Source organism: Acuticoccus sp. MNP-M23 (assembly GCF_031195445.1).
Classification (GTDB): Bacteria; Pseudomonadota; Alphaproteobacteria; order Rhizobiales; family Amorphaceae; genus Acuticoccus.
This window is the reverse complement of sequence record NZ_CP133480.1, coordinates 2,220,172-2,275,852: the sequence shown is the minus strand read 5'-3', so window position 1 is coordinate 2,275,852 and position 55,681 is coordinate 2,220,172. Positions and strand designations below refer to the sequence as shown.

Below are 55,681 nucleotides of genomic sequence, written 5' to 3'. Positions count from 1 at the left end.
GCGCGATGCTCTACCGCTACCACACGCTGGAATTCACGCGTCAGGCGTTCCCCAACGTCAAGGAATACTACCACACGCTGCGTGAGCGCCCGGCCTACGCAACCCACGCGATGGTGGACTACAAAAGCCTCTTCATCGCCTGACACACGGCGCGTGTTTATAGACCGACGGGATTGCGCAACAATTGCCGATCCTGCCTTGTTGAAGGCAAATAAAAATTGCGCCTCCAGCGCCGCGGTCCCCCCGCGGCCGTCGCCAAGGCGCCAGAAAATGCAGGGAAGAACATGACCAATCGCCCGGCCATCGGTTTCATTGGCCTCGGCCTCATGGGCTCGGCCATGGTGGAGCGCCTCCAGTCGCTCGGCTATCCGCTTACCGTGATTGCCAACCGCAACCGCAAGGGCGTCGATGCCGCCGTCGGACGCGGCGCCACCGAAGCGACCACCGCCAGGGCCGTTGCCCAAGCCAGCGACATCGTGATGATGTGCATGGACACGTCCGCGTCGGTGGAAAGCCGGATGCTGGGCGACGATGGCGTGATCGCCGGCCTGAAGCCCAGCACCCTGGTGATCGACTTCGGCACATCGCTGCCGGGTTCGACCCTCTCGCTCGGTGCAGCCGTTGAGGCCGCCGGCGCGCACTACATGGATGCGCCGCTCGGCCGCACGCCGGCCTTTGCCGTGGAAGGCAAGCTCAACATCATGGCCGCCGGCGCCGAGGCGGATTATCAGCGCGCCGAGCCGGTGCTGAAGGATCTTGGCGAAAACGTCTTCCACGTGGGTGCGCTGGGTGCCGGCCACACGCTGAAGCTGATCAACAATTTCTTCGCCATGACCACGGCGTGCGCCATGTCCGAGGCCTTCGCCATGGCCGACAAGGCCGGCGTCCCCCGCCAGATGCTTTACGACGTGATGTCCGCCGGCCCGCTGAAGTCCGGCATGATGGACTTCGTGAAGGCCAACGCCATCGACGGCGTGCCCGACAAGCTCGCCTTCTCCATCGCCAACGGGTCCAAGGACATTGGCTACTACGCCACAATGGCGGATGATCTCGGCACCACGTCCCTCATGTCGGTCGCCGCAAAACAGGCGCTCGGCATTGCCAAGGCCAACGGGCACGGCGACAAGATGGTGCCCCAGATGGTCGATTTCTTCGCAGAACTCTTCAAGGATCGCTGATGCGTCTTTCCGGAAAACGCGCCTTCCTCACCGCCGCCGCCCAAGGGATCGGCCGTGCCACCGCGGAAGCCTTCGCCAGTGAGGGCGCCACCGTCATCGCCACCGACGTGAACGAAGCAGGCCTTGCCGGCTTGCCGGACGGGGTGGAGAGCTTCGCCCTCAACGTGCTCGACAAGGATGCGCTGGAGCGCGCCGTGGTCGATGCCCGGGCGGACATCCTCTTCAACTGCGCGGGCATCGTCCACGCCGGCACCATCCTCGAAGCCACCGACGAAGACTTCGACCTCGCCTTCAGCCTGAACGTGAAGTCGATGTTCCGGGCCATGCGCGCTGCCATTCCGGGGATGATCGAGCGCGGCGGCGGCTCCATCGTCAACATCGCGTCGGCGGCGTCCTCCATCATCGGCGCGCCCAACCGCTGCGTCTATGGCGGCTCCAAGGCCGGCATCATCGGCCTCACCAAGGCGGTCGCCATCGACTTTGTGGCCAAGGGCGTGCGCTGCAACGCCATCTGCCCCGGCACCGTCGACAGCCCCTCGCTGCACGAGCGTCTGCGCGCCACCGGCGATTATGAGGGCGCGCTGAAATCCTTTATCGCCCGCCAGCCCATGGGCCGGATCGCCAGCGCCGAGGAGATCGCCAGCCTTGCCGTCTACCTCGCCTCCGACGAGTCGGCCTTCGTGACCGGGCAGACCCACATCATCGACGGCGGCTGGACAGCCGGCTGACCCCCAAGACCCACCCAAGGAGCGACCCCACGTGAAACTCTTGCGCTACGGCCCGGCGGGCCACGAAAAACCGGGCTGTGTGCACAGCGACGGCTCCATCCGCGACCTTTCCGAGGTCGTTGCGGACATCTCGTCCGCCACCCTCTCCACCGAGCTTCTGGAACGCCTTGCGTCAACCGATCTCGATGCGCTGCCCAAGGTCGACAACCCCGGCCGGATCGGCCCCTGCGTCGGCGATCCGCGCAAGGTCCTGTGCATCGGCCTCAACTACTCCGACCATGCGGCCGAGACCGGCGCCACGCCGCCTACCCAGCCGATCTTCTTCCACAAGGCGCTGACGGCCATCTGCGGTCCAAACGACGATGTGGAGCTGCCGCGCGGCTCCAAGGCGCTGGACTGGGAAGTCGAGCTTGCCATCGTGATCGGCAAACGGGCCAAGTACGTCTCCGAAGCCGACGCGATGGATTATGTGGCCGGCTATTCCGTCTTCAACGACGTGTCGGAGCGCGATTACCAGATCAAGCTCGAAGGCACGTGGACCAAGGGCAAGTCGCACGACACGTTCGGCCCGCTCGGCCCCTGGCTCGTCACCAAGGACGAAGTGGCAGACGTCCATAATCTCAGCATGTGGTGCGACGTTAACGGCGAGAAGCGCCAGCGCGGCTCCACCTCCACGCTGATCTTCAACGTGCCGCAGATCATCGCCTACGTCTCCCGCTTCATGACGCTGGAGCCCGGCGACATCATCCCCACTGGTACGCCCCCCGGCGTCGCGATGGGCATGAAGCCCGAGCCCGTCTACCTCAAGGTCGGCGATACCATGACGCTTGGCATCGACGGTCTGGGCGAGCAGAAGCAGACCGTGGTGGCTGCCTGATGAGCGACGTTCTGATCATGCGCAAGATGCTCCAGAGCGTCATCGACGCGCTGGATGCGAATTTCAACACGCACAAGCTGTACGAGGCGGACGACCCCAATGCGCTGCTGACCCGCATTGGCTCCCGGATCAAGGGTGTCGCCACCAACGGCCACGTCGGCTGCCCGCCCGAGATCATGAACAAGCTGCCCAACCTCTCGATCATCTCCAGCTTCGGCGTTGGCTACGATGCCATCGACGTGGCGGACTGCCGGGCACGCGGCATTGTCGTGACCAACACGCCGGACGTTCTGACCGACGCGATGGCCGAGATCACCCTCGGGCTGATGATTGCGCTCTGCCGCAAGATCCCGCAAGCCGATGCCTACACCCGCGCCGGCAAGTGGGAGACGGACGGACCGTACGCACTGACCGGCGAACTGACGGGCAAGACCGTCGGCATCATCGGCCTTGGCCGGATCGGCAAGGAAGTGGCTCGGCGGGCGCAGGCGTTCAAGATGCGCGTGGTCTTCCACGGCCGCAACGATCAGGCGCACGAGCCGTTCCAATACTACCCCGATCTCCTGACCATGGCGCGCGAGGTCGACTGGCTCGTCTCCATCGTGCCGGGTGGTGCGGCCACCAAGCACCTCATCAACCGCGAGGTGATCGACGCGCTGGGACCTGACGGAATGCTCGTGAACGTCGGCCGCGGCCCTTCGGTGGACGAGCCGGAGCTGATCAAGGCGCTTCAGGAAGGCCGCCTCGGCGGCGCTGCGCTCGACGTGTTCGACGAAGAACCCAAGGTGCCGGAAGCGTTCTACACGATGGACAACGTGGTTCTGTCGCCGCACCAGGGCTCGGCCACCACCAAGACCCGCTGGGCCATGGGCGATCTGGTGGTGCGCAACCTCAAGGCCCACCTCGACGGTCTGCCGGCGATCACGCCGGTCACCTGACAACGCGTGTTCGGGGCACGGCCTGCGTGCCCCGAACAGCTACAGCGTCGCCAGCGCCTTCAGCGCGGTCTGGTCTTCGATGCAGTAGTATCCGCTGATGCGGGAGATAAGACCCTCGCGCTTCCAGTCGTTCAGCACGCGGCTGACGTTTTCGCGCGCGGCGCCGACCATCGCGGCAAGGTCGGCCTGGCTGATCTTGTGGTGAACGAGGCGCCGGCCGCCGCCCACATCCTTGCCGAACATGTCCGACAGGTGAAGCATCGTCTGCGCAACGCGGCCTGTGAGCGGCAGGAGCGAGCGCGCCGCCAGCGTGGCGTTGGACGCGCGCAGCCGGCGGCCGACAATGCACATCATGTGGCGGTAGACTGCGGGATTGTCGTCGGCAAAGCGGAACACGGCCGCCTTGTCGAAAAATGCGACGCGGGAGGACTTTGCCGCCACCACGCTTGCCGAGCGCGGCTCACCGTCAAACAGCGACATCTCGCCGAAAATGGCTCCCGGCGACAGGAGCGCCAGCACCTGCTCGCCCTCCTCGCCGCGCAGGATCACCCGCAGCGACCCCTCCAGCAAAGCATAAAAGCCGTCCCCGGGATCGCCCGTTTCAAACACGGCAGACCCCGCCTTCACCGGCCGCGTCCGCGCCACCTTGATCAGCTCGACCGCAAGGTCTTCAGGCAGGCCGTCGAGCGCAATGCTCTGGGACAACAGTGTCGGCGCGACGCTCATGTCAGATTAAATATCCGCTTCTGGTGCGGACATCTCCCTGGTCATCGGTGGAGGACTTTGCTCACCCTACCCATTTCGCAATGATCCACCACCCATATACTGCCGCATTTTTACAGATCCGGGCAAGGAAGCGCGACCTGCCGCCGGCACGGCGATAACAGCGCCAGCACAGCCCGGCGCGCTCCCGGCCGGGGCGCGAACGCTAGCGCGCCCGGTCGTGGAGCTGGCTCGCCCGGTGCGCTTCCAGTGCGCGCGGCAACCGTGCCCGGACATCCGAAATCACCTCGGGCAGGATCATGCGCACTTCGGCCTCGTCCATGCCGGGCAGGATCCGCGGGTCGTACAGCATGTTGAGAATGAACCAGTCGAACACGCCAAAGACGTTGAGCGTCGATTCATCGTTGAAGATGCTGTCGGGCAATGCCGTGCTGTCGTTGGCCGGGCCGAGGCTCTGCGCGATTTCCTCCACCATGCAGTGGGACAGGCCGAGAAACCCCTCGTCCGCCACCAGAAAGATGTGCGCCCGCTCGATCCCGCTGCGCCTTGCGGCAAGCACCGCCGAACAGGCGTTGCCCTCCAGAAAGGCCGTGTTGACGCCCTCCCACACGGAGGCGCGGATGGTGGCGCGGTAGTCCGCCCGGTCGGTGAGGTAGATGAGCATCTGCGCCTCTTCCATCACCGGAGTTTCGCGCAAGGTGAGGTTCTCGACCGCATCCGACAGCTGGGTCAGGAAGCGCCGCAGCGTCTTGCGCCGGTCCACCGACGATGTGGAGATCAGATGATAATGAACCGGCCCGGTGAATTTCTTGACGACGCGGGAGGCCTCCCGGTCGGCCTCGTCGCCAACTTCGGCGCCGAACACGGTCTCCATGAAGCCATCAATCAGTGCCTCATCGGAAAAATGCCGCGCCTGCGCCGGCAGCGCCAGGGCCAGCAGAACCGCAATAATCATGGCCGTCAGGCGCGCCCATCCACCAAGGCCACGGCCATGCATCTTGCGAAGACCGGCAGGTCCGGGTGCATCTTCCATCAAGGTTTCCTGGCGCGCGTGTTCATCGCACTTTCATGATAGGTGAGGAAGACGTGTCACGCTAAGTCTGACAATTCACAATTGATCGTCCCGCCGCAACGAAACGCGACTTGCACACAGCCTTTTCGGCTGGTCTTGTCCATCCTTCACGACGCCACACTGGCGCACAGACGAGAAGAGCAGCAATGAGCGGACCTTACAAAGGCGTGTGGCCTGTCGCCCCGACCCCCTTCCACGACAATGGCGCGGTGGACGAAGAGGGCATGAAGCGCGTGCTCGACCTGATGGTCGACCAGGGTGTCGACGGGATCTGCATTCTTGCCAACTTCTCCGAACAATTCCTGATTTCCGACGACGAGCGCGAGGCGCTGACCCGCCTCAGCATCGAACACGTGGCCGGCCGTGTGCCGGTGATGGTCACCTGCTCGCACTTTGCCACCAACATTGTGGTGAGCCGCCTCAAGCTCGTCAAAGATCTTGGCGGCGCCATGGTGATGCTGATGCCGCCCTACCACGGCGCCCTGATGAAGGGCAGCGAAACGCAGACCTACGAGCAGCTGTCGCAGGCGTCCGACGTGGGCCTGCCGATCATGATCCAGGATGCTCCGCTGGGCGGTGTCGACCTGTCGGTCCCGTTCCTGGTGAAGCTTGCCCGCGAGATTGCGAACGTCTCCTACTTCAAGATCGAGATGCCGCAGACGGCCCAGAAGCTGCGCAACCTGATTGCGGCGGGCGGTGCCGACATCGTCGGCCCGTTCGACGGCGAGGAAGCCATCACGCTGATGGCCGATCTCGACGCGGGCGCCACCGGCTCCATGTCGAGCGCGCTGCTGCCGGACCTCATCAAGCCGGTGCTGACGGCGCACGCCGCCGGGGACCGGGCAGAGGCGGCGCGGCTTTACGCAAAGATCCTGCCGCTGGTGAACTACGAGAACCGGCAGTGCGGCCTCCGGGCCTGCAAGACGGTGTTCATGGAAACGGGCGTCATCAAGTCGGACCATGTGCGCCATCCGCTGGCCCCGCTGCCGCCGGAAACCCGCGCCGGCCTGATGGAACTTGCCCGCGAAACCGATCCGCTCGTGATGCGCTGGGCGAAATGACAATGGGTGGTGAAAACCACCTTTACAGCCGCCTCCTCGGCAGTGCGGACCCGTCCCGCATTTTTGCCGAGGTGCCGGGCGAGAGCGTTCGCCGCATGCGCTATGGCGATCTTGCGGCGCTCGCCGGGCGGCTGGCCAACGTTCTCACCGCCCGCGGCGTGAAGCCGGGCGACCGGGTTGCCGTGCAGGCGGACAAGTCGCTGGAGATGATCGCGCTCTACCTTGCCACCGTGCGGGCCGGCGCCATCTTCCTGCCGCTCAACACCGGCTACACGCCAGCCGAGATCGAATATTTCCTGACCGACGCAGAGCCGGCCCTCTTTGTGGTCGACCCGGCGCGTGAAGCCGCTCTGGCGCCGCTGGCCACCCGTGTCGGCGCAGGGATTGCCACCATGGGCGCGATGGTGGCCGGCACCGCCACCGGCACGCTGATGGACGAGGCCGCCGCCGCGCCGGAAGACTTTGCCACCGTGCCGCGCACTGCAGACGATCTGGCCGCCATTCTCTACACCTCGGGCACCACCGGCCGCTCCAAGGGCGCCATGCTCAGCCACGACAATCTGTGGTCCAACAGCGAAACTCTCTGCGATCTCTGGCGCTTCACCGCGGAAGACCGGCTGATCCATGCGCTGCCGATCTTCCACACCCACGGCCTGTTCGTGGCCACCAACATCACGCTGGCGGCCGGCGGGGCGTTGATCTTCCTGCCTCGCTTCGATGCCGATGCGATCCTTTCGGCAATGCCGGACGCCACTGCACTGATGGGCGTACCGACCTTCTACACCCGCCTTCTCGACCATCCGGGCCTGACCCGCGAGGCGGCTGCCGGCATGCGGCTTTTCGTTTCGGGCTCTGCGCCGCTTCTGGCGGAAACCCATACGCGCTGGCAGGCGCAGACAGGCCACGCCATCCTGGAACGCTACGGGATGACCGAGACCAACATGAACACCTCCAACCCCTATGAGGGCGAACGCCGACCCGGCACCGTGGGCTTCCCCCTCCCCGGCGTCGCGCTGAAGGTGTGCAGCGAGACCGGCGCTGAGCTTCCCGATGGCGAAATCGGCACGCTGGAAGTGCGCGGCCCGAACGTGTTTCAGGGCTACTGGCGGATGCCCGACAAAACCGCCGAGGAATTGCGGGCGGACGGCTTCTTCATCACCGGAGACCTCGGCGTCGTCGATGCCGACGGCTATGTCAGCATTGTCGGCCGCGGCAAGGACCTCATCATTTCCGGCGGCTTCAACGTCTACCCCAAGGAGGTCGAGGGGCTGATCGACGAGATCGACGGCGTGGTGGAAAGCGCTGTCATCGGGTTGCCGCATCCCGATTTCGGCGAGGGGGTTGCGGCCGTTGTCGTGCCCGCCCGCGAAGGGCTCACTCAGGCCGATATCGTGGCGCCATTGTCTGACAAGCTTGCCCGGTACAAGCAGCCCGTGCGGGTGTTTTTCGTGGACGAGCTGCCCCGCAACACCATGGGCAAGGTCCAGAAGGCTGCACTGCGGAAGACCTACGCCGCCACGTTCGAGAAGGCCTGACGCCGTCAGGCCGAACCGGCGAGGTCGATCCGGTACTGCTCCGTACGCAGCAAGGTGCGGCAATGGCCGCCGCCCGCCTCGATTGCAATCGCAAAGACGGTGACGGCCTCCTCGCCGGTGAGGCCGGTGTCGCACGGCCCAAGCCAGTTGACGAGGAGGATGTCCCCGCCCGGCTCCAGCGCCGCCAGGGCACAGACCGCCGATGCGGCAACCTCTTCGGCCGTGAGAAAATAAAGCACCTCGGAAAACACGATGAGGTCGAACCGCCCCTCCGGCCACTCGCGCGGGATCTCGGCGCGCACCAGCCGGACGGCGTGGCCGCGGCAACGCGCAGCGGCAAGTTCCAGCGCAACGGGGGAGACGTCGAGCCCCGTGACGGCGTCACAGCGCGTGGCAAGGCTTGCCGTCAGCACGCCGATCGAGCAACCGACCTCCAGCGCGTGCGCGTAGGTCTGCCGTGGCAGCGCGGCGAGCGTGGCTTCATATTTCCGGCGCTCGTAATCGCTCGTCGTGAAGGTCCACGGGTCGGGGTCGGCGCGGTAGAGGTTGTCGAAGGTTTCGGCGCGGTCGGTCAACGGTCAGGCCCCTCCGCGACGAAGATTTCGTCATGCGCGGCGAAGTGGGCGACCAGCGCAGGCGGCATCACGAAGCCGCCGGGATCGTCCGCGATCAGCGCCGTCACCTGCGAGCGATGGCAGGCAATCGCCTCTGCCTTGGCTCCTGCGAACGGTCCCGCTTCAATCCGAGCCACCGATCCCGCGAGCGCATCGCCCGCCTCGCCAAACCGTCCCCACACCGCGTAGTCCCGCCGCAAGGTGCCTTCGCCGAGCTGCGCTTCGACCATGTCGGCCAGCGCCGCAGCGGCCTGATGGTCACAGTGCGGATCGTGCCGCCAGGTGCACCAGATGGTGCCAGCGCCAACCTCGCGCGCAAATGCCTTGATGGCGGTGGCGGCTCGCCGGAAAGGCTGCCCCGCCGACGGCACACCGGTGTCTGGCAGGCCGAAGTGGCGCACGATGATGCCCGCGCCCAGTGCCGCGACCGCCGCAGCAAATTCCGCGCGGCGGAGGGCGGCGAGCCGCGCCGGCGGGTATTCGCGCGAAGCAGGGTGCGAGCCGTCGCCATCGGTCAGAAGCGCAATTGCAACATGCCGTCCCGCTGCCAGCGCGTGGGCAATTGCAGCGCCGCAGCCGAACGTCTCATCATCGGGGTGCGGCGCGATCACCAGGACGGCACCGCCCGGTGCCATGAGCGCGTCGACGGTCACGACGGGCGCGGCAGCGGCGTGGTCCAGCAGCACGCCCGCGGGCGCCTGCGGGACGCTCACAGCGCCTCCGGCAGCGCTGCGCCTGCGACCAGCGCGCGGGCGGCGCGGGCGCGCTTGGCATCGGGCGCTGCCTGCCGCAGGAAGAGCGAGAGGTCGCGCCGGATGCGGTCAACGGGGCTTGCCGCATCGTAGGCGAACGTGCCGAGCGCACGCTCCACCCGGTCGATCACGGTGAGGCAGGCGGTTTCCGTCGCCTCGCGGGCGAGGAGCGCGTAGGCAGCGGCGCCCTCGGGGTCGGCCGGGTCGCTCTCCACGCGCATGGCCGCCGATTCCAGCCACAGCCGCGCGGTCTCGCACGCTGCGCCGGCCTCCGCGATGCGGCGCTGCTGGTGCGGGTCGTCCGCGCGCCCGGCCCGGGTCAGGCTCTCAAGCATCAGCGTGTAGAGCGCCTCGGCGCCGCCAAGGTGCGCCGCCGCGTAGCGCCACACCCCGCCCTCGAACGAAGGCTCGCGCATGAGATCGCCGGGCGCGCCGATCAGCGCGTGCGGCCCGGGTGAGACGCCCTCGAAATCGTATGTGCCGGATGCTGTCGCCCGCATCCCGGACATGCGCCACACGGCTGCATCGCTGCGTGCCGGATCGCCAACGGGGGCGAGAACGAGCTGCGGCCCTTGCGCAGTGCGCACCGTCACCAGCGCGCGCGTCACCAGGCCGAGACCGGACGCAAAGCGCTTGGCCCCGTGGAGCGCGATCTCGTCGCCCGTCGCCAACGTCACCGGCACGGCGCCGTCCGCGCCCCACACGCCAAACAGCTCTCCGGCGCGCACGTCGGCGAACGCCGCGGCTCTTGCGGCGGGGGTTGCGTACAGCGCAATCAGCTTGACGGCGTTGATGTGCCCCTCCACCAGCCGCGCGACCGAGAGGTTCGCCCGGCCGAGCTGCCGCAGGAGCTCCAGGCAAGGCCCGGCGCCTTCTGCGCCGAGGCCGAGATCGCTGCCACCGTCGCCGGCCGGCAGGGGCGCCGTGAGAACGCCGGCGGCGCGCAGTGCCGCAAGATCGTCGCCAAGGTCCACCTCACCCCGGTCCGCAGCGGCCGCGCGCGATGCGATCCCCGCGAGAAGCGCGTCGCTGAGCTTTAACGGCTGTGCGGGCCCCGTGCGGGTCCGGCTGAAATCAACGGCCAGCGTCATCGAGCTTTTCCATAATGAGGGAAGCGCACGCGTCGATTGGTTGCGCCTCGTCCGGCAACGCCGCCAGAACGCCGCGGGCGCGATAGATTTCGGCACGGGCCTCGCTGACGGTGAGCGGCCGCACCGGGGGACCGGCTGCGATGATTGCCGCCATCCGCCGCCAGCGGGGGAGACCCGGCGCTGCCCGCAAAAGATGCGGGTCGATCCCCAGCCGGGCGGCAACCCGCTGCACCACGTCCGAACAATCCTGCGATGGCGCCGAAAGCAGCCGCCAGACCAGAGCGTGGAGGACAAAGGTCGGCACATCGCCCAGGCGTTCGTCGATGTCCGGGTCGGCGTCCTTGCAGCGGGCGGCCAGGGTTTCGGCCATGCCGTGTGAGGCGCGGGCATCGAGCCGGCACGACGTGACCACCGAGGCGGAGGGCTCTGCGGAAAACGCGGCACCGGCGCGCAGAACCGCGTCGGCCAGCGCTCTGTCCTCGTTGCGGGCGCCAGTGGGAAGACGGCCGACGGCGCGGTAGGCGGTGGCCGAGATCGCCATGCTCGCACCGTTTGCGGTGAGAAGCATCGGGCACGCTTCGCCCGGAACCAGCCGCGCCCAGATCTGGCGGTAGAGGTCGCCCAGCGTCTGCTCCACAGCGCCGACGTGGTGAACCTTGGGCGGCAGCGTGGCAAGCTCTGCCGCATCCGCCTCGATCCCGCCCGCAACCATTGCCGCGCCGCCGCGCACCGCTGCAACCATCCGCGCCACCCAGTCCGCGCCAACGCGCGTGTCGGCATCGGTGGAAAGGAGCACGGCATCGCGCCGCGAAACGCCCTCCGCCAGGTCGAGAGCAAGGCGGCGGGCAAATGCGACGTTGGCCGCGCCCCTCGCCAGCGTCACCTCGCACACCAGCGCCGCAATGCCAGCCCGCCCGGCCCATGCGCGCACGATGTCGGCCGAATTGTCTGTGGTGTTGTTGATGATGAAGACGACGCCGCAGCTGTCGCCCGCCGACCGGACAATCGTTCGCTCCAGAGCGTCGAGGCAGGCCGGGAGCCGCTCCGCCTCGTTGCGCACCGGCACACAGACCACGGCGCCCAGTGCAAACTCGGCAAAATAGACGTGGGTGCGCTCGATCTGCACCCGCCCCTCATAGGGCGCGCGGGCCAGCGCCTGCACCACACGCGGATGACGGGCGAACCACGGCACGGCCCCGGCCACGGGCTTTGCAAAATGATTGCGGCTTAGCGGAGGCCGCAGACCGCCGTTTCTTGCAACAGGGGACGCGATTGTCATGGACATTGCGCGGAAACCCTTTAGGCGCCAAGCGCGCCCCTCCACCAGCGCCCGGGATGGGACGACGATCCTATTTAACGTTGAGCCATCAACTTGGTTTCATTAACACGGAGTCTTTCCAGACTCGCGGGCGCACAATTTAAACTGTGTCTATTCCCCTGTCGTCGCGGGGAAAATCGCACCTCAGTCAGGGCCGAACAGGCCGGGTAGGCCATCATCGCGCCGGGGCACCGGCAGGCCCATGTGGGTGAAGGCCCGCGGGGTGAGGAGACGGCCGCGGGGGGTTCGCTGGAGATAGCCCTGCTGCAGCAGATAAGGCTCGACAATATCCTCGATTGCATCGCGCGGCTCGGAGAGCGCCGCCGCAATGGTCTCGATGCCGACCGGCCCGCCGGAATAATTGTCCGCAATCAGCGACAGGTAGCGCCGGTCGAGACTGTCGAGCCCGGCGGCATCCACGTCGAGCCGCAGGAGTGCTGCGTCGGCAATCTCCCGGTCGATCGCCTCGGCGCCGCCCACAATGGCAAAGTCCCGCACCCGGCGCAGCAGGCGGCCGGCGATGCGCGGTGTGCCACGGGCGCGCCTTGCAATTTCCTCCGCACCGTCCTGCGTTGTGGCAATCCCCATCAGCCGCGCACCGCGCACGACAATGCTGGATAGGTCTTCCACCGAGTAGAATTCCAGCCGCAGCGGGATGCCGAAACGGTCGCGCAGCGGAGTTGTGAGGAGACCGAGACGGGTGGTGGCCCCCACAAGGGTGAAGCGCGCAAGGTCGATCTTCACCGAGCGGGCAGCCGGTCCCTCACCGATGATGAGGTCCAGCTGAAAATCTTCCATCGCCGGATAAAGGATCTCCTCCACGTGGGGCGACAGGCGGTGGATCTCGTCGATGAAGAGCACGTCGCGCTCTTCGAGGTTCGTCAGCAGCGCTGCAAGGTCGCCGGCCTTGGCGATCACCGGGCCGGAGGTGGAGCGAAAGCCGACGCCAAGCTCCTTGGCGACGATCTGCGCCAGCGTGGTCTTGCCGAGGCCGGGCGGGCCGACGAGAAGCACGTGGTCCAGCGCCTCGTTGCGCTGCCGGGCGGCGCGCACGAAAATGTCGAGATTGGCGCGGGCGGTGGGCTGGCCCACAAATTCGGCAAGGGTTTGCGGGCGCAGCGCAACGTCGTGGTCTTCCGGCTGCTTTTCGGGGGAGAGCGCCGTCATGCGCTGAGCCTTCTGAGACCGGCGCGGATCAGCTCTGCAGCGCCCGCCTCCGGCTTGTCGGTGCGGGCGGCGACCACCGCAGCGCGGGCAGCGCCCCCGTCATAACCAAGGTTGACCAGCGCGGAGACGGCATCGGCGAGCACATCGTCCGCCGCGCTCACCGGGCCGGACGACGGCGGTGCGATCACCATGGCCGCCGTGGGCGCCTTGGTTTTCAGTTCGGTGGCAATGCGTTCGGCGACGCGTTTGCCGACGCCTGGCGCACGCTCGATGGCAGCGCGGTCGCCGGTGGCGATGGCGGTCGCCAGCTGGTCCGGCGGCAACACGGACAGAACACCGAGCGCAACCTTGGCGCCCACGCCCTGCACGCTTTGCAAAAGGCGGAACCAGTCCCGTCCCGCAGCATCGGAAAAGCCGTAAAGGCGGATCATGTCCTCGCGCACCAGCGTGTCGATCACCAGCGTGGCGGGGCTGCCGACGGTGAGGTTGGCCAGGTCACGGGCCGGCATGTAGACCTCGTAGCCAACGCCGTGCACGTCGAGAATCGCGATCTCGCCAAGGTCGGCAACCGTGCCGGAGAGGCGGCCGATCATGCCGCGACCTTCAGCGCCCGGCGGTGGCTGGAGTGGCAGATGGCGATGGCAAGCGCATCGTAGGCGTGTTCGCCCTTTACCAGCCCGGCAGTTTTCGGCAGCAGCATCGTCACCATGTGGCGGATCTGCTTCTTGTCCGCATGACCTGCGCCCACCACGGTCTTCTTGATGAGGTTGGGCGCGTATTCGGACACCGGCACGCCGGTGATCGCAGGCGCCAGAAGCGCAATGCCCCGCGCCTGGCCGAGCTTCAGCGTCGCCACCGCATCGCGGTTGACGAAGGTGTTTTCCACCGCCGCTTCGTCCGGCGCGAGTTGGGCGACGACGGCGGCAAGGCCGTTGTAGAGCGCGGTCAGCCGCTCGGCGAGCGAGACGCTGGCCTCCGTGGTGATGGTGCCGGCGGAGAGGAACGACAGCCGCGCGCCATCGGCACGCACAGCGCCCCATCCGGTCGCACGCAAGCCGGGATCGATGCCTAGAATGATGACGGGCATGGTGTTCCTCCGCGCTGGAGACTATGGCCGACCGATGAACGGTCCGTCACCGCCCGCGTGATTGTTTCAGCCGATTTCGCCTGCAATTATGGCGTGTGCCTTGCGGGGGCGAACGAACAGTCCCATTTTCTAGCCATGAGCAATACGATGACGACACCGTCCGAAACCACCATGACCCTCAGCGAGACCGACCGCCTCATCATCGAGACGCGGGTCGCGAGCGAGGCGCCGGACCATGTGGTCACTTATCTTCTGTGGTTCTTCCTCGGGATTTTTGGCGCGCACCGATTCTATCTCGGCCGGCCGGGCTCCGCGATCCTACAGCTGATCCTGTGCCTGATCGTGATCGGCCTCGTGTGGTGGGTGATCGACCTGTTCCTGATCCCCGGCATGATCCGCGAAAAGCGCGAGGAGGTCCGCAAGCGCCTCGAATACAAGGCGGCTCGCGGCAAACTCTGAAGATGACGGCAGCGGACGACACCTCGCGTCAGAGCGCGGCGCTGGCATGGATCGATCACAAGCTCCGCGCCCACGACCTCCCCTATCAGATTGTTGGCGGGCTGGCCGCCATCGCCCATGGCGCATCCCGCCCGCTGCACGACATCGACCTTTACGCGCCGCTCCGCACGGAAGCAGCCGCCGGCTTCCTGGCAGACATCGCGCAGCATGTGGTGTGGGGGCCGGAGGCCGTGGTGGATGGCCCTTGGGACATCTTTTACATGAAGCTCGTTCATGGCGGCCAGAAGATCGAGATCGGCGATTCGGCACACCCGAAGATCAGGGACGCGGCCAGCGGAGAATGGGTCTGCCAGCACATTGATTTCGCCGCATCGGTGCAAAAGGACGTGTTCGGATGCACCGTTCCGGTAATGCCGGCCGCACAGCTGATCGCCTACAAGACGATGCTGGACCGGGAGGTCGACCGGCAGGATATATCGGAAATATCCTGCCGAGCCTAATCAAGCGGCGGCGAGCTTTTCCATGATCTCGTCGCTGATCTCATAGTTGGCGAACACGTTTTGCACGTCGTCGTCGTCTTCCAGAACGTCGATCAGCTTCATCAGCGTACCGGCCTTGTCCTCGTCCACCGGGGTGTTGGTCTGCGGCCGCCACACGATGCTGACGGACGCAGGGTCGCCCAGCTGCGCGGTGAGCGCGGTGGAGACTTCGGCCAGATCCTCGAAGGCGCAGGTGATGGTGTGGGACTCCTCGTCCGACACCACATCGTCGGCGCCTGCCTCGATGCCGGCTTCCATCACCGCATCGGCATCGGCAGCATCCGCCGGGTACACGATCTCGCCCACACGGTCGAACATGAAGGCGACGGAGCCGGTTTCGCCCAGCGCCCCGCCGTGCTTGGAAAATGCCGCGCGCACGATTGATGCAGTGCGGTTGCGGTTATCCGTCAGCGCCTCGACCAGAACGGCGACGCCGCCGGGGCCATAGCCCTCGTAGCGGACCTCGTCGTAATTGGCGTCCTCGTCGGTGGACGCCTTCTTGATGGCGCGCTCGATATTGTCCTTGGGGACCGACTGCGCCTTGGCGGCCTGGATGGCGAGGCGCAGGCGCGGGTTCATGTCCGGGTCTGGCGTGCCCATCTTGGCCGCGACGGTAATCTCGCGCGACAGCTTGGAAAACAGCTTCGACCGCTTGGCGTCCTGTGCGCCCTTGCGATGCATGATGTTCTTGAATTTGGAATGCCCGGCCATGGTCCCCTCCTCGTAGAGGGCCGATGTACCCGATATGGGCCGGTCTTGGGAAGCGCCTCTACGACTCTGGCACAGACTCTTGCGGCGTGGCGGCGGCGCGCAGCCACTCTTCGATGCGCGCGGCAGCCTCTTCCAGCGTCAACGGGGCGATGGCCCCCTCCGGAATCGGCACATATTCCAGCGGTGAAAGCATCAGGAGGAGATGCGCCTCGGCCAGCACGATGTCCGTCACCATAGGCCACGCCAGGGTCAGGGTGCCGGTCCCGTCGGTCAGGGCGACGCCGTTCGGGCCGATCCGCACCGCCGTGGCACCGGCGCGCCAGGGCGCTGTGCCCTGCGCGGCAGCAAGGCCCCTGAGGGTGTGGCTGGCGTAAAATTGCGTGGCGGCGGCGTAAAGCACCGTCGGGCCGAGCGCGAGAAGGAGCGCTGCCCAGAACGGAATGTTCAGCATTGCCGAGGCAACGGCGATCAATCCGCCAACCGCCGAGCCGCCAAGCAGCGCGCCGATGCGCGTTACCCAGTTGCCACGGCGCCACCGGGACAGGAGCCGCTTGGAAATTGCGACGGCGGGCAAATCGGCGTGGGAAAACTCATACTCGATCGGGTCGGACATGGCACCGTCTCCGGGCAGGGCTGGCGGCTCAGTCAGGCGCGTGGGTCTCGGGCGGTGCGGGCTTTGCGGCGACATACTTTCCGGGTGCAGCATCGTGGTAGAACTGGCTGGCGACCAGCCATGCCTTCAGCGGCCGCAACGGGGCAATGCAGGCGAGCACAATCATCGGCAGCGTGGTGATCAGGTGCACCCACACCGGCGGCTCGTATGAAATTTCGATGACCGTCGCGACGGCCAGCGCCGGAACAACCGCAAAGCACATGACGAAGAAGGCCGGCCCGTCTGCAGGGTCGGCGAAATCGAAGTTGAGGCCGCAAACGTCGCATTTTTTGCGCAAGGTGAGGAAACCCTTGAACAGCTTGCCCTTGCCGCAGCGCGGGCAGCACATCTTCAGACCGGCCACCAGGGGCTTGGGATAGTCGGCCGGGTCGATCGGCGTCATGGCACGTTCGTCGGTGGGCATGGTGTCTCCAGACTCGTCTTCACTCGGCCGGGATGACAGGTGCGCGGGCCGGCCACAACCGTCACCATGGCAGTTCAGCTTCGCCGATAATTGCTATGCGGTCTCCCAGCGTGTGGGCACGGCCGGTTCAAGGTCGCCGCCGACGCGGATGGGGGCGATCCAGTTGGCAAGGCCGGTGCGGTCGTCGGTGTCCACGGCAACGCCGCACACGGTGGCAGCGCCGGTGGCCGGCGTCATCCGCTGGCCGGGGGTGCGCTCGATGTAGCGGCGCCCCGGCTCTTCCTTGTCCATCCCGATCACGCCGTCGAACGCACCGCACATCCCGGCATCGGTAATGAACGCGGTGCCGCCGGGCAGGACGCGGTGGTCCGCCGTCGGCACATGGGTGTGGGTGCCGGTCACCAGCGACACGCGGCCATCCAGCATGTGACCGAAAATCTGCTTTTCGCTGGTCGCCTCGCAGTGCACGTCGACGATGGCGGCGTCCACCTCGCTGCCAAGGCGGTGATAGTCGAGCGCGGCCTCCAGCGGGCGCACCGGGTCGTCCAGCGCGTCCATGAAAACGCGGCCCATGACGTTGGCAACGAACACGCGGGCGCCGTTCCGGGCCGTCAGCATTGTCGCCCCTGCGCCCGGCGTGCCCGGGGGAAAGTTGATCGGCCGGATCATCCGCGGTTCGCGCGCAATGAACACCAGCGCCTCGCGCTGGTCCCACACATGGTTGCCGGTGGTGATGCAGTCGGCACCGGCATCCAGAAACTCCTCGGCAATCTCCTCGGTGATGCCGAAGCCGCCTGCGGCATTCTCGCCGTTGACCACCACAAAGTCGGTCCGGAAGCGCTCGATCAGGCGGGGAAGGTGTGTGACGAGCGCCTGGCGCCCGGAGCGCCCGACCACATCACCCAGAAACATCAGACGCACACGCCCTCCTCGATCACGATCAACTCCCGTTCCGTTGCTATGGCCATCAGCGGCACGTCGTGCCGTTCCAGCGGAAGCGCCTGCATTTCCTGCGCCGCGAACGCGACCCCTACCGTGCGCAGGCCCGGACGGGCGGCGAGGTAGCGGTCATAGTGGCCTGCCCCGTAGCCGAGCCGGCCGCCTGCGCGGCTGAACGCCAGCAATGGAACGAGGAGGAGGTCCGGCGCAACCTCCGGCCCCTCCGGTTCCTCGATGCCGAGCGCACCGCGGGCGAGCGCTTCGCCGGGCCGCCAGGCGCGGAATGCGATGCGGTCGCCCAACGTCACCGGCAGCGCGATGGCAGCGCCCGGGCCTGCGATGGCGGCGGCCAGCGGCAGGGGATCGATCTCGCTGCGGATCGGCCGGTAGGCGGCAACGAGGCTGGCGCGGAAGCGCTGCGCATGGCGGGCGAGCGCCGCGCCTGCACCGGGGTCTGCGGCGGCGGCGGCCTTGCGGCGGTGTCCCGCCTCCTTGCGCAGCGCGGCCTTTCGAGCGGCGGTGCCTTCGGCCATCTCGCTCATACAAGGCGTCCTGCGCCCACCACCGGCACGCCGTCCAGCGCAATGGTGCAGCCCATCATCGGCAAGTCGAAGTGGCCTTCGGTGAAGCGGCCGGCGAACTCGTTGGCGCCGGTGGAAAACAGAAAATTGCCGGGGACGGCGCGCAGCTCGGTGCCGTTGGTGTCGCGGCGGTCCATCATGGTCAGCGCATCCCATCTGGCGGCGGGGTTGAGGCCCCAACCGACGTGGCTGACCGCCGTCGCGTCCGCATCGCCCCACGCGGCCCAGGTGTCGCGCATCAGGCGGGCGTCGACGCCGTCGCCGTCCACCCGCACCACGTGGTCGTTCTCCAATGTCAGCGCGACGGCGCTCTCCACATAGCGCTTGTAGGTGAGGTTCATGTCGCCGGGCTGCAGCACCAGCCGCCCCGCCACCGTACCGGCGCGCGGGAACGCCACCACAATGCCGCCCGGCCAGTGCGCAAGCGTGCCCGGCCTGTCGGTCCAGCCCCAGACGCCGACGGTCTGCGCGCCGGTCATGTCCACCGTTAGGTCGGACCCCGCCTCGGAGGTGACGCGCATCACCGCCGCCTCGCGGGCGCGGCGGGCGGCGGCGCGGACCGCGTCCTTGAGCGCCGGGTCGAGGCGCATGCGGGAAAGCATGTCGGGGTGCTCGTCGGAAATGACCTGGATGCGGGTGCCGGCCTTCAGGATCTCGGCGGTCTCGCGGGCGTGCATCAGGCCTTCGAGGGTGAGGTCGATCACCACGTCGGCGGCTTTCATCGCTTCCACCAGCGGGGTGAGGCCGGTCAGCGCCTGCGTGCCGCCGGTGGAGCGGACGATCATTCGCCCCATCCGCGGCGTGGGCGCCACGAGGCGAAACGGGCGGACGCCGAGGCGGGCCAGCGCCAGCTCGGCAATGGCGACGTTGATGGCGCGCGAGCCGGTCTCGGTCAGGATCGCCACCTGCTCGGCGGGGCGGATGGCAGAGGCCTCGAACAGCTCTGCAAACGCGTCGATGTGGTGGCCCTCGATCCGTTCGCCGTGCATTCCGGTCCCTTCCGTCTTCCGCTCGTTGCGTTACAAGGTGGCTCTAGCAGATACCGTGGAGCGGCCGTGACAGTTTTGCAGTCCCAACTCGATGCCGAAACATGGGAAGCCAACGCGGCTGCCATGCGGACCCTGTGCGACGATCTCGACCACCGGCTGGACACCGCCGCCGCCGGTGGCCCGCCCCGTGCGCGCGAGCGCCACGAGAAGCGCGGCAAACTCCTCCCCCGCGCCCGCATCAATGCGCTGCTCGACCCCGGCGCCCCCTTCCTGGAGCTGTCGCCACTGGCCGCCAACGGCCTGTATGACGACGCGATCCACGGCGCTGGCGTCATCACCGGTATTGGCGCGGTGATGGGGCGGCCTGTGATGGTGGTCTGCAACGACGCCACCATCAAGGGCGGCACCTACTACCCGATGACGGTGAAAAAGCATCTGCGCGCACAGGAAGTCGCCCGCGAAAACCGTTTGCCATGCGTCTACCTCGTCGATTCGGGCGGGGCGAACCTCCCCAACCAGACCGAGGTGTTTCCCGACCGCGACCATTTCGGCCGCATCTTCTACAATCAGGCGCAGATGTCCGCCGAGGGGATCGCGCAGATTGCCCTGGTGATGGGCTCCTGCACCGCAGGCGGCGCCTATGTGCCTGCGATGGCGGACGAATCCATCATCGTGCGCAAACAAGGCACCATCTTTCTGGGCGGTCCGCCGCTGGTGAAGGCGGCCACCGGCGAGGTGGTCTCCGCCGAGGACCTTGGGGGCGCCGACGTGCACGCCCGCCTCTCCGGCGTTGCCGACCACTATGCGCTGGACGACCGGCAGGCGCTCGCCATGGCCCGCCGCGCCATCGCCAACCTTGCGCCCCCGGCACCGCCCTCCCTCGCGCTGACGGCGCCCGTGGAGCCCGCCCTCACCGGCATCGAGGGCGTAATGCCCACGGACCTGCGCCAGCAGGTCGACATTCGCGAAGTGATCGCGCGGCTGGTAGACGGCTCGGTGTTCGACGAGTTCAAGGCGCTCTACGGCACCACGCTGGTGACGGGGTTTGCGAAAATTTCCGGGATGCCGGTGGGCATTGTCGCCAACAACGGCATCCTGTTTGCCGAGAGCGCCAACAAGGGCGCACACTTTGTGGAGCTGTGCTGCCAGCGCAAGATCCCGCTCCTGTTCCTGCAGAACATCACCGGCTTCATGGTCGGTCGCGACTATGAGGCGGGCGGCATCGCACGGGCTGGCGCCAAACTGGTGACGGCGGTGGCGTGCGCGGCGGTGCCCAAGATCACGCTGATTGTCGGCGGCTCCTACGGGGCGGGCAACTACGGCATGTGCGGGCGCGCCTACGGGCCGCGCTTTTTGTTCACGTGGCCCACGGCGCGGATCTCGGTGATGGGCGGGGAGCAGGCGGCGTCCGTGCTCGCCACCGTCAAGCGGGACAACATCGAGGCGGAGGGGCGCCGCTGGTCGGAAGCGGACGAGGAGGCCTTCAAGGCGCCGATCCGCGACACCTACGAGCGCGAGGGCCACCCGCTCTACGCAACCGCGCGGCTGTGGGACGACGGCATCATCCAGCCGGCCGACACGCGCCGCGTCCTGTCGCTGGCGCTGGCCGCCACGCTGGGCGCCCCCATTGCGGACACCCGCTTCGGCGTCTTCCGGATGTAGCGGTCAGGAGCGGAGCGGGGCGCCCAGCTTGCGCTCGGCCCGCTCCACGCCGAGCCGCCGCTCGCGCAGGATCACGAAAATGCCCGACGAGATGACGATGGTCGCGCCAATCAGCACGCTCCACGTCGGCACCTCGGCGAATACGAAGTAGCCGACGGCCACCACCCACAGCATCGAGGTGTACTCGAAAGGGGCAATCAGCGAGGCTTCCGCGTGGTGGAATGCCTGCGTGACCAGAAGCTGGCCGATGCCGCCCAGAACGCCGATCATCACCAGCCCGATCGCTTCCGGCCACGTCGGCATGATCCAGGTCGGCGCGGTGACAAGGGTGATCGCGGTTCCCGCAATCAGAAAGTAGACGACGATTGTGCTGGTGCTCTCGGTCCGGGCGAGATCGCGCACGAACACGGTCGAGAACGCCATGAAAACGGCGGACGACAGCGCCAGCAACGCGCCCATCGCCTTGGCATCCGCCATCACGTCAAACCCGGACTGGAACTGCGGTATCAGGATGACGAACACCCCGAGAAAGCCGATCCCCACCGCCGACCAGCGATAGATCCGCACTGTCTCGCCCAGAAAGGTCGCGGCCAGCACCACCATCATCAGCGGTGCCGCGTAGACGATGGCCGTCGCCTCCGGAAATGAGAGCCGGTCGAGCGCGGCGAACCACAACCCCATGGCAAGCATGCCGGAGATTGCGCGCCGGACGTGGGAAAACGGCTTTTTGGTCGTCATCGCCTCGCGCAGATGGCCGTTGTAGGCAATCATGATGGCGACGGGGATCACCCCGAACAGGTTGCGCGAGAACAGCATCTCGCCAACCGGCATGCCCCCTTCGCCCAGAATTTTGACGATCGTCAGCATCGCGGTGAAAAACATCGCGGAGACGATCTTGTAGGTGATGCCGACAACGGCATCGTTATCCTTGGGAAACAACGGGCGGGCCATTTGCACAACATTGCCGCAGGTTGCCGCTTCGGCAAGCCCGCACCGTGAGACTCACCTATGCAAAAATGCGATCCAGTCATTCGCTGACCGCAGCGCTTTGACGCACGGAACTGCCACAAACCCACGCTGTTCCTCCATGAGGCAAGAGCAACGGAGCCTCGATGAATAGCATCGACGATGTGGTGGCCTCGATAAAGGCCCACAAACCGCAAGGCCGTCCGGCGGAAATGCGCGCCGCTTTCGCCGCGCTGGTCGGCCCCCAGCCTGCGGCCGAAGACGTCGCCATCGGCCCTGCCGGAGGGCTGGCCGTGGGCAGCGGGCCGACCTTGCTGTGGTTCCACGGCGGCGGCTTCGTGTTCGGCGCACCCGAGACGCATGTTGCGCTAGCGCGCGCCATCGCTGCGGCCGGGGTGCGCGTGGTCCTGCCGCGCTATCGTCTGGCACCGGAGCACCCCTGGCCCGCGATGCTTGACGATGCGCTGGCCGCAATCGATGCGGTGCCCGGCCCGGTGATGATCGGCGGAGACAGCGCAGGCGGCCAGCTCGCTCTTTGCGCGGCCCGTCGGCGGACCGTCCGCGGGGTTGCGGTGCTGTCCCCCAACACCGACCGCACGGGCGCCAGCCGCACCCGCAAGCCACTTTCGGCCCGCGACCTGATGAACGACGACGCGGGCGATGCCGCTCTGGCGCGCGAGGCGTTCGGCGACCGCCCCGGCGATGACCCCGACGTGTCGCCGTGGCGTTCGGACCTCAGTGGGATTGCGGCACTGCACATTGAGGTTGGCACCGAAGAGGTACTGCTCGGTGACAGCCTGTTGCTGGCCGAGGCCGCGGTTCTGGCCGGAGTTCCGACCGCGCTCCACATGACACCGGGCCTCTTCCACCTTGCGGCTTTGTGGCCGGACGCCGTGCCCGGCGCCGCCGCCCAGCTTGCCCGCCTCGGCGCATTTGCGCGGGACGCGGCCGGCTGAACGAAAAAAGGGCGCCCGAAGGCGCCCTTTCAGCGGGTTGGCAGGAAGGTCAGAACTTCTCGGAGACCTGGCGGTCGAGGTCGGTGACCATCTCGTTCACGCCATATTCCTCGGACAGGCCCTCGACTTCCTTCATCAGCTTGGCCAGCGGGCCGTCCTGCGGCACGAACGCCTCGGCCGGAAGCGCCTTCATCTTGGCGATCAGCTCCTGGTAGTCCTGGCGCGACCAATCATCGCCAAGGGTGGCGGGATCACCGGCAAACAGGAGCGCCTTGGAGCACATCGCGCGCTCGGTCCGCGTTTCGCCAAGGCCGAACCATGACAGGTCGTAGGGTGCCTTGCGGTTAAGGTAGAAGTCGTTGGAGGCGCGCGCAACGGCAGGCGACAGGATGCCCATCACGTTCATGTCCGCATCGTAAGCGGCGTTGACCATCCCGTCGGTGGGGTTGGGGTAGGCGTAGAACACGCCGATGGCGCCGCGCGACGCCTTGACTGCGGTCAGGATCGCATCCTGCCCCTTGGCGTACTTGAAGTTGGGCTGGGTGCCCTGCAGGTCCGGCTCGTTTTCAAACACCTTGCGGATGAACGCCTCGGACCCCGAACCTTCCGGCACCACGAAGGTGACGCGGTTGGCATTCTCCACCACCGACTTCCAGTTCTTCAGCCGCGGCTCGGCGGTGAAGGCCATGGCGCACTCGCCCGGAAGGTCGTTGCGCACGATGCTGGTCTGTCCGCTGTCCACGGCGTCATAGGAGATGCCGCCCTGGCCGATGCCGAAGCAGATGTTCTCGGTTTCCTTGGCGCACGCATTGGCGTTGGCAACGGCGCCGCCGGACGGGATGCGGCGCACGTCCAGCCCGAGCGGGCGGGCAAACTCGCGCAGCTGCTCCTCAACGGCCTTACCCATGCCGTTGTGGTAGGTGGAGCCTTCGCCGGTCGGCGCGCCCCCGGTGTAGATGACAATTTCGGTGGCCTGCGCGGCGGTCATGCCTGCGGCAAGCACTGCAGCGGCGGCGAACATGCATTTCATGGAAAGTGGTATCCTTATTTCTCAACACAGATCTGACGGCTCGGCATGGCTGATGTAAGAAGACCTGCGACCGATGCAACGGATACAGCGCTCTGGGAGGCCCGGAATGGACACTTCAAAGGCCAGGGAGGAGCGTCTGGCCGCAGCGCTCCGGCAGAATCTGCGCCGCAGAAAGGCACAGTCCGCCAGCCGCGATGCCGGTTCCGGCAACGCTGACGAGAGCGGCGACAAAGCGTCCCCAGCCGCTGAAAAGCCCGGCAACGCTGACCGGCGCGACACTTAGCAGCGCTATCCCGGCCAATGGACAACCCGCACCCGCCGCCACCAGACCGCAGACAGGGCGCATGGCCAGTCGGTATTCTGGTGCTTTGGCGCCCGCTTGCGCAGGCGGTGGGGTGGGTGGTTTCGGTCGGCATCGTGGCGACCGACGAGGCGGTCCGACGGCGCCAGAGGTTCGTCAACACCGGCGCCGTTCTCGGCGCCATCGCCTCCACGCAGCACGCCGTCGAGCAATGGCTGGCGGGTGAGGCGATGCACCCGCTTGCGGTCCACAATGCCATCTTCGCGGTCGTCCACCTCATCACGCCGCTGTTCCACCGCGTGTCGGCCAATGCCGCGGCCATCTGGCTGTGCAGCGCCATCATTCTTGGCACCCAGCGTGTCATCTGGCTGACGGGGCTCGATGGCGGCGCACAGGTCTATTTTGCCTGCACCGCGGGCGCGTTCCTGTTTTTCGGCCCGCAGAACTGGCGGCTCTACGTGGCCGTTGTCGCCGCCGCGTTCGCCAGCGTGATCGGTGCGCTCGCCCTCGCGCCGCTGCACGGGCCTGTCGCCGTGGCCGCCCCGGCCTACACCCGGCAGCTGGCTTCACTCGTGGTGATCAACGTGATGGTCATCAACGTGTGGCTTTTCACTTACGCGCTCCTCAAGACATACCGGGCCGAGGCCGCGCTGGGCGCAGAGGTGGAACGGGCCGATCGCCTGCTTCTTGCGATCCTGCCCCGGCCCATCGCGCGCACCCTGAAGGGCGATCCCAAGGCGCTGGTCGCAGACCGTCACGAAGCCGTCACCATCTTCTTTGCCGACCTGGTCGGCTTCACCAGTGCCGCGCGCACGGCGTCCCCCGAGCGGCTGGTGGCCTGGCTGGACGGGCTGTTCAAGGCTGTCGACGCGCTGGCCGAGACGCACAAGGTGGAGAAGATCAAGACCATCGGCGACGCCTACATGGCAGTTTCCGGCGTGCAGGTGCCGCCGGAGGTGGGCGCAGACCGCGTCGCGGGTTTCGCCATCGCCTTTCGCGATCTGGTGCGCGCCACGCCGGGGCTGGACGGCGGACCGCTCAACGCGCGGGTCGGCATCCACACAGGGCCGGTGGTGGCCGGGGTGATCGGCGGCACGCGCTTCGCGTATGATCTGTGGGGCGACGCGGTGAACACGGCCTCGCGCATGGAAAGCCACGGCGCGCCGGACAAGATCCAGATCTCCGCCGCAACCCGCGCGCTGCTTTCCAAAGGCTTTGAAACGCTGCCGCGCGGCAGCGTGGCGGTCAAAGGGCTAGGCGCGGTGGACACGTTCTGGCTGGAGACGCGCGCAGCGGATCTGTCCGGGACCGGCGGTCTTGCAACAGACAAACTGCTATAGGACTGCCCGCAAGGGCCGGCCCCGCGGCATGCTTTGCACCCACCCGATACGCAGGCTATTCGACAGTTTGAAACCGAGGTTTGTTCATGGATCCCAACAATTTTTCCGACGGCTGGGTCAGCGGCGTCCTGGCCTGGCTCACCATCCAGGGTGTCAATATTGCGCTCGCCCTCGTCCTGCTCGTCGTGGGCTGGTGGCTGATCAAGATCCTGCGCAACTGGTTCCTGCGCTACACCGAGCGAAGCGACTATATCGACCCGTTGGTGGAATCCTTCCTCGCCAGCCTGCTCTACTACGGCATGCTGGCTGTGCTGCTGATTGCGGTGCTCAGCCTTGTCGGGGTCGAAACCACCAGCCTCATCGCGGTCCTTGGCGCGGCCTCGCTGGCCGTCGGCCTTGCGCTGCAGGGGTCGCTCACGTCGCTGGCTGCGGGTGTGATGATCATCGTCCTCCGCCCCATCCGCATCGGCGACTATATCGACGTGAGCGGCAAGGCGGGGACGGTGAAGTCCATCACGCTGTTCATGACCGAGCTTGCCACCTACGACAATATTCAGATCATGATGCCCAATTCGGAGGTCTGGGGCAGCGCGATCACCAACTACTCGATCTACCCGACGCGGATGCTCGATGTCGGTGTCGGCATCGACTACGAGGATTCCATCGAGGACGCGCTGCAGATCCTGCGCGAAATCGCCGATGAGGAAACCAAGGTCCTGTCCGACCCCGCGCCCAACGCCTACGTGGACGAGATCGGCGAATCGTCGATCGATCTGAACCTGCGGGTCTGGGTTGCCGCGTCCGATTACTGGCCCATGCGCCGCGAGCTGATGAAAGAGGTCAAGGAGCGGATCGAGGGTGGCGGTCTGTCGATCCCCTACCCGCACCGCCAGATCGTGCCGGTCAAGGAGCGCCCCGGCGGATCCGCCAAATCCGCAAACACGGCAAAGACTGCAAGCCCGACCAAAGCTGCAAGACCGGCAAAGGCCGCCAAGTCCGCCAGCTGAGCGGCAGCTCCACGACAACGAAAAAGGCCCGCCGCATTGCTGCGACGGGCCTTTTCTTTCTGGTCGCCGCCGAAGCGGCCGCGCCAGCCGTGCCTTAGTTGGCAGCGGCGCGCATGTCAGCTTCGCTCACGAACTCGGGCGCTGCCTTCAGCTCCGCTTCGGTCGCATTCAGCATGAAGGTCAGCTCGTCGTCGATTTCGCTGATCTTCAGCTGGTCGAGCGCAATGGCCACATTCTTTTCACCGATGCCGAGGAAACCGCCGACGCCGATCAGAACGCCGCTGACGGTGCCGTCTGAGTTCACGACCATGTCGTTCACATCGCCGATCTCGTCACCGGCCGGGTTCACGACCGTGGCATCCATCAAAGTGGACGCGAGGAACGTGTTGGCGCTCTGCTCGAAGATCTGACCGTCGATGGGGGTGCCTTTGGCCGGCGCTGCATCAACGGTGGTGACCGTCACGTCCGCATCGTCGTTACCGTCAACGAGGTCCTTGGCAGCGTTCGACACGGTGGCCGCAGCGCTTTTGGCAGCGTCGACCGTGGCGTTTGCAGCGTCGCCCACAGCGTCCATCGCCTTTTCGGCGGTGCTTTCGGTGGCGTCCGCAGCGTTTTCAGCAGCGTTCTCGGTGGCATCGGCTGCGTCATCGGCAGCGTTCGCCGTCGCGTCGACTGCGTTGCCAGCGGCGTTCGCCGTCGCGTCCGCTGCGTTGTCTGCAGCGTTCGCCGTTGCGTCCACTGCATTTTCAGTGGCATCCGCGGCGTTGCCGGCCGCGTTCTGCGTTGCATCCACTGCATTTTCAGCAGCGTTCTGCGTGGCGTCGGCTGCATCGTCAGCAGCATCGGCCGTTGCGTCTGCGGCGTTCCCGGCTGCATTGGCCGTGGCGTCCACCGCGTTTTGCGCAGCGTTGCCCGTGGCTTCGGCTGCGTTCTCGACAGCATTGCCCGTGGCTTCTGCCGCATTCTCGACCGGCGTATCGGTCTGCGGCTTCACAATCGTCACGTTCGCATCATTCTGCGCAAGGACCGGGCTACCGGCGATGACGATGGCGGATACGGTAGCGAGCAGCAGGCTGGTCTTTTTCGACATAGAAATGTCTTTATCCTCATACTATCAGGGGCGGTTGCCCCTTCACACCGACGGAACGGACCGCCACGGCGAAATGTTCCTTCGCTTAGACGTATTTTTACGCATGGAAACCAGCGGCCGGCTTCGGTTGACACCCACCCCACAGAGAGCATTCTGGGGCCGCGGCTGCGAACGGTCGTTTTTGCCGAAAAAGAGTGATGCGTGGACCACAAGGCCAAGCCAATTCCCGTGACCGCGCCCAATGACGGCTCGCGCCGCCGGGGCGTTGCCAACCATGAAGAAGCGATCGTGTGGCTGAAGAGCCGCGGCATCCAGGATGTCGAGTGCATCGTTCCCGATCAGGCCGGCGTCGCGCGCGGCAAGCTGATGCCCACCGAAAAATTCACCCGCTCGCCGTCGATCACGATGCCAACGTCGATCTTCGCGCAGACCATCTCGGGCGAGTACCCGGAAGAAGACGATAATTTCACCTACGATCCCACCGACGGTGACCTCACCTTCACGCCGGACTATGCGACCCTCGCCGTGGTCCCCTGGGCCTCCGACCCCGCAGCGCAGCTGATCCACGACGCGCGCTACAAGGATGGCCGGCCCGTCGACCACGCGCCGCGCCAGGTTCTAAAGCGGGTGATCGATCTTTATGAGCGCAAGGGGATGCGCCCGGTGGTCGCCCCCGAGATCGAGTTCTATCTCGTCAAGCCGAACCACGACCCGGACTATCCGCTGGAACCGCCCATCGGCCGTTCGGGCCGGCCCGAGATCGGCCGGCAGAGCTTTTCCATCGCCGCCGTCAACGAGTTCGACGACCTGTTCGACGACATCTACGAATATGCCGAGGCGCAAGGGCTGGAGATCGACACCCTCATCCACGAAGAGGGCGCCGCGCAGATGGAGATCAACCTTCTCCACGGCGACGCTGTGGACCTTGCCGACCAGGTGTTCATGTTCAAGCGGACCATCCGCGAAGCGGCACTGCGCCACAACATGTACGCAACCTTCATGGCGAAGCCGATGAGCAACGAGCCCGGCTCGGCCATGCACATCCACTCCTCCCTTCTGGACGTGGAGACGGGGCGGCCGATCTTTTCCGATGCGGAAGGCAACCCCACCAAGGAGTTCTTCTCCTTCATTGCCGGCCATCAGCGCTATCTGCCCAGCGTGATGTGCATTCTTGCCCCTTACGTGAATTCGTACCGCCGGCTTGAACGCTACACCGCCTCTCCCATCAACGTGCACTGGGGCTACGACAACCGCACGGTGGGCCTGCGCGTCCCCCACTCGCCGCCGGAAGCGCGGCGGCTCGAAAACCGCATCCCGTCGTCCGACGCCAACCCCTATCTGGCGATGGCAGCATCGCTGGCCTGCGGCCTTCTGGGCCTGGAGGAAGGCATCCATCCCGACGATCCGATCGAAGGGTCGGCGCGTGAACTCCCCTACGGCCTCCCCCGCAGCCTTCTCGAAGCGGTCGCCCTGTTCGAGCAGAACGAGCCGCTGGGCGATATTTTCGGCAAGTCGTTCATCTATACCTACCGGGCCATCAAGCAGGCGGAGTTCGAGACCTTCATGCGCGTGATCAGCCCCTGGGAGCGGGAATACCTTCTCCTCAACGTCTGATCCCATGTCCGACACCGCCTATGCGCTCGACGTCGCGCCGCCTCTCCCGTCCGAAGCCGCCCTGCCGGACCGCACCGACGCCATCATTGTCGGCGGCGGCCTGACGGGGCTGTCCGCCGCGCTGCACCTCACGCGCCATGGCCTGCGCACCACGCTGGTGGAGGCCGGCGGCATCGGCGACGGTGCATCGGGCCGCAATGGCGGGCAGCTTCACCCCGGCCAGCGGCGCGACCAGCGGTGGCTCGAGGCGCATGGCGGTGCCAGGCTGGCCGATGCCCTGTGGCGGCTTGGCGAGGAGGCCCTTGCGCTGGTTCATGCGCTCCGAACCGAACTGAAAGCCGACTGCGCCTGGAGGCCGGGCCTCATCGAGGCCTGCCACACGGACGCCGCCTTTGCGGAAGCCACCGCCCTCGCCGACGACATGAACGCGCGCTACCGCACCGGGCACGAAGTGCTGGACCACACGGCCCTTGCCAGCGCCATCGGAACGCGCCGCTACGTGGGCGGCGTGCGCGATCCGCACGGCGGCCACATGAACCCGCTTGCCCTCGTGCGCGCCCTTGCCGACGCGGCCCATGTGGAGGGTGCCCACCTTCACGGCGGGACCCGCGCAATGTCCGTCCGCCAGACGCCGCACGGCTGGTCCGTGCGCGTGACCCGGGCCGGCCGCACGCACGAGATCCTGGCGCAGACGGTCATTCTTGCCGGCAACGGCTACATGCGCGGGCTCTCCCCCTACCTGGACGCACGGGTGATGCCGCTCAGGAACTACATCATCGCCACAGAGCGGCTGACCGAGCCCGTCATTCCCGCCGGAGAGGCCGTGGCCGACAGCCGCGCCGTGATCCGCTATTTCCGGCAGGACAGCGAGGGCCGCATGGTCTTCGGCGGCGGCGAGAGCTTCGGGCGCGGCCCGTCGGATATTGCCGCCTTCGTCCGGCCCTACCTTGCCGAGGTCTATCCGCAGTTGAAGGACATGCCGATTGTGGCCGCCTGGCAGGGGACGCTCGGGATCACGCGGGACCGGATGCCCATCATCCGCCGCCTGTCGCCCGGCCTTTATGCCGGCGCCGGCTTCTCCGGCCAAGGCCTTGGCCTTGCCACCTTCGCCGGCAAGGTGATTGCCGATGCGGTGGCCGGGGAAGCCAGCCGGCTCGACGTGTTCTCCCGCATCGCAGCGCCCCCCTTCCCCGGCGGCCGCCTGTTCCAGACGCCGCTGGCCCAGCTTGCCATGGCCTGGTTCTCCATCCGCGACCGGCTCGGCTGACCGCACCCGCTTGCCGCCGGGCGCACAGCCGCTACCTTCAGCGTCATGTCAGAAGAACCCATCGCGATCCTCACCGGCGCTTCGTCGGGTATTGGCGAAGCCCTCGCCCACGAAATTGCCGCGGACGGCTACCGCCTGGTGCTTGTCGCACGGCGGGTCGACCGCCTCGAGGCGCTGGCGGCCAGGCTTGCCGCGCCGTGCGAGATCATCGGCGCCGACCTCACCGATCCTGCCGACATGGACCGGCTCAAGGCACGTCTTGCGGAGATCGGCGAACCGGCGGTTCTGGTGAACAATGCAGGCCTTGGCCAATCCGGCCCGTTCGCCGAGGGCGACGTCGACCGTTCGCTCACCGTGATCGACCTCAACATTCGCGCGCTGGTTTCACTGACCCGGCATGTCCTGCCGGGGATGCTGGCACGCGGGCGCGGTGGCATCCTCAACGTGGCGTCGACGGCAGCCTTCCAGCCGGGGCCGAACGCATCGATCTATTACGCCTCTAAAGCGTTCGTGCTGTCATTTTCAGAAGCGTTGACGGAGGAGTGCGCCGGCAAGGGCGTCACCGTCACCGCGCTGTGTCCGGGGCCGACGGAGACCGAGTTCTTCGAAACGGCAGGGATGGACAATGTGGCCTTGCGCAAATTGACCAAGGCCATGCCGGCCGATCAGGTGGCGCGCACCGGCTGGGCCGCTTTCAAGCGCGGCAAGCGGGTGATCATTCCGGGCGTGCAGAACAAGACGACGGCGTTCTTCTCGCGGCTGATCCCGCACCGGCTGCTCCTGCCGGTCGTCAAACGGCTGCAGAGCGGGAAATAGCCCCCGCACCGAGGATGTGAGATGGCCCGGCGCCGGGCCATCTCGTCGCGCGGCCTTACTGGCCGATATTGATGATCTGCACCCGGCGGTTCACTGCGCTGCGCGGGTTGGCCGGGTCCTGCAGCTGCTCTTCGCCCAGACCGATGGCAATCAGCTCTTCCACCGGCACGTTGAACGTGGTGATCAGCGCTTCGGCCACGGCGCGCGCACGCTTCTGGCTGAGCTTGAAGTTGAATTCACGCGGACCGGACGCATCGGTATGACCGATGACGGCGAAACGCTGCCCGCTGAGGGACGGCGTGTGCATGGCATCGGCAATCAGGCCGACGGCGTAGTAGCTGTCCGGCTCGATCACGCCCGAGTTCAGGTCGAAGTTGATCTGCACGCTGAGCTGCGGAAGGCTGGCGAGCGTATTGGTCAGCTGGCTGGTGGCATCCTCGCCGCCGCTGGCCGCGGCGCGGGCCGCCGCCTTCTCCAGCGCGATGGGGTCGAAACGGCCCACGGTGCGCGCGGTCCCGGCAAGGCTGGAGACGATCTGGTTGCGGTCGAGCTGGTTCTGCGCGTCGGCTGCGGAAAACCCGGTGACGACAAGTGCGGCCGCAAGAAGGGGCGCGCCAAGAATCTTTTTCATGCTCATCATCTCTCTCAACGCCAGCCGGCTGCGGTAATCGCGCTGTTGCAGGATTTGCTGACACGGCGTTCGGCCTTCAGAAGGCACTGGAGAACGAACCGGTTGCCGCCTTTGATGTTGCCGCAGAGCTGGCGCGCGTCGCTGTCGCAAAGGCGGGGCGCTGCAAGCTGCGCCTCACGGCGCGCGCTGACGGCCGCGACCACGGTTGCGACGGTATTGGTGCAGGACGGGCTGACCTTGGCGGACTGCTGTGTGAGGCAGTTGGTGATGCCATTGTTGGCGAGCGTTGCATCGTTGCAATATTTGTCGATATCGGAGGTGCAGGCTGCGGCCAGAGTCCTGACAGCGTCAGCATAACCCATGGTCTGCGCCTGTGCAGCCGACGCCATCGCGAACGACATGACGCATATCGCGGCAATCGCATTAATAATTTTTGTCTTCATTCCTTGGGAGCCCCCGCTTGCAGACAATAAATTGCATCCCACCAGTGTGCGGTTGAACCGACTGACCGATGTGAATGGCGGGGTGATAACACAATTTCGTAAATGCGCCAGAAACGGAACCGGACGATGCGCAGACGGCGGCCTTCGCCGGAAACAGGGGCCGCGCCGGATCTAACGCAAATCCGCGCGGCCCCTGCGGGTCATTTCGGCTGCGGAACGATGCGCAGGTAGGGGCGCGGGGCCTTCCAGCCGTCCGGATAGGTCTTGCGGGCGTCTTCGTCGCTGACGGCGGGGACAATGATCACGTCGTCGCCATCTTGCCAGTTCACCGGCGTTGCGACCTTGTGCTCGGAGGTGAGCTGCAACGAATCGATCACGCGCAGGATCTCGTCGAAATTGCGCCCGGTGGAGGCCGGGTAGTTGAGGCTCATCTTCACCTTCTTGTCCGGGCCGATCACGAACACCGTGCGCACCGTCATCGTGTCGGACGCGTTGGGGTGAATCATGTCGTAAAGGGTCGCAACCTTGCGGTCCTTGTCGGCAATGAGCGGGAAGTTGAGCGCTGTGCCCTGGGTCTCTTCAATGTCCTTGGCCCACTGGTCATGGTCGCCGATGTCATCGACCGAAAGGCCCATGACGACCACGCCGCGCGCATCGAACTTGTCCTTCAGCTTGGCGGTGTAGCCGAGCTCGGTGGTGCAAACGGGGGTGAAGTTCTTCGGGTGCGAGAACAGGACCGCCCACTTGCCGTCGATATAGTCGTGGAAACGGATCGTGCCTTCGGTGGTGACGGCTTCGAAGTCCGGTGCGGTATCGCCGATGTGCAGCGTCATGGTGGTCCTCCTGTCAGAATGGCGGCCTCTGTCCGGCCGTGCCTTTCCATTCACATTGCTTCGCGCGCAGCTTCATTCAAGGGGCATTAGGTGCACCGGCACGCAATTTTGCCATGCCGGCCGCCAGCCTCGATCAGTCCAGCGCCGTGGCGTAGGTGTCCAGCGGCGGCAGGTCGGTGACAAGCCCGGCGTCTGTCATGAAGGTTGCGAAGGTTTCGTACTTCGCGCGGTCGAGGGGCTTGGGCTCGGCTGCAAATTTCGGCAGCGTATCCTTGAACGCCTGCCGGTTGAGCGCATCGTCAATGTCCGGCTGGGCCTTGAAGAACATCGCCTCCGCCTCGTCCGGGTGGACCGCCTGCCAGCGCGCAGCCTCCCCCACGACGTCGAGAAAGCGGGAGAGACTGTCATCGTCCAGCCGGTCGTTGGCGGCGATGAAGATCAGTTCTTCATATGTCGGCACGCCGTTTTCTTCCGGCAGGAAGGCGCGGCCCGTGCGGCCTTCCAGCTTCAGCTGCGTCAGCTCGAAATTGCGGAACGCGCCGATGACGGCATCCACCTGACCGGACAGGAGCGCCGGCGACAGCGCAAAATTGACGTTGACCAGCGTCACGTCATCCAGCGACAGGTCGACCGATTCCAGCATCCGGCCGAGCAGCGCATCTTCGAACCCGCCGACCGAATAGCCGATGGTGGCCCCCTTGAGGTCCGCCAGGGACTGCACCGGCCCGTCTTCCAGCACCACCAGCGAATTGAGCGGCGAGGCCACCAGCGTGCCGATGCGCGAGACGGGCAGGCCTTCGTCCGCCTGCTGATAGAGGCTCGGCTGGTAGGTGATGGCGATGTCTCCCTGCCCGGCGGCCACCAGCCGCGGCGGGGCGGACGGATCGGCCGGGGCCACGAAGGTCACGTCCAGATCCGCTTTTGCGAACTGTCCGCGCGCCTGCGCGATGTACAGGGGGGCATGGTCCGGGTTGACGAACCAGTCGAGCAACACGGTGAGCTTGTCCTGTGCCGACGCCGCGGCGGGCGCCAGAAGCGGCGCGGCAACGAGGATGGCAAGAAGCGAGCGGAGCATGGCGAACCTTTCAGCGGCAGGCTCAGGACGAGTGCTGCCAGGGCACCAGCGCGTCGATAAGCCTGTCGACCACGACGCGCAGGATGAGCGCAAGCGCTGACAGGAGCATCAGCGCGGCGAACAGAACATCGGTCTGAAGCCGAGCGTTCGCGTGGAGCATGACATAGCCGAGGCCCGCCGAAGCGCCAACCCACTCCCCCACCACTGCGCCAATGGGTGCCACCGTCGCGGCCACCTTCACGCCTGCGGCCAGCCCCGGCAGACCGCCGGGGGCACGGATCAGCCACAGCACCTGGAGGCGCGATGCCCCGTTCAGCCGCGCTAGATCCACCAGCTCGGCAGGCACCCGCGCCATGGCTTCGGCGTAGGCGGTGGCAACGGGGAAGTAGATGATGAGCGCTGCCATCACAATCTTCGACGGCAGGCCATAGCCGAGCCACACCACCAGCAGCGGCGCAATGGCGAAGACAGGCAAGGTCTGCGTGACCACCACCACGGGCAGAACCGCCCGGCGAATGGCCGGCGTGGCGGCGATGGCAAGGGCCGTCAGGGTGCCGGCGGCAAGGCCTGCGACAAGGCCGAGGACGATTTCCGTCGCCGTGATCCCGGCATTGCGCAGGAGCATCGGCCAGCGTTCGACGAAGGCACCCGCCACGGCGAGCGGCCCCGGAAACACGTAGGCCGGCGGTGACAGGACAGCCACCAGCACCCACCACAGGCCGATCAGTCCGGCCGCCACGGCAAGCGCCCGCCCGGTTGCGCCGATCATGCCGGGCTGGCGGCGCGATGCATGGAGCGGAACGCCAGCTCTAGTTCTGGTCCCACGCCTGAATTGCGGCGTCGATGGATTGGAGGCCGTCGCTGCCCTTGCGCAGAGTCAGGATGGCGCGGCGATCGGAATCGAACAGGATCGGAATGTCGATCCAGTCCCGTTCACGCAGGAGGCGCAGGTTGTTCTCGCGGTCAGTCTCGTTTTCCGACAGGGCGATCCAGAACAGGCCGGACGACACCCGCGCCGCAGCGCCGCGGAGCGCTTCCCCGCGCGACTGCTCGCTTTCCTTCATGATGAGGCCGGGCACGTTGTTGACTTCACCGCCCTCAAAGCCTTCGGGAAGATCGAATGCGATCTCGATGAGGTGGCTCGCCGGCAGCGCACCGTCCTGATTCTCGCGGATGGTGACGGTGGTGGTGATGTCGCGATCGGGAATGGTCGACACGGCGCGGACCACCGGCTCGGGCTCACCCCCGCCGATCGACTGGCGCACCATCGACCACTCGACGGCGCCGGCAACAGCCTGCCCCCGTTCGCCAGCCTGGGCGGCTTCCTCGTAGAGGACCGCGGTCTGGCTGCCGGTGGGCGTGAAATCGCTGACCGGGCCGGTGCTGACCGGCGACGGTGGCGGCGCTACGACGGCAACCTCGGTCTCGGCCTCGGGCGCGTCCTCGGCTGCGGTGTCGGTCTCCGGTTCGGCGGCAGGCTCCGGCGCGGCGCTGCTGCCGGACGCGTCGATGGATGAGACCTGATCCTCGGCGTCGGTCGCCGCGCCATCCGGCGCAAACGGTGTGACGTCGGCGCCGACGGTGCGCCCGGCGTCCGGCACCGGCGTGTCGGCCGTACCGTCGGTCGCAGGCGGGGTCGGCGGCCAGGTGGTGGTGGTCACCGCGCGGGTGTCCTCACCATCCAGCGTGGACGGCAGGCGATCGGAATTCTTGTTTACGGTGCGGCCGGTCACGGAGATTTCCGGGCTCGCCGCCGGGTCTTCCTGCAACTCGTCCAGCACGGAGAGGAGTGTCTCGCGCTGGGTGTAGGCGGCAAAGGCAGCCCCGGCCAGAAGCACGAGCAGGAGGATCGGCAGCACCGCCCGGCTGAGGCCGCCATGCCGGGCCTTCTTGCGCGGCTTGCGATCGGCGCGCGGTGCGGCCACCGGCGCACGGGCGCGCTTCTTCTCGTTCTTGCGGGCGGAGCGGCGCTCGGCCTTCTGGCGACGCTCTTCCTCGCGCTGCGCCCGCATCTCTTCGCGGCGCTGGCGCTTGTCTTCCTTCGGATCGACCGCGACGATGGTGTCCTCGTCATCGATCTCGTCGTCGTTGGGGTCCACCTCGTCATATTCGCCGTCGACGATGCCATCGTCGGCGTCGTCGTGCGGCTCTTCCACCCGCTCCCGGTCATAGTCGGATTCGGACTCGAACATCACCTCGTCGCCGACCGCCTCGGCAAGGTCCGGCATTGCATCGTCCTGCGTCGCCGGAACGGACGGCGGTCCCAGAACGTCGGGCTCCGGCGCAGCGGTGGCCTCGCTGACGGCGGCCTGCAACAGCTCGGCATTGTGGCGGCGGGCGCGCTCGGCCTCCGCCGCGCGCTGGGCGAGGCGCTCTTCCTCGGCCGCGCGTGATGCGACGTCCGGTGCTCCGGGCGCGGCCGGCGCAATGGCGCGCGAGCGGGGCACACCGCCCGGCACGGACGACTGAAGCGCCCGCTGCGTGCGGATCTGGCGCGCAATCTCGTTCTCGATCTTGCGGATCGCATCTTCGAGCGCCAGACGCTGCGACGTCACGTCCGACGACGGCAGCGGCGGATCGAAGCTCTGAAGCTGCTTCAGGAGAGCCTTGCGCGCCTTGTCATAGACGGCACGACGATTCGGTCCGCTGCTTTCGGGCAGCGACGATACGGCCCGCTGCAATACGGAGTAAAAATCGGTCATTTCGACCACGCGCCCTTTTTGCCACCGGGCATCGATTTAGATGCGAAACGGGTCGTCAACAAGTATGGTATCGATTCGTTCCGGACTCGTCGACAGCATGGAGACCGGCGCCCCGACCAATTCTTCCACATGTCGCACATACTTAACGGCCTCCGCAGGCAACTCGCCCCAACTTCTTGCGCCCTTGGTGGACGTCTTCCAACCATCGAACGTTTCATAAACCGGTTCGACCCGCGATTGCCTTGCGGCATCGGGCGGCAACCGGTCGATCGCTTCTCCGTCCAGCCGGTAGCCGACGCAGATCTTCAGAGTCTCGAAACCGTCCAGCACATCAAGCTTGGTCAGCGCGAGCCCGTTGATCCCACCGGTTTCCACCGCCTGGCGTACCATCACCGCGTCAAACCACCCGCAGCGGCGCTTGCGCCCCGTCACGGTGCCGAACTCGGCCCCGCGGGCACCCAGCGTTTCGCCGATGTCATTGGCCTGCTCGGTCGGGAACGGGCCGTTGCCGACCCGAGTTGTGTAAGCTTTTGTTATCCCGAGAGTGCGGCCGAGGAAAGACGGTCCGACGCCCGAACCTGCGGCAGCTTGCCCGCCAACCGTGTTGGACGACGTTACAAATGGGTAAGTGCCATGGTCGACGTCGAGCATCGTGCCCTGTGCGGCCTCGAACAGCACGTTCTTTCCCGAAGACAGCATCCGGTTGAGCGTGCGCCATGTCGGATCGGCATAGGCCAGAACGGGCCGCGCGGCTTCCAGCTCGGCAAAGATCGCCTCGCGCGCCATGGGCTCGGCGCCCAGCCCGATGCGCAGCGCGTTGTGGTGCGCCAGAAGCCGGTCGATCCGCGGCCCGAGCACCGAAAGGTCTTCAAGGTCCGCAACGCGTACGGCGCGGCGGCCGACCTTGTCTTCGTAGGCCGGGCCGATGCCGCGGCCAGTGGTGCCGATAGCGCCCGCACCCGAGGCTTTTTCACGCAGCTGGTCCAGCTCGCGGTGAACCGACAGAATCAGCGGCGCCGTTTCCGACAGCTTCAGCGTCTCCGGGCTGACGGCCACGCCCTGGCCGCGCACCGTCTCGATCTCCGAGAGGAGCGCCTGCGGGTCGAGCACCACGCCGTTGCCGATGATCGACAGCTTGCCCGGTCGCACCACGCCCGATGGCAGGAGGCTCAGCTTGTATTTCACCCCGTCGATGACGAGCGTATGGCCGGCATTGTGCCCGCCCTGGAAACGCACAACGACATCGGCACGCTCCGACAGCCAGTCGACGATCTTGCCTTTGCCCTCGTCGCCCCACTGCGAGCCGACCACCACAACGCTGCTCATTTAGCCCATCATCCTTGTCTTGCCGGTTCAGCCGGCGCATGGCAGCCACCGACAACCGGCGCTTCTCGCCTCTATTCACCGATGTATCAAGGGTGAAGCCGTCATGCGCTGCCCGAATGAGGAAACCAATGGCTCCCACATCCCCGCAACGCGCGGGGTTCGGCCTTTACGACCGACCCTATGTTCTGCTGTCGCTCACGATGCTGTTCTGGGCCGCCAACATGATTGCCGGCAGGCTGGCCGCGGGCCATGTGCCCCCCATTGCGCTGGCCCAGATGCGCTGGTCGCTCGCGATGATTATCCTCATTCCATTTGCGGTCGGGCCGATCCGGCGGGACTGGCCGGTGATCCGCCGCAACCCCATGATCCTTGCCGTGCTCGGCTTTTTCGGTATCAGCCTTTACAACACACTCGTCTACATCGCACTTCAATCAACCACCGCGATCAATGCGACGATGCTCGCGTCGATCTTCCCGATGATGATTGCGGCAACCGGTTTTCTCCTCTACCGCGACCGGCTGACGCTGATGCAGTTCATCGGCATCCTGGTCTCATGCGCCGGTGCCGGCGTCATCCTGACCAAGGGGAGTGTCTCGGCCCTCCTCGGCCTCGCCTTCAACCCTGGGGACCTCTGGGTGATCGGCGCACAGGTTGCCTACGCCATATATACGGTGATGCTGCGCAAACGGCCCAAGCTCCACCCTATCTCCTTTCTGGCGCTGACGGTGTTCGCCGGCCAGCTTTTCCTCGTTCCATTTACCCTGTTTGAAGCCTCACGCGGGGCGGTGGTCACGCTGGACGCCCTCACCATCGCCATTGTCGTGTTCATCGCCATCGTGCCGGCGATCCTCGCGTTCACCTGCTTCAACCGCGGGGTGGAGCTTGTGGGCTCCAACCGCGCGGCACCGTTCTTTCATCTTGTGCCGGTGTTCACCTCAGTGGCCGCCATCGCCTTTCTGGGCGAGCACCTTGCGGTCTATCACCTTGTCGGCTGGCCGCTGATCCTTGCCGGCATTGCCGTCACCCAGCTCTACCGGGCGCCGCGTCAGGCGCTGTAGGCGTCCCGCCAGCCAAGGGTCTCGTCGGTCGGCCCGGCGGGTTTGTATTCGGCCCCGAACGGGCCGGTATAGCCCGCATCCTGCAATGCCGGGATCAGCCACTGATAGTTGATCTCGCCGCGGTCGGGCTCGGCTCTGGTGCCGCCGCCGGCAATCTGGATATGGCCGATGGCATCCTTGTGGGCGACGTAGCGCGCGAGGAGATCCCCACCGGTGCACTGCATGTGGAAACAGTCGTACATCACCTTCACGTTGGGGCGGCCGATCGTCTCGATTATGGCAAGCGCAGCGTCCAGCGTGGGCACCAGGTAGCCGGGCACCGCCTGCGGGCACAAAGGCTCGATCAGGAAAACAAGCTCCGGCGAAAGGTCTGCCGCCTCGCCAAGCCGTGCTGCATAGCGCGCCGCTGCGCCTGCCTCGGTCGTGCGCCCGGCCAGCACATGAACGGCTTTGGCCCCCACGGCGCGGGCAAGGGCCGCCGCCTCACCAATGTCGCGCGCGGCATCCGCCTCGCGGCCCGACAGCCCGGCAATGCCGTTGGTGTCGTAGTGGCGCACATTGAGGCCGGCAACGGGCGTGCCGCCCAGCGCTGCCTTGACCGCCTCGGCGCCGATGTCCTGCGCATCGTCATGGAACTCGACCACGGGGAAACTGGCAGCCTTCGCTGCGGCGATCCGCTCCAGAAACGGGCGGTCCTTCCACAGGAAGCCGAGGTTGGCAGAAAACGCGACACTCATGAGCCCATCACCTTTGCAGCTTTCTCGAAAAAGTCCGGCGCGCCGAAATTGCCTGATTTCAGCGCCAGCGTGAGGGCGCCGGCGCGCACGGCGGGCACGCCGGGGTCGATCTTCGGGCCGATCTCCAGCGCACCGAGATCCAGAGCCGTGACCACCGCGCCGGAGGTTTCACCGCCGGCCACAATCAGCCGCTCCGCACCGGCCCCGGCCAGCGCAACCGCCACGTCGCCGAAGAGGGTTTCCAGCGCATTGGCGAGCGTCTCGGCGCCGTGTTTTTCCTGCGCGGCCTTCACGGTCGCCGGATCGTCGGACGAGTAGACGAGCGGCAGCCCGTCCGCCGCCATTGCCCAGTCCGCCAGCGCGGCGGCGGTCAGTTCGCCGGACATCACGGCGTCGGTGTCGATCTTCTTTTGCGGGCCGACCTTGGCGTGCTCGGCAATCTGCGCCCGTGTCGCCCTGGAGCACGAGCCGGACAGCGCCACCGCCTTGCCGGACGCGCCTTGCCAGTTGCCATCGCTGCGGCCGATCAGGCCGGCGCGGCGGTAAACGTCCGGCAGGCCCAGCGCCACACCCGACCCGCCAACGATGAACGGGAAGTCTTCCGCCGCATCGGCAATCACGGTGAGGTCGCTGTCGTCAATCGCATCGACGATGGCGAGCTGGCGGCCGGCATCGCGCGCCGCCACCAGGGCTGCCCGGCAGGTTGCGGCCCCGCCGCGCACCTGCGGCAACGAAACGTGGCCCACGTCGCCTTCAGTCTGGCGATCCAGCCAGCGGCGGATATCGGGGTCCGTCATCGGGTTGATCGGATGATGCTCCAGCCCCGATTGGGACAGGAGCGCGTCGCCCACGAACAGATGACCGAGATAAAGCGTGCGCCCTGTCGCCGGAAACACCGGGCACACCACCACGGGGTCGGTGGTGCCCAACGCTGCAATCAGCGCCTCGGCCACCGGGCCGATATTGCCTTCGGGCGTGGAATCGAACGTGGAGCAGATCTTGAACAGGAACTGCCGGCAGCCCGCGGCCTTCAGCCACGCCAGCGCCTCCAGCGACTGGCGGACCGCATCGGCCACAGGGATCGACCGCGATTTGAGCGCCACAATGCCGGCATCCACGGCCGGGTCGGCGGGCCCGTCCGGCACCCCCACGTACTGGACAGTGCGCATGCCGCCTTCGGCGAGCATCAATCCAAGGTCGGATGAACCGGTGAAATCATCACCAATGGCGCCAAGGATCATGTCCATCGCTCCATTGCGTCCGTTCCGGTCAGTCCCATTGTCGCGCGTCGCATATTCCCACCCGTACAGTTTGGCGCAATCAAACACGCGGTCGGCGCCAGCGAAAGCGCCATTCTTGGCCCGGCTTTTCACCCGCACAGCAGATTGCGCGGCAGGCCGGTTCTATCCTGCGGTGATGCCGGTGTCTCAATTTCGGCTGACAGCACCGGTTCGTGCCGTTAAGTCTGAAGCTCGTCGGGCTGGGAACGAAAACGGGAGCTTTCATGAATACGGTGCGCCAACCTCTTTTCATCGTGGTTGCGGTGATTGCGCTGATTGCGGTCGCTGCGGCGATTACATTTGCAAGCCGTGCCTCCAGCACGCGATCCGAACTCGAAGACACCAGCCAGCGCTTTGCGCAGACGGAAGCCGAAATCACGGCCGAGCGCGACGAGCTGACCCAAAATCTGGCGCAATTGCGCGACTCCGCCGGCAATCTTGAAGCCGTCGAGACCTCTGTCGCTGAGGCAGAGGCACGCCTTGCTTCGCTGGAAAGCGCTGCGGCAGACGCAGCAACCAGCGAACAGACCGCCCGCGAACAGGTGGATGCGCTGAACGCCGAAGCCCAGTCGATCACGGCACAGATCGGCAGCCTGCAGAACGACATGAAATCGGCGGAAGCCGCGGCCGAGGCAGCAGCCGAGCGTGCCAGCTCTCTGGAGCAGACGGTTGCCAACCTCACCACCAACCGCGAGCAGCTTGGCGCCACGGTGGAAACGCTCAACACCCAGAACGAGACGCTGAGCGCCAGCATCGCCGATGCGGAAGAGACGCTGTCCAGCCGCAAGGGCGAGGCGGACGAGCTGACCGGCCAGCTTGAAACGATCCGCGCTGACCTGGAAGAAATCACGGCCACGCGCACCCAGCTCGCCACCGAAGTGGAGGGGCTGACCGGCGAGAACCAGCGCCTTGCCGCCGAAGTCAGTGCAGCAAGCAACGCGCTGGAGGCCGCCCAGGCCGAAATGGCGGCTGCCAACGAACGCCAGGCCGAGCTGCAGCAATCGGTTGAAGCGCTGACCGCAACCCGCGATGAGCTTGCCGCCGCTTCCAAGGAGGCGCAGGCCCGCCAGGCTGCGCTCCAGACCGAAGTTGCCGAGCTCGGCAGCGCCCGCGACACACTGGCGGCCGCAGCCGAGGAGGCGCAGGCCCGTCAGGCCGCGCTCCAGACCGAAGTTGCCGAGCTCGGCAACGCCCGCGACACACTGGCGGCCGCAGCCGAGGAAGCGCAGGCCCGCCAGGCCGCGCTCCAGTCCGAAGTTGCCGAGCTCGGCAACGCCCGCGACACACTGGCGGCCGAAGCCGAGGAAGCCCGCGCCACGCAGCAGCAGCTCGAAAGCGAAGTGGCGGCGCTGACGACTGCTCGCGAAACCCTGGTCGCCGAGATCGACGCCCTCAAGGGCCAGAATGCCGACCTTGCCAACAACAACGAGTCGCTGGAGGCCGAGGTCGCCACGCTGGAAGCTGCCGCCGAGTCGCAGGCTGTGCCTGAAGCCAACACCGCAGCCGCCCCCGCAGCGGCCGGCGCCGGCACCGCCCTTGCCGGAAGCTATGCCAGCGACAAGATCACCATGATTTTCGGCGACGGCACCTTCACCATGAACGTGGCAGACGGTCCGGACATTGAGGGCACCTTCGAGATGGCGGACAATGTGCTGCGCCTGTCGGATGTGACTGGGCCGGCAGCGTCGATGTTCCCGATGAGCTGCAGCGCTGCCGTCGCGGACGGTGTGCTCTCGCTCAGCCAGTATCGCGGCTCCTGCCTTCCGCTGAACGGGGTGAGCCTCACCGCGGAATAATCACCGCACCAGACACGGAAAAGCCGGCCTCGGGGCCGGCTTTTTTTATGGCATCGCCGGAGTGGCGGCGGGGCACGCCCGCCGCGAGGCGCTCAGAAATCGAGCGACTTGGCCTGCGTGACCTGCGGCAGCTTTTCGATCTTTGCCAGAAGCTCGGGCGTTGCCTTGCTGTCGATCTCGATGATGCAAAGCGCCTCGCCGCCCTGCTCGCGCCGGCCAAGGGTGAAGTTGGCGATGTTGACGCCGGCTTCGCCCAAGAGCGTGCCGATGCCGCCGATGAAGCCCGGCTTGTCCTGGTTGGTCACGTACAGCATGTGCGGCGCGAAATCGGATTCCAGGTTGATGCCCTTCACCTGGATGATGCGCGGCTTGCCATCGGCAAACACCGTGCCGGCGACGGACCGCTCCTGCCGCTCGGTCATGACCGTGAGGCGGATGTAGTTTTCGTATGCGCCCTGCTGGCCACGGCGCACTTCTTCCACCTGGATGCCGCGGTCGCGCGCGATGGTGGGCGCGGACACCATGTTCACGTCCTGCAACAGCGGGCGCATCAGGCCCGTTACCGCAGCTGCCGTCAGTGCCTTGAGGTTCAGCTCGGCGACTTCGCCTTCATACTCGATCCGCACGCCGGTGATCCCGGTCTCGGTGAGCTGGCCGGCGAACGAGCCGAGCTGCTCTGCCAGCGTGACGTAAGGCGTCAGGATCGGGGCTTCCTCAGCCGTGATCGAGGGCATGTTGAGCGCATTGGAGACCGCGCCGCGCACCAGATAATCGGCCATCTGCTCGGCCACCTGAAGCGCGACATTCTCCTGCGCTTCGGTGGTGGCAGCACCAAGGTGCGGCGTGCAGACGAGGTTGGGCGCGCCGAAGAGGACGTTCTCCTTGGCCGGCTCCTCGGCAAACACGTCGATGCCGGCGCCGCCGAGATGGCCCGAGTCCAGCGCCTCGCGCAACGCCTGCTCGTCGACCAGGCCGCCGCGGGCGCAGTTGATCAGCATCGCGCCCTTCTTCATGGCGCCGATGGCTTCGCGGGAGACGACGTTCTTGGTCTTCTCGGTCAGCGGGGTGTGAAGGGTGATGACGTCGGCGCGGGGGAAGAGTTCGTCCAGCTCCACCTTCTCGACGCCGATTTCCTGCGCGCGCTCTGCGGTCAGGAACGGGTCGAACGCGATAACCCGCATCTTCAGGCCCTGCGCGCGGGAGGCGACGATGGAGCCGATGTTGCCGCAGCCGATGATGCCCAGCGTCTTGCCGGTCAGCTCGCGGCCCATGAAGCGGTTCTTCTCCCACTTGCCGGCCTGGGTGGAGGCATCCGCCGCCGCAATCTGGCGGGAGACGGCGAACATCATCGCAACCGCGTGCTCGGCGGTGGTGATGGAGTTGCCGAACGGCGTGTTCATGACGATCACGCCGGCGCGGGAGGCGGCCGGAATGTCGACGTTGTCGACGCCGATGCCGGCGCGGCCGATCACCTTCAGGTTTTTCGCCGCTTCCAGAACCTTCTCGGTCACTTTCGTCGCGGAGCGGATCGCGAGGCCGTCGATGTCCTTCACGGCTTCGAGGAGGGCGTCCTTGTCCTTGCCGAGGTCCGGCTCGTAGCGGACTTCCACGCCGCGCTCTTCAAAGATCGCGACGGCGGCGGTGGAGAGCTTGTCGGAGATGAGGACCACGGGGCGGGTTTTCGCGGTGGTCTCGGTCTTGGGGGCCATTTGCTGCATGTGTGTTCTCGAGCGCGCGGGCGGCCTGGCCAGCCCGGCGGCGACAGGAGTTGAAAAAGGCGGCCGCCGCGCGGGGCGGCCGGGGGATTATTCGGCGGCTTGGGCGACCGGCTTGGCGGCGTTCGCGAACGCCCAGTCCAGCCACTCGGTGAGGATGGCGAGATCGTCCGCCTCCACCGTGCTGCCGGCCCAGATGCGAAGGCCGGCAGGCGCATCGCGGTAGGAGCCGATGTCGAGGCCGACGCCTTCCTTCTCCACCGCAGCGGCGAGCGCCTTGGCGAAGGCGGCCTGCTCGGCCTCCGGCGCGCTTGCCACGGCGGGATCGACGATCTTCAGGCAGACGGAGGTGTTGGAGCGCGTCTCCGGCTTTTCAGCCAGGAAATCCACCCAGTCGGTCTTCGCCACCCAATCGGCCAGCACCTTGAGGTTGGCGTCTGCACGATCGGCCAGCGTATTCGGCAGGCTTTCGGCCCAGTTCAGCGCGTCGAGGCAGTCTTCAACGGCCAGCATCGAGGGCGTGTTGATCGTCTCGCCCTTGAAGATGCCCTCGTTGAGCTTGCCGCCCTTCGTCATGCGGAAGAGCTTGGGGAGCGGCCAGGGCGGCGTGTAGTTCTCCAGCCGCTCGACGGCGCGGGGCGACAGGATCAGCATCCCGTGCGCAGCCTCGCTGCCCAGCACCTTCTGCCAGGAGAAGGTCACCACATCGAGCTTGTCCCACGGGAGCGCCTGCGCGAACACCGCGGAGGTGGCGTCGCAGATGGTCAGCCCCTCGCGGTCCGCCGGGATGAAGTCGCCGTTGGGGACGCGGACGCCGGAGGTGGTGCCGTTCCAGGTGAACACCACGTCGGTGTTGAAGTCGACGGCGGCAAGATCAGGGAGCTGGCCGTAGGGGGCCTTCATGACCTTGGCGTCGAGCTTGAGCTGCTTGACGGCGTCCGTCACCCAGCCTTCGCCGAAGGATTCCCACGCCAGCAGCGTGACGGGGCGGGCGCCGAGCATCGACCACATCGCCATCTCGACGGCGCCGGTGTCGGACGCCGGCACGATGCCGATGCGATAGTCAGCGGGGACGCCGAGCAGGGCCCGGGTCTTGTCGATCACGGCGGCGAGCTTGGCCTTGCCGATCTTGGCGCGGTGGGAGCGGCCGAGCGCGGCATCGGCCAGCGCGTCGGGGGTCCATCCGGGGCGCTTTGCGCACGGGCCGGACGAAAAGCAGGGGTTGCCCGGCCGGCGGCCAGGCATCGTGGTATTTGCCATCTGTGGCTATCCTTTCAGATAGGCGCCCCTCGTTGGGGAGGGGTGTCCCACCGCCGCGTCTACGCCTGTCCGGTGGCCGCGGCAAGCCCTCTCGCCGGATTCGCCTTACAGCCAGCCATCAGCGGCGAAACGGTCGATCCCGGCGTCCACCAGCTGGCCGAGCTCCTCGAAAAGGCCGGGATCGGGGGTGCGGAAGTTGAAGCAGGACTTCCCCTGCATCCGTTTGCGCAGCGCCGGGCTCAGCCCGCCCAGCATCTCCGGGTGCACGTAGACCGGCATCAAATGGGCCGAGACGTAGGCTTTCTTGATTTCGACCCCGCCGACGCTCATGCGGTAGCCGTCTTTCTCCCGAACCTTGTGGACGGAGAGATAATATCGGCCCGGCTCATCGGCGGTGACGACGCAGCGCGCGGCATGCGCGCTGTAAAGCGGACGGAGCGCCTGAAAGACAGCGGTCAGATCATCGGCCATTGCGAAAGACTGCGCGATCGCGGCGGGCTGTCAATATCTGCCTGCGTCAGTGCCGCGGCGCGCTTGCAATGGCGCGCTTGCGATTCCGGCGAATTCAGCCCCGGTAAAGATATCTGCTGCGATGAAGTGCGCTAAACTTGTCGAGCGCCTTATCTGACGCTCAGCCAGCAATCCAAGCCCGATCCCGATCGGAAAGGACAGCCGATATGCCCGCCAAGACGGCCCTTGTCGCCCTCGCCCTCGCTGGCGTCGCCCTTGTCGGCGCGCCCGCCGCAGCCGAGGCCGCCAACGCCCATGTCACCCGCGTCACCCTTGCCACCGGCGGCCTTGCCGCGGTGGAGGGGGTGATGGACGCACCGTCCGACACCATGAGCCTTGCCATCGAGCGGGCGCTGGTCGCCGACGTTTTGCGCACCTTTGTCGTCACCGGCGACACCGCGGTGCGCTCCATAGACCTGGAGGCGGCCGAATCGGTCGGCGAGCGTTCCGTCACCGGCCGGCTCCTTAACGGCGACCTTGCCGATCCCGCGACCATCCTGCAATCGCTCATCGGGCAGACCGTTGCGATCAAAGGCGGCGCCACCCAGCTTGCCGGCCAGCTCCTCGCCTTCGCCTTCGTGACGCTTGATGGCGGCGAGAAGGAGGGCAACCGCCCTGCCCTGCGCATTGCGGTTGCCACCGAGAACGGCAGCGTCTCCTACGCCACGTTCGAAACCGAGAAGCCGCTTGCCATCGAGGGCGGTGCGGTGTCGGACCGCGTGTCCGGCGTCGTCCCCGCTTTGCAGGCCAGCGTCGACGACGGGCGGCGCGAACTGGTTGTCCGCCTCGACGGTGAAGGCACCGCCGGCTTCAACTTTGTGGTGCCGACAACCGTGTGGCGCCCGTCCTACCGCGCCATTCTGGGCGAAAGCGACGACGTTGCGCTGCAGGGGTGGGCAACGCTGGAAAACACCACCGGGCTCGACTGGAACGACATCGACCTGCGCCTCGCCGTTGGCACCCCCGTCGCCTACCGGCAGGACGTCTATTCGCCGCTGCGCACCGTGCGGCCCGATGCCCCGTTCGAGGTGGGGCGGACCGCAGAGGTCGACGTGGTCGAGCAGGAGATGGCCGACGCGCCTGCGCCGGTGATGATGGAGGCCGGCCGTTCGCGTGCGTTCGGCGGGATCGCCGCGGCGGCGGCCCCGGCGTTCGCCAAGCAGGCCGACCTCGTCACCGGCGGCCCTGCTGTGGCCAGCAGCGCGGCGACCATCTTCCCCGTTGCGGGCGCCATTGACCTTGCCGCAGGCCGCACGCTCAACGTGCCGTTTCTCGATGGGTCGCAGGATGCCGAGCGGATCGTCTACATCGCCTCCCCCGACGATGTGACCCCCATGGATGCGCTGGACATTGCCTTTGCGGAAGATGCCACCGTGCCCGGCGGCCTCATTGCCGTTTACGACCAGAACGGCTTTGTGGGCGATGCGCGCTTCGGCGGCGCCGATTCCGGCGAGCGCACCATCCTGCCGTTCGCCCGCTCGGCCGATGTCAACGCGCGGCTGAACCAGAACCGCAGGCAGACGCTCACCAGTGCCCGGATTGCAGATGGTTCGCTCCGCGTGCGCCGGGATGCGTCCCGCCAGATCGTTCTGGCCCTTGAGGCGGCAGAGCCGGTCACCCTGGTGACAGACGTCCCGGTGAACGGCAACGAAACCGTGACCGTCGAGAGCAATGCCCGGGTGGACGTCATCAAGGTGAGCGAAAGTCTCTACCGCGTCCGCGCCACGCTTGAGATGGGCGCGACGCGGATCGACGTCACCGCCGTCCGCCCGATCCTCGAGCAGTACATGGTCAGCAACATTCCCACTTACGTCATCGAGGAAGTGCTCAGCGTCGGCGGCGCGGTTGATGAAGAAACTGCCGCGCAGCTGCGCAGCCTTGCCGCAGCCAGCGCACGGATTGCCGAGATCGACCGGCGGCTGCAGACGCTGGAGGCCGACATTGCGGACCTCCGGCAGGCCGTCGCTGCCGACCGCGACAATCTCGAGGCCATCGACGCGGCAACGCCGGAGGGGGCAAGGGTGCGCGAGCGGATCATCGGGCGGACCGAGGAGATTGACGCGATGCTCGGCACCACGCGAGACCTCCGCCGCGAACGGCTCGAGGCAGAACGCGCCCTGCGGAACCCCTGAGCCTCAGAGGCCGAGCGCAAGCTCCCGCGCCACCGTTTCCAGACGGTGGCGCACGAAGGGTGCAAACGAGCGCCAGACGTGGATCTCGAACCGGTCCGCCGCCTGGCGCCACACGATCACATCGACCCCGGCATAAAGCGTGCGCACCGCAGTGCCGGGCGCAAACCGCCGCAAGTCGCGCGGGCATCCGGCGGCCACCGCGTCCATCACGCCGGACCCGGACAGCGCAAACGCCACCTCCCGGTCCGAAATGTCGATCACCGCGCAGCCGGGTGCTGCCGGCGCTGCGGCTTCGCCGGCGCCGATGAGCATCCACTCATCCGGCCCCAGGCAGAACACGGTGTAGCCTTCCGCTTCGCCGACTTCTCCAATGCGCCGGGGCAGCGGCAATGTGCCGGCACAGGAGGCAGGCTCCGCCGTGCGTAGGCTGAACCGCGTTCCGGCCGGCAGATCATGAATGGCAACGGGCAATACGCGATCAAGCATCGAGCCGCACTCCCTCGGGATCATAGAACACCGGGCCCACCACGCGGACATCGCTGATGGTGTCGCACGTCATCACCGACAGCGTGCTGCCGATGCGGGCGCGGCCATCCGCCACCACCGCCAGGGCGATCGACCGCCCCAGCGCATCGCTGAAATAGGCCGACGTCACGTGCCCGATCATCGGCAGCGGCAGTGGCGCAAACGGGTCCGTCACCACCTGCGCGCCCTCCTCCAGCACCTTCGCCGGATCCTCGGTCAGCAAGCCCACCATCTGTAGCCGTCCGGGCGCGATCATGTCGGGCCGGGTGAGCGCGCGCATGCCCACGAAGTCGGCCTTCTTGCGGCCGAGCGCCCAGCCAAGGCCCGCATCGTCCGGCGTCACCGTGCCATCGGTATCCTGACCGATGATGATGTAGCCCTTTTCGGCGCGCATCACGTGCATCGCCTCGGTCCCGTAGGGCGTGATGGCGAAGGGAGCGCCCGCCGCCATCAGCGCGTCCCACAACGCAAGGCCATGGCGGGCCGGCACGTTCACCTCAAAGCCAAGCTCGCCGGTAAAGCTCATCCGGCACAGCCGGGCGGCAATTCCGGCCACCTTGCACTCGGTGACCGCCATGTGCGGGAAGGCCGCGGCCGAAATGTCGGCGCCGGACACCAGCGGTGCAAGCACCTTGCGCGCGTTGGGTCCGTTAAGGGCGATGGTCGCGTACTGCTCGGTCGTGGAGGTGAGAAACACGTCGAGGTCCGGCCATTCGGTCTGCCGGTAATCTTCCATGGTGGCGAGGACCCTTGCCGCCCCGCCGGTGGTGGTGGTCACATGGAAGCGATCCTCCGCAAGGCGGGCGATCACGCCATCGTCGCGGATGAAGCCGTCCTCGCCGAGCAGGAGGGCGTACCGACAACGGCCGGGCGCCAGCTTCAGCAGCGGGTTGGTGTAGAGCCTGTTGAGGAACTCCGCCGCATCGCGGCCCACAACCTCGATCTTGCCCAGCGTCGACGCATCGAAGATGCCGAGCGAGGCGCGGGTGGCCACGCATTCCCGCCGCACCGCCGCGTCCATGCTTTCGTCGCCGCGCGGGAAATAGCGCGCCCGCCGCCACTGGGCGACCGGCTCGAATACCGCACCAGCGGAGACCGTCCACGGGTCGATCACCGTCTTGCGAATCACCTCGAAGCCTTCGCCCCGGTGGTAGCCGGCAATGGTGCCGAAAGTGGTTGGCGTATAGGGCGGGCGGAAGGTGGTGAGCCCCACCTCCGGCGGGGCCTTGCCCAGCGCGTCGGCCGCAATCAGCAGCGCATTGATGTTGCTGGACTTGCCCTGATCCGTCGCCATCCCGTTGGTGGTATAGCGCTTGACATGCTCGATGGAGCGCATCCCCTCCTTCACCGCAAGACGGATGTCCTTGGCCGTCACGTCGTTCTGAAAGTCGGTGAAGGCCTTGCGGCCCGGCCCGGCGGGCGGCACGGCCATCCCGTCCCCCGCACGATCGTTCTCCACCTGGAACGCAGGCGGCTTGGCGGCAAAGCCCTCCCCCGCCGCCGCATCGGCGCCGGCCCGTGCGCCATCCGCCAAAGCCGCCGCCATGCCCCAGACGCCATTGCCGGCGCCCGCCACATGACACGCCTCGTTGGTGGCCGCCGGCAGGAAGGCCGCACCATCCCACCGCAAACTGCCCTTGGTGTGGGAGAACAGATGCACCGACGGCGTCCAGCCGCCGCCCATCAGCAGCGCATCGCATTCAAGGGTCCGCGACCCGTTCGGCGTCTTGAACGTGGCGCTGGCAACCCGGAGCCGGCCCGCGGTCGCCACCGGCATGGCGCCTTGCAGCGTTTCGATCCCGCGCACGCTGGCCGCCTCCAGCAGCAACGGGTCCACAGCTTCGCGCATGTCGGCCACAGCCGCGACTGTGATGCCGGCATCGGCAAGGTCGAATGCTGTCTGCCACACGCTGTCGTGGCAGCCTGTCAGCACCACCGTGCGCCCCACCGCCACGCCGAACACGTGGAGATAGCGCAGCGCAGCGCTGGCCAGCATCACGCCCGGCCGGTCGTTGCCGCCGAACACCAGCGGGCGTTCCAGCGCGCCTTGCGCCAGCACCACCTTGCCCGCGCGCACCCGCCACAGCCGCTCACGCGGTGCGCCTTCGGGCGGCGTTGCGAGGTGGTCGGTCAACCGCTCGGCGCAGGTCACCATGTTCTGGTGATCGTAGCCGATGGCGGTGGTTCGCGTCAGCACGGACACGTTGGGCAGGGCCGTCAGCGACGCCGCCATCGCAGCCACCGCATCGGCGCCGGTCAGCCCGTCCACCCGAATGGCGGGCTCCACCAGAAGGGCGCCGCCAAGGGCTCCGTGTTCGTCCACCACCACAACGTCCGCCCCGGCGCGGCCGGCGGCCAGCGCGGCGGCAATCCCGGCAGGCCCGCCACCGACCACCAGCACATCGCAGTGGCGGTATCGGGCGGCGTAGGTATCCGGATCCGGCACATCGGGCGCGGTGCCGAGCCCGGCCGCCCGGCGGATCATGGGTTCGTACAGCGCATTCCAGAAACCGCGCGGCCACATGAAGGTCTTGTAGTAGAAGCCGGCCGGAATGAGCCGTGCCATCCGGTCGTTCACGGCGCCCATGTCGAACGACAGGGACGGCCAGCGGTTCTGGCTCGTCACTTCCAGCCCGTCATAAACTTCCTGCATGGTGGCGCGGGTGTTGGGCTCGGCCCGGCCCGGCCCCCGCGACGTGCCCACCAGCGCGTTGGGCTCCTCGGAGCCTGCCGACAGCACCCCGCGCGGGCGGTGATACTTGAACGAGCGCCCCATCAGGTGGATGCCGTTTGCCAGCAGCGCGGAGGCGACCGTGTCGCCCTCCAGCGCGTCGATGGCCCGCCCGTCGAAGGTGAAGCGGACCGGCCGTGCCCCGCTCACCTGCCCGCGGCCGGCAACGCGCATCGGCGCCACGGTCGCCTCGGCCGAAGGCATCTGCAGGGCCAGCGCACCGGCGACCGCGCTCACGACTGCCCCTCCTTGAGCGCGGCGAGGTCAGGCTTTGGCGAACCGGCCGGATAGGTGGTGAGGAAGCGGTCGGTCACGGTGTCCCGCACGGCGTTGAAATAGCGCGCGCAGCCGTGGGTGTGCCGCCACCGCTCGAAATGCGGCCCGCGCGGGTTGGCGCGGATGAACAGAAAGTCCCGCCATGCTTCGTCGCTGGCCTCGGCGGGTCTCGCCGGGCGGACAATGTGCGCCTCGCCGGCATAGGTGAACTCCACCTCCGGCAGCGCTTCGGCGCAATGAGGGCAATGGATCAGAAGCATCGCGGCCCCGCACTCTTGAGAGGATGAAACCTGAGAAAACCGCCGCGCATCAGTGAGCGACCGCGGCGGCGGCGGCCTCGTCGATCAGGCGCCCGGTGGTGAACCGCTCCAGCGTGAACGGTGCGTTGATGGGGTGCGGCTCGTCCCGCGCCACGGTGTGGGCCAGAACGTGCGCAGCCCCCGGCGTTGCCTTGAAGCCGCCCGTCCCCCACCCGCAGTTGACGTAGAGCCCCGGCACCGGCGTCTTGCCCAAAATGGCCGAACGGTCCGGCGTCACGTCCACGATGCCGCCCCAGGACCGCAGCATCCGCATGCGCGAGAACACCGGAAACATCTCGCAGATGGCGGCAAGCGTGTGCTCGATCATCGGAAAGCCGCCGCGCTGGGAGTAGCTGGTGTACTGGTCGGTGCCCGAACCGATCACCAGTTCGCCCTTGTTGGACTGGCTGATGTAGGCGTGAACCGCGTTCGACATCACGACGCACGGCATGCACGGCTTCACCGGCTCGGACACCAGCGCCTGCAGGGGAAAGCTCTCCAGCGGCATCCGCACGCCAGCCGTCGCCATCACCACCGACGTGTGGCCCGCGGCCGAGACCGCCACCTTGCCCGCCCCGATGAAGCCCCTGGCCGTCTCCACGCCGGTGACATGCCCGTCCGGCCCGCGGCGGATTGCGAGAACCGGGCAGTTCTGGATGATGTCCACGCCGCGCGCCGCTGCACCGCGCGCATAACCCCAGGCGACCGCATCGTGCCGCGCGGTGCCGGCGCGCGACTGCAACGCTGCGCCCAGCACCGGGTAGCGGGCATCGGGCGCGATGTTCAGCGGCGGGCAGATCGCCTTCGCCTCTTCGGCCGTGATCCACCGGTTGTCGACGCCATTCAGGCGGTTGGAATTGATGTGCCGCTTGGCGCTCTGCACGTCGTGCACGTTGTGGGCGAGCATCATCACGCCGCGCCGGGAGAACATGACGTTGTAGTTCAGCTCCTGGCTGAGGCCCTCCCACAGGTCGAGGGCATGGTCGTAAAGGCGCGCGCTCTCGTCATAAAGGTAGTTGGAGCGGATGATGGTGGTGTTGCGGCCGGTGTTGCCGCCCCCCAGCCAGCCCTTGTCGATCACCGCAACGTTGGTGATCCCGTGTTCTTTGGCAAGATAATAGGCGGCGCCCAGCCCGTGCGCGCCAGCGCCGACGATCACCACATCGTAGTGCGCCTTCGGTTCCGGCGAAGTCCACTGGGCGCCCCAGTCGTCACGCCCGGTGAACGCGTTCTTGAGGAGGGCAAGCGCAGAATAACGGGCCATGGCGCGCCTCGGCAATGAGGGATGGGCACAGGGCAAGGTTGCGCCCGATCGCGGCTTGCGTACAGAATGGATGCGTCACCAATGCGGAATGATTGCGACCGATGGAACACAGCGCAGCCCGCCCGCTCCGCCGCGCGCCCCCGCCCCGCGCCAACCTCACCATCGGGTTCATTCTGGCCGAGCGGTTCACCCTGTGTGCGTTCGCCAATTTTGTGGATGTGCTGCGGCTGGCCGCCGACGAGGGCGACCGCTCCCGCCCGATCCGCTGCCGGTGGGAGGTCCTGTCGGCCAATGGCGAGCCGGTCCGCTCCAGCTGCGGCGTTTCGGTGCAGCCGGGCGCGGTGCTCGGCAACCCGGCCGCGTTCGATTATCTGGTGGTCATCGGCGGGCTGATCGACGAGGCGAGCGGGCTCAACCCGCGCCTTGTGGCCTTCCTCCAGCGCGCGGCCACAGCCGGGGTGCCGCTGGTCGGCGTGTGCACCGGCGCATTCGCGCTGCACCGTGCCGGGCTGATGGCCGGTTATCGCTGCTGCGTCTCATGGTTCCACCGCGCCGATTTTCTGGACGAGTTCGAAGGCCTTGCGCCGGTGTCCGACCAGATCTTCGTGGTGGACCGGGACCGGATCACCTGTTCCGGCGGCGCAAGCTCCGCCCATCTTGCGGCCTACCTCGTGGCCAAGCACCTGTCGCCGGCGGCCGCGCGCAAGAGCCTCAACATCATGATCATCGACGAGCCGCTGGCGCCGGAACGGCCGCAGCCGGGCGCCGGCGTGGACCAGACCGCCCGCGACCCCATCGTGCGCCGCGCCCTCGCAATGCAGCGCGAGGCGCTGCCGGGCACGCTGACGGTGGAGCGGCTGGCCAGCCGGCTGGGGATCGGCCGCCGCCAGCTGGAGCGGCGGTTTCGTGCCGCCACCGGCGCCTCGCCCGGAGAAACGGCCCGGATGGTTCGCCTCACAGAGGCCCGCCGCCTCCTGCGCGAGACCGAAAAATCGGTGACGGCCATTGCCGCGGAGGCCGGGTTCAGTGACGTGTCCCACCTCATCCGCACCTTCCGGACGGCCGAGGGGGTTACGCCGGAGGTGTGGCGCCAATTTGGCTGAGCCGCCTGCGCGGCGTTCAGTCCGTGTTGTCGGGCAGCCATCGTCTGCGCAAAAGGCGCAGGATTGCGAACACGCCCACCGCAACGAACGGCGCCATCAGGCCCAGGGCAATGGTTTCGCTGACAGGGATAATACCGAGGTCGATCAATGCCTTGGCGGGGTAGCGCAGGATGCCGAGGAGGTAGTAGCTGATCGCGATGACCGAGAGGCTCTCGACCGCTTCCGACAAGATGAGCTGGCGATACTGCCGCTCGTTCATGGAAGACAGGATCTCCTGGTTGCCGCGGTCGAGCGAGACATCCACCCGCGCCCGCAACAGGCTGAGCGCGCGCTCCACCGAGGCTGACAGTTCACTCTGCCGCTGCTCGGATGACACGATGGTGCGCACCGCAGGCGCGAGCCGCGTGCGCAGGAAGCCGGTCAGCGTCGACCGCTCGCCCATTTTCGCTTCGCCCAACGAATCGAGGCGCTCCTCTACCAGCGTGGCGTAGGCGCGGGAGG

The 55,681-nt window shown here is 66.9% G+C and carries 56 protein-coding genes (2 of these 56 running past the window's edge); 21 read left to right on the top strand and 35 right to left on the bottom strand.

The genetic code is table 11. The features are described 5' to 3' along the window. The 5 genes from RDV64_RS10645 to RDV64_RS10625 all read left to right on the top strand — a co-directional run. Positions 1-143 carry the final stretch of a glutathione S-transferase family protein gene (locus tag RDV64_RS10645; RefSeq protein ID WP_309199229.1) on the top strand. The gene continues 496 nt to the left of window position 1, outside the view, so only the last 143 of its 639 coding nucleotides appear in the window; its start codon lies off the left edge, out of view; it ends in the stop codon at positions 141-143. A 141-nt stretch (positions 144-284) separates the two neighbouring features. Next, the gene (locus RDV64_RS10640; protein WP_309199228.1) at positions 285-1,178 is read left to right on the top strand and encodes an NAD(P)-dependent oxidoreductase; all 894 of its coding nucleotides are present in this window, start codon (positions 285-287) and stop codon (positions 1,176-1,178) included. Further along, the gene (locus RDV64_RS10635) at positions 1,178-1,906 is read left to right on the top strand and encodes an SDR family oxidoreductase (RefSeq protein ID WP_309199227.1); all 729 of its coding nucleotides are present in this window, start codon (positions 1,178-1,180) and stop codon (positions 1,904-1,906) included. Before RDV64_RS10640 ends, RDV64_RS10635 begins: the two co-directional genes overlap by 1 nt. 31 nt (positions 1,907-1,937) lie before the next feature. Further along, positions 1,938-2,783, top strand: a complete 846-nt coding sequence (locus RDV64_RS10630) for a fumarylacetoacetate hydrolase family protein (RefSeq protein WP_309199226.1) — start codon at positions 1,938-1,940, stop codon at positions 2,781-2,783. Continuing rightward, complete coding sequence (locus RDV64_RS10625; protein WP_309199225.1) at positions 2,783-3,721, top strand: 2-hydroxyacid dehydrogenase; 939 nt, start codon at positions 2,783-2,785, stop codon at positions 3,719-3,721. The genes RDV64_RS10630 and RDV64_RS10625 overlap by 1 nt, the downstream gene beginning before the upstream one ends. Before the next feature lie 39 nt (positions 3,722-3,760). Here RDV64_RS10625 and RDV64_RS10620 read toward each other — a convergent pair whose 3' ends face one another. Further along, entirely contained in the window at positions 3,761-4,447 is a 687-nt protein-coding gene (locus tag RDV64_RS10620; RefSeq protein WP_309199224.1) for a Crp/Fnr family transcriptional regulator, read from the bottom strand. Between the two features lie 202 nt (positions 4,448-4,649). After that, positions 4,650-5,477, bottom strand: coding sequence for a DUF2927 domain-containing protein (locus RDV64_RS10615; protein WP_309199223.1), 828 nt, complete (start codon positions 5,475-5,477; stop codon positions 4,650-4,652). A gap of 185 nt (positions 5,478-5,662) precedes the next feature. On the opposite strand from RDV64_RS10615, the gene RDV64_RS10610 reads away from it, so the two are divergent. Then, complete coding sequence (locus RDV64_RS10610; protein WP_309199222.1) at positions 5,663-6,577, top strand: dihydrodipicolinate synthase family protein; 915 nt, start codon at positions 5,663-5,665, stop codon at positions 6,575-6,577. Next, on the top strand, positions 6,574-8,112 hold the full coding sequence (locus RDV64_RS10605) for a malonyl-CoA synthase (protein ID WP_309199221.1): 1,539 nt from the start codon (positions 6,574-6,576) through the stop codon (positions 8,110-8,112). The genes RDV64_RS10610 and RDV64_RS10605 overlap by 4 nt, the downstream gene beginning before the upstream one ends. 5 nt (positions 8,113-8,117) lie before the next feature. Here the strand turns inward: RDV64_RS10605 and RDV64_RS10600 are convergent, their stop codons facing one another. From RDV64_RS10600 to ruvC, 7 genes are all read right to left on the bottom strand, one after another. Beyond that, entirely contained in the window at positions 8,118-8,687 is a 570-nt protein-coding gene (locus RDV64_RS10600; RefSeq protein ID WP_309199220.1) for an SAM-dependent methyltransferase, read from the bottom strand. Continuing rightward, positions 8,684-9,439, bottom strand: a complete 756-nt coding sequence (locus RDV64_RS10595) for a PIG-L family deacetylase (RefSeq protein ID WP_309199219.1) — start codon at positions 9,437-9,439, stop codon at positions 8,684-8,686. Before RDV64_RS10595 ends, RDV64_RS10600 begins: the two co-directional genes overlap by 4 nt. Continuing rightward, positions 9,436-10,569 (bottom strand): acyl-CoA dehydrogenase family protein, encoded by a 1,134-nt coding sequence (locus RDV64_RS10590; protein WP_309199218.1) that lies wholly within the window; start codon positions 10,567-10,569, stop codon positions 9,436-9,438. The genes RDV64_RS10595 and RDV64_RS10590 overlap by 4 nt, the downstream gene beginning before the upstream one ends. Then, positions 10,553-11,773, bottom strand: a complete 1,221-nt coding sequence (locus RDV64_RS10585) for a glycosyltransferase (RefSeq protein ID WP_309199217.1) — start codon at positions 11,771-11,773, stop codon at positions 10,553-10,555. Before RDV64_RS10585 ends, RDV64_RS10590 begins: the two co-directional genes overlap by 17 nt. Before the next feature lie 258 nt (positions 11,774-12,031). Next, positions 12,032-13,054, bottom strand: coding sequence for a Holliday junction branch migration DNA helicase RuvB (gene ruvB, locus RDV64_RS10580; protein ID WP_309199216.1), 1,023 nt, complete (start codon positions 13,052-13,054; stop codon positions 12,032-12,034). Next, entirely contained in the window at positions 13,051-13,647 is a 597-nt protein-coding gene (gene ruvA / locus RDV64_RS10575; protein WP_309199215.1) for a Holliday junction branch migration protein RuvA, read from the bottom strand. Before ruvA ends, ruvB begins: the two co-directional genes overlap by 4 nt. Continuing rightward, the gene (ruvC, locus tag RDV64_RS10570) at positions 13,644-14,141 is read right to left on the bottom strand and encodes a crossover junction endodeoxyribonuclease RuvC (protein WP_309199214.1); all 498 of its coding nucleotides are present in this window, start codon (positions 14,139-14,141) and stop codon (positions 13,644-13,646) included. Before ruvC ends, ruvA begins: the two co-directional genes overlap by 4 nt. A gap of 147 nt (positions 14,142-14,288) precedes the next feature. On the opposite strand from ruvC, the gene RDV64_RS10565 reads away from it, so the two are divergent. Beyond that, positions 14,289-14,600 (top strand): TM2 domain-containing protein, encoded by a 312-nt coding sequence (locus RDV64_RS10565; protein WP_309199213.1) that lies wholly within the window; start codon positions 14,289-14,291, stop codon positions 14,598-14,600. Positions 14,601-14,602: 2 nt separating this feature from the next. After that, a complete protein-coding gene (locus RDV64_RS10560) occupies positions 14,603-15,100 on the top strand; it encodes a hypothetical protein (RefSeq protein ID WP_309199212.1) in 498 nt (165 codons plus the stop codon). Here the strand turns inward: RDV64_RS10560 and RDV64_RS10555 are convergent, their stop codons facing one another. The 6 genes from RDV64_RS10555 to RDV64_RS10530 form a co-directional block, all read right to left on the bottom strand. Then, the gene (locus RDV64_RS10555) at positions 15,101-15,850 is read right to left on the bottom strand and encodes a YebC/PmpR family DNA-binding transcriptional regulator (protein WP_309199211.1); all 750 of its coding nucleotides are present in this window, start codon (positions 15,848-15,850) and stop codon (positions 15,101-15,103) included. A 58-nt stretch (positions 15,851-15,908) separates the two neighbouring features. Beyond that, complete coding sequence (locus tag RDV64_RS10550; protein ID WP_309199210.1) at positions 15,909-16,463, bottom strand: hypothetical protein; 555 nt, start codon at positions 16,461-16,463, stop codon at positions 15,909-15,911. 28 nt (positions 16,464-16,491) lie between these two features. Further along, positions 16,492-16,926 (bottom strand): DUF983 domain-containing protein, encoded by a 435-nt coding sequence (locus tag RDV64_RS10545; protein ID WP_309199209.1) that lies wholly within the window; start codon positions 16,924-16,926, stop codon positions 16,492-16,494. Positions 16,927-17,019: 93 nt separating this feature from the next. After that, the gene (locus tag RDV64_RS10540) at positions 17,020-17,847 is read right to left on the bottom strand and encodes a TIGR00282 family metallophosphoesterase (protein ID WP_309199208.1); all 828 of its coding nucleotides are present in this window, start codon (positions 17,845-17,847) and stop codon (positions 17,020-17,022) included. Then, positions 17,838-18,407 carry a 5-formyltetrahydrofolate cyclo-ligase gene (locus RDV64_RS10535; protein ID WP_309199207.1) on the bottom strand — a complete coding sequence of 190 codons (570 nt, stop codon included), beginning with the start codon at positions 18,405-18,407 and terminating at the stop codon, positions 17,838-17,840. Before RDV64_RS10535 ends, RDV64_RS10540 begins: the two co-directional genes overlap by 10 nt. After that, positions 18,404-19,435 carry a peptidase M29 gene (locus RDV64_RS10530; protein ID WP_309199206.1) on the bottom strand — a complete coding sequence of 344 codons (1,032 nt, stop codon included), beginning with the start codon at positions 19,433-19,435 and terminating at the stop codon, positions 18,404-18,406. Before RDV64_RS10530 ends, RDV64_RS10535 begins: the two co-directional genes overlap by 4 nt. 123 nt (positions 19,436-19,558) lie before the next feature. On the opposite strand from RDV64_RS10530, the gene RDV64_RS10525 reads away from it, so the two are divergent. Beyond that, entirely contained in the window at positions 19,559-21,097 is a 1,539-nt protein-coding gene (locus tag RDV64_RS10525; protein ID WP_309199476.1) for a carboxyl transferase domain-containing protein, read from the top strand. A gap of 3 nt (positions 21,098-21,100) precedes the next feature. Here RDV64_RS10525 and RDV64_RS10520 read toward each other — a convergent pair whose 3' ends face one another. Next, the gene (locus tag RDV64_RS10520; protein ID WP_309199205.1) at positions 21,101-22,048 is read right to left on the bottom strand and encodes a DMT family transporter; all 948 of its coding nucleotides are present in this window, start codon (positions 22,046-22,048) and stop codon (positions 21,101-21,103) included. A gap of 161 nt (positions 22,049-22,209) precedes the next feature. Between RDV64_RS10520 and RDV64_RS10515 the strand changes: the two genes are divergently transcribed. Next, the gene (locus RDV64_RS10515; protein WP_309199204.1) at positions 22,210-23,019 is read left to right on the top strand and encodes an alpha/beta hydrolase fold domain-containing protein; all 810 of its coding nucleotides are present in this window, start codon (positions 22,210-22,212) and stop codon (positions 23,017-23,019) included. A gap of 49 nt (positions 23,020-23,068) precedes the next feature. Here the strand turns inward: RDV64_RS10515 and RDV64_RS10510 are convergent, their stop codons facing one another. Beyond that, on the bottom strand, positions 23,069-24,049 hold the full coding sequence (locus tag RDV64_RS10510; protein WP_309199203.1) for a hypothetical protein: 981 nt from the start codon (positions 24,047-24,049) through the stop codon (positions 23,069-23,071). A 106-nt stretch (positions 24,050-24,155) separates the two neighbouring features. Here RDV64_RS10510 and RDV64_RS10505 point away from each other — a divergent pair, with 106 nt between their 5' ends. The 3 genes from RDV64_RS10505 to RDV64_RS10495 all read left to right on the top strand — a co-directional run bounded on the left by RDV64_RS10505 (position 24,156) and on the right by RDV64_RS10495 (position 26,697). Further along, the gene (locus RDV64_RS10505) at positions 24,156-24,332 is read left to right on the top strand and encodes a hypothetical protein (protein ID WP_309199202.1); all 177 of its coding nucleotides are present in this window, start codon (positions 24,156-24,158) and stop codon (positions 24,330-24,332) included. 80 nt (positions 24,333-24,412) lie between these two features. Further along, positions 24,413-25,690 carry an adenylate/guanylate cyclase domain-containing protein gene (locus tag RDV64_RS10500; protein WP_309199201.1) on the top strand — a complete coding sequence of 426 codons (1,278 nt, stop codon included), beginning with the start codon at positions 24,413-24,415 and terminating at the stop codon, positions 25,688-25,690. An 86-nt stretch (positions 25,691-25,776) separates the two neighbouring features. Further along, positions 25,777-26,697, top strand: coding sequence for a mechanosensitive ion channel domain-containing protein (locus tag RDV64_RS10495; RefSeq protein WP_309199200.1), 921 nt, complete (start codon positions 25,777-25,779; stop codon positions 26,695-26,697). Between the two features lie 94 nt (positions 26,698-26,791). Here the strand turns inward: RDV64_RS10495 and RDV64_RS10490 are convergent, their stop codons facing one another. Further along, positions 26,792-27,787 carry a PRC-barrel domain-containing protein gene (locus RDV64_RS10490; RefSeq protein ID WP_309199199.1) on the bottom strand — a complete coding sequence of 332 codons (996 nt, stop codon included), beginning with the start codon at positions 27,785-27,787 and terminating at the stop codon, positions 26,792-26,794. A gap of 228 nt (positions 27,788-28,015) precedes the next feature. Between RDV64_RS10490 and RDV64_RS10485 the strand changes: the two genes are divergently transcribed. From RDV64_RS10485 to RDV64_RS10475, 3 genes are read left to right on the top strand one after another with little or no spacing between them, the layout of a single operon-like run. Further along, positions 28,016-29,401, top strand: a complete 1,386-nt coding sequence (locus tag RDV64_RS10485) for a glutamine synthetase family protein (RefSeq protein WP_309199198.1) — start codon at positions 28,016-28,018, stop codon at positions 29,399-29,401. A 4-nt stretch (positions 29,402-29,405) separates the two neighbouring features. Beyond that, a complete protein-coding gene (locus tag RDV64_RS10480; protein WP_309199197.1) occupies positions 29,406-30,668 on the top strand; it encodes an FAD-binding oxidoreductase in 1,263 nt (420 codons plus the stop codon). Positions 30,669-30,713: 45 nt separating this feature from the next. Continuing rightward, positions 30,714-31,484 (top strand): SDR family oxidoreductase, encoded by a 771-nt coding sequence (locus RDV64_RS10475; RefSeq protein ID WP_309199196.1) that lies wholly within the window; start codon positions 30,714-30,716, stop codon positions 31,482-31,484. Between the two features lie 55 nt (positions 31,485-31,539). Here RDV64_RS10475 and RDV64_RS10470 read toward each other — a convergent pair whose 3' ends face one another. From RDV64_RS10470 to RDV64_RS10440, 7 genes are all read right to left on the bottom strand, one after another. Further along, positions 31,540-32,115: an OmpA family protein gene (locus RDV64_RS10470; RefSeq protein ID WP_309199195.1), complete on the bottom strand. Its 576-nt coding sequence runs from the start codon at positions 32,113-32,115 to the stop codon at positions 31,540-31,542. 14 nt (positions 32,116-32,129) lie between these two features. Next, positions 32,130-32,516 carry a hypothetical protein gene (locus RDV64_RS10465; protein WP_309199194.1) on the bottom strand — a complete coding sequence of 129 codons (387 nt, stop codon included), beginning with the start codon at positions 32,514-32,516 and terminating at the stop codon, positions 32,130-32,132. Positions 32,517-32,758: 242 nt separating this feature from the next. Further along, the gene (locus RDV64_RS10460) at positions 32,759-33,391 is read right to left on the bottom strand and encodes a peroxiredoxin (RefSeq protein ID WP_309199193.1); all 633 of its coding nucleotides are present in this window, start codon (positions 33,389-33,391) and stop codon (positions 32,759-32,761) included. Positions 33,392-33,524: 133 nt separating this feature from the next. After that, on the bottom strand, positions 33,525-34,466 hold the full coding sequence (locus tag RDV64_RS10455; protein ID WP_309199192.1) for an ABC transporter substrate-binding protein: 942 nt from the start codon (positions 34,464-34,466) through the stop codon (positions 33,525-33,527). A 22-nt stretch (positions 34,467-34,488) separates the two neighbouring features. Next, entirely contained in the window at positions 34,489-35,235 is a 747-nt protein-coding gene (locus RDV64_RS10450) for an ABC transporter permease (RefSeq protein WP_309199191.1), read from the bottom strand. A gap of 40 nt (positions 35,236-35,275) precedes the next feature. Then, positions 35,276-37,168, bottom strand: a complete 1,893-nt coding sequence (locus RDV64_RS10445; protein ID WP_309199190.1) for a hypothetical protein — start codon at positions 37,166-37,168, stop codon at positions 35,276-35,278. Between the two features lie 36 nt (positions 37,169-37,204). Continuing rightward, positions 37,205-38,494 carry an adenylosuccinate synthase gene (locus RDV64_RS10440; protein WP_309199189.1) on the bottom strand — a complete coding sequence of 430 codons (1,290 nt, stop codon included), beginning with the start codon at positions 38,492-38,494 and terminating at the stop codon, positions 37,205-37,207. Between the two features lie 128 nt (positions 38,495-38,622). Between RDV64_RS10440 and RDV64_RS10435 the strand changes: the two genes are divergently transcribed. Further along, the gene (locus RDV64_RS10435; protein WP_309199188.1) at positions 38,623-39,552 is read left to right on the top strand and encodes a DMT family transporter; all 930 of its coding nucleotides are present in this window, start codon (positions 38,623-38,625) and stop codon (positions 39,550-39,552) included. Here RDV64_RS10435 and RDV64_RS10430 read toward each other — a convergent pair. Further along, entirely contained in the window at positions 39,540-40,289 is a 750-nt protein-coding gene (locus tag RDV64_RS10430) for a TIM barrel protein (protein WP_309199187.1), read from the bottom strand. The genes RDV64_RS10435 and RDV64_RS10430 overlap by 13 nt on opposite strands. Then, complete coding sequence (gene otnK, locus RDV64_RS10425; protein WP_309199186.1) at positions 40,286-41,530, bottom strand: 3-oxo-tetronate kinase; 1,245 nt, start codon at positions 41,528-41,530, stop codon at positions 40,286-40,288. The genes RDV64_RS10430 and otnK overlap by 4 nt, the downstream gene beginning before the upstream one ends. Positions 41,531-41,793: 263 nt before the next feature. Here otnK and RDV64_RS10420 point away from each other — a divergent pair, with 263 nt between their 5' ends. Continuing rightward, positions 41,794-43,365: a hypothetical protein gene (locus RDV64_RS10420; RefSeq protein WP_309199185.1), complete on the top strand. Its 1,572-nt coding sequence runs from the start codon at positions 41,794-41,796 to the stop codon at positions 43,363-43,365. A gap of 92 nt (positions 43,366-43,457) precedes the next feature. Here RDV64_RS10420 and serA read toward each other — a convergent pair whose 3' ends face one another. The 3 genes from serA to RDV64_RS10405 all read right to left on the bottom strand — a co-directional run bounded on the left by serA (position 43,458) and on the right by RDV64_RS10405 (position 46,811). Further along, entirely contained in the window at positions 43,458-45,083 is a 1,626-nt protein-coding gene (gene serA, locus RDV64_RS10415) for a phosphoglycerate dehydrogenase (RefSeq protein WP_309199184.1), read from the bottom strand. A gap of 87 nt (positions 45,084-45,170) precedes the next feature. Next, complete coding sequence (locus RDV64_RS10410) at positions 45,171-46,340, bottom strand: phosphoserine transaminase (RefSeq protein WP_309199183.1); 1,170 nt, start codon at positions 46,338-46,340, stop codon at positions 45,171-45,173. Between the two features lie 105 nt (positions 46,341-46,445). Continuing rightward, positions 46,446-46,811 (bottom strand): hypothetical protein, encoded by a 366-nt coding sequence (locus RDV64_RS10405; protein WP_309199182.1) that lies wholly within the window; start codon positions 46,809-46,811, stop codon positions 46,446-46,448. A 206-nt stretch (positions 46,812-47,017) separates the two neighbouring features. On the opposite strand from RDV64_RS10405, the gene RDV64_RS10400 reads away from it, so the two are divergent. Further along, a complete protein-coding gene (locus tag RDV64_RS10400) occupies positions 47,018-48,982 on the top strand; it encodes a DUF4139 domain-containing protein (protein ID WP_309199181.1) in 1,965 nt (654 codons plus the stop codon). A 3-nt stretch (positions 48,983-48,985) separates the two neighbouring features. On the opposite strand, the gene RDV64_RS10395 is transcribed toward RDV64_RS10400, so the two are convergent. The 4 genes from RDV64_RS10395 to RDV64_RS10380 are packed head-to-tail and all read right to left on the bottom strand — an operon-like array spanning position 48,986 to position 54,077. After that, complete coding sequence (locus RDV64_RS10395; RefSeq protein ID WP_309199180.1) at positions 48,986-49,468, bottom strand: sarcosine oxidase subunit gamma; 483 nt, start codon at positions 49,466-49,468, stop codon at positions 48,986-48,988. Further along, positions 49,461-52,412 carry a sarcosine oxidase subunit alpha family protein gene (locus tag RDV64_RS10390; protein WP_375143825.1) on the bottom strand — a complete coding sequence of 984 codons (2,952 nt, stop codon included), beginning with the start codon at positions 52,410-52,412 and terminating at the stop codon, positions 49,461-49,463. The genes RDV64_RS10395 and RDV64_RS10390 overlap by 8 nt, the downstream gene beginning before the upstream one ends. Before the next feature lie 59 nt (positions 52,413-52,471). Continuing rightward, entirely contained in the window at positions 52,472-52,774 is a 303-nt protein-coding gene (locus RDV64_RS10385) for a sarcosine oxidase subunit delta (protein ID WP_309199179.1), read from the bottom strand. Between the two features lie 49 nt (positions 52,775-52,823). Continuing rightward, positions 52,824-54,077, bottom strand: coding sequence for a sarcosine oxidase subunit beta family protein (locus RDV64_RS10380; RefSeq protein WP_309199178.1), 1,254 nt, complete (start codon positions 54,075-54,077; stop codon positions 52,824-52,826). 101 nt (positions 54,078-54,178) lie between these two features. Here RDV64_RS10380 and RDV64_RS10375 point away from each other — a divergent pair, with 101 nt between their 5' ends. Then, complete coding sequence (locus RDV64_RS10375; RefSeq protein ID WP_309199177.1) at positions 54,179-55,180, top strand: GlxA family transcriptional regulator; 1,002 nt, start codon at positions 54,179-54,181, stop codon at positions 55,178-55,180. 16 nt (positions 55,181-55,196) lie between these two features. Here the strand turns inward: RDV64_RS10375 and RDV64_RS10370 are convergent, their stop codons facing one another. Further along, on the bottom strand, positions 55,197-55,681 hold the 3' end of the coding sequence (locus tag RDV64_RS10370; RefSeq protein ID WP_309199176.1) for a DUF3422 domain-containing protein. The gene runs 808 nt beyond the window's last position; 485 of the gene's 1,293 nt are visible here — the last part of the coding sequence; the start codon falls outside the window, past its right edge; it ends in the stop codon at positions 55,197-55,199.

Coding starts and splice junctions, on each gene's coding strand:
- RDV64_RS10640 (WP_309199228.1), top strand. CDS start 285: ATGACCAATCGCCCGGCCATCGGTTTCATTGGCCTCGGCCTCATGGGC.
- RDV64_RS10635 (WP_309199227.1), top strand. CDS start 1,178: ATGCGTCTTTCCGGAAAACGCGCCTTCCTCACCGCCGCCGCCCAAGGG.
- RDV64_RS10625 (WP_309199225.1), top strand. CDS start 2,783: ATGAGCGACGTTCTGATCATGCGCAAGATGCTCCAGAGCGTCATCGAC.
- RDV64_RS10620 (WP_309199224.1), bottom strand. CDS start 4,447: ATGAGCGTCGCGCCGACACTGTTGTCCCAGAGCATTGCGCTCGACGGC.
- RDV64_RS10615 (WP_309199223.1), bottom strand. CDS start 5,477: ATGGAAGATGCACCCGGACCTGCCGGTCTTCGCAAGATGCATGGCCGT.
- RDV64_RS10610 (WP_309199222.1), top strand. CDS start 5,663: ATGAGCGGACCTTACAAAGGCGTGTGGCCTGTCGCCCCGACCCCCTTC.
- RDV64_RS10605 (WP_309199221.1), top strand. CDS start 6,574: ATGACAATGGGTGGTGAAAACCACCTTTACAGCCGCCTCCTCGGCAGT.
- RDV64_RS10590 (WP_309199218.1), bottom strand. CDS start 10,569: ATGACGCTGGCCGTTGATTTCAGCCGGACCCGCACGGGGCCCGCACAG.
- ruvB (WP_309199216.1), bottom strand. CDS start 13,054: ATGACGGCGCTCTCCCCCGAAAAGCAGCCGGAAGACCACGACGTTGCG.
- ruvA (WP_309199215.1), bottom strand. CDS start 13,647: ATGATCGGCCGCCTCTCCGGCACGGTTGCCGACCTTGGCGAGATCGCG.
- ruvC (WP_309199214.1), bottom strand. CDS start 14,141: ATGCCCGTCATCATTCTAGGCATCGATCCCGGCTTGCGTGCGACCGGA.
- RDV64_RS10565 (WP_309199213.1), top strand. CDS start 14,289: ATGACGACACCGTCCGAAACCACCATGACCCTCAGCGAGACCGACCGC.
- RDV64_RS10560 (WP_309199212.1), top strand. CDS start 14,603: ATGACGGCAGCGGACGACACCTCGCGTCAGAGCGCGGCGCTGGCATGG.
- RDV64_RS10555 (WP_309199211.1), bottom strand. CDS start 15,850: ATGGCCGGGCATTCCAAATTCAAGAACATCATGCATCGCAAGGGCGCA.
- RDV64_RS10550 (WP_309199210.1), bottom strand. CDS start 16,463: ATGTCCGACCCGATCGAGTATGAGTTTTCCCACGCCGATTTGCCCGCC.
- RDV64_RS10545 (WP_309199209.1), bottom strand. CDS start 16,926: ATGCCCACCGACGAACGTGCCATGACGCCGATCGACCCGGCCGACTAT.
- RDV64_RS10535 (WP_309199207.1), bottom strand. CDS start 18,407: ATGAGCGAGATGGCCGAAGGCACCGCCGCTCGAAAGGCCGCGCTGCGC.
- RDV64_RS10530 (WP_309199206.1), bottom strand. CDS start 19,435: ATGCACGGCGAACGGATCGAGGGCCACCACATCGACGCGTTTGCAGAG.
- RDV64_RS10525 (WP_309199476.1), top strand. CDS start 19,559: ATGCGGACCCTGTGCGACGATCTCGACCACCGGCTGGACACCGCCGCC.
- RDV64_RS10520 (WP_309199205.1), bottom strand. CDS start 22,048: ATGGCCCGCCCGTTGTTTCCCAAGGATAACGATGCCGTTGTCGGCATC.
- RDV64_RS10515 (WP_309199204.1), top strand. CDS start 22,210: ATGAATAGCATCGACGATGTGGTGGCCTCGATAAAGGCCCACAAACCG.
- RDV64_RS10510 (WP_309199203.1), bottom strand. CDS start 24,049: ATGAAATGCATGTTCGCCGCCGCTGCAGTGCTTGCCGCAGGCATGACC.
- RDV64_RS10505 (WP_309199202.1), top strand. CDS start 24,156: ATGGACACTTCAAAGGCCAGGGAGGAGCGTCTGGCCGCAGCGCTCCGG.
- RDV64_RS10495 (WP_309199200.1), top strand. CDS start 25,777: ATGGATCCCAACAATTTTTCCGACGGCTGGGTCAGCGGCGTCCTGGCC.
- RDV64_RS10490 (WP_309199199.1), bottom strand. CDS start 27,787: ATGTCGAAAAAGACCAGCCTGCTGCTCGCTACCGTATCCGCCATCGTC.
- RDV64_RS10480 (WP_309199197.1), top strand. CDS start 29,406: ATGTCCGACACCGCCTATGCGCTCGACGTCGCGCCGCCTCTCCCGTCC.
- RDV64_RS10475 (WP_309199196.1), top strand. CDS start 30,714: ATGTCAGAAGAACCCATCGCGATCCTCACCGGCGCTTCGTCGGGTATT.
- RDV64_RS10470 (WP_309199195.1), bottom strand. CDS start 32,115: ATGAAAAAGATTCTTGGCGCGCCCCTTCTTGCGGCCGCACTTGTCGTC.
- RDV64_RS10465 (WP_309199194.1), bottom strand. CDS start 32,516: ATGTCGTTCGCGATGGCGTCGGCTGCACAGGCGCAGACCATGGGTTAT.
- RDV64_RS10460 (WP_309199193.1), bottom strand. CDS start 33,391: ATGACGCTGCACATCGGCGATACCGCACCGGACTTCGAAGCCGTCACC.
- RDV64_RS10455 (WP_309199192.1), bottom strand. CDS start 34,466: ATGCTCCGCTCGCTTCTTGCCATCCTCGTTGCCGCGCCGCTTCTGGCG.
- RDV64_RS10450 (WP_309199191.1), bottom strand. CDS start 35,235: ATGATCGGCGCAACCGGGCGGGCGCTTGCCGTGGCGGCCGGACTGATC.
- RDV64_RS10445 (WP_309199190.1), bottom strand. CDS start 37,168: ATGACCGATTTTTACTCCGTATTGCAGCGGGCCGTATCGTCGCTGCCC.
- RDV64_RS10440 (WP_309199189.1), bottom strand. CDS start 38,494: ATGAGCAGCGTTGTGGTGGTCGGCTCGCAGTGGGGCGACGAGGGCAAA.
- RDV64_RS10435 (WP_309199188.1), top strand. CDS start 38,623: ATGGCTCCCACATCCCCGCAACGCGCGGGGTTCGGCCTTTACGACCGA.
- RDV64_RS10430 (WP_309199187.1), bottom strand. CDS start 40,289: ATGAGTGTCGCGTTTTCTGCCAACCTCGGCTTCCTGTGGAAGGACCGC.
- otnK (WP_309199186.1), bottom strand. CDS start 41,530: ATGATCCTTGGCGCCATTGGTGATGATTTCACCGGTTCATCCGACCTT.
- RDV64_RS10420 (WP_309199185.1), top strand. CDS start 41,794: ATGAATACGGTGCGCCAACCTCTTTTCATCGTGGTTGCGGTGATTGCG.
- serA (WP_309199184.1), bottom strand. CDS start 45,083: ATGCAGCAAATGGCCCCCAAGACCGAGACCACCGCGAAAACCCGCCCC.
- RDV64_RS10410 (WP_309199183.1), bottom strand. CDS start 46,340: ATGGCAAATACCACGATGCCTGGCCGCCGGCCGGGCAACCCCTGCTTT.
- RDV64_RS10405 (WP_309199182.1), bottom strand. CDS start 46,811: ATGGCCGATGATCTGACCGCTGTCTTTCAGGCGCTCCGTCCGCTTTAC.
- RDV64_RS10400 (WP_309199181.1), top strand. CDS start 47,018: ATGCCCGCCAAGACGGCCCTTGTCGCCCTCGCCCTCGCTGGCGTCGCC.
- RDV64_RS10395 (WP_309199180.1), bottom strand. CDS start 49,468: ATGCTTGATCGCGTATTGCCCGTTGCCATTCATGATCTGCCGGCCGGA.
- RDV64_RS10390 (WP_375143825.1), bottom strand. CDS start 52,412: ATGCGCGTTGCCGGCCGCGGGCAGGTGAGCGGGGCACGGCCGGTCCGC.
- RDV64_RS10385 (WP_309199179.1), bottom strand. CDS start 52,774: ATGCTTCTGATCCATTGCCCTCATTGCGCCGAAGCGCTGCCGGAGGTG.
- RDV64_RS10380 (WP_309199178.1), bottom strand. CDS start 54,077: ATGGCCCGTTATTCTGCGCTTGCCCTCCTCAAGAACGCGTTCACCGGG.
- RDV64_RS10375 (WP_309199177.1), top strand. CDS start 54,179: ATGGAACACAGCGCAGCCCGCCCGCTCCGCCGCGCGCCCCCGCCCCGC.